Annotated in this window: 50 protein-coding genes and 3 tRNA genes (2 of these 53 cut by a window edge); 24 read left to right on the top strand and 29 right to left on the bottom strand. The window is 46.8% G+C overall.

Features of this window, described 5'->3' with window-relative positions:
- The 3 genes from BN102_RS03545 to BN102_RS11270 form a co-directional block, all read left to right on the top strand.
- Positions 1–402, top strand: the 3' portion of a protein-coding gene (locus BN102_RS03545; RefSeq protein WP_019207707.1) for a hypothetical protein. The gene continues 267 nt to the left of window position 1, outside the view; the window shows 402 of its 669 coding nt (coding positions 268–669); the start codon falls outside the window, past its left edge; its stop codon occupies positions 400–402.
- A gap of 37 nt (positions 403–439) precedes the next feature.
- Entirely contained in the window at positions 440–1,474 is a 1,035-nt protein-coding gene (locus tag BN102_RS03540) for a DUF4857 domain-containing protein (protein WP_036786986.1), read from the top strand.
- Between the two features lie 201 nt (positions 1,475–1,675).
- Entirely contained in the window at positions 1,676–2,014 is a 339-nt protein-coding gene (locus tag BN102_RS11270) for a phage integrase SAM-like domain-containing protein (protein ID WP_198006542.1), read from the top strand.
- A gap of 285 nt (positions 2,015–2,299) precedes the next feature.
- Here BN102_RS11270 and folE read toward each other — a convergent pair whose 3' ends face one another.
- The 12 genes from folE to BN102_RS03480 all read right to left on the bottom strand — a co-directional run bounded on the left by folE (position 2,300) and on the right by BN102_RS03480 (position 12,669).
- Entirely contained in the window at positions 2,300–2,899 is a 600-nt protein-coding gene (gene folE / locus BN102_RS03535; protein ID WP_035456886.1) for a GTP cyclohydrolase I FolE, read from the bottom strand.
- On the bottom strand, positions 2,896–3,345 hold the full coding sequence (locus tag BN102_RS03530) for an SPOR domain-containing protein (protein ID WP_019207702.1): 450 nt from the start codon (positions 3,343–3,345) through the stop codon (positions 2,896–2,898). Before BN102_RS03530 ends, folE begins: the two co-directional genes overlap by 4 nt.
- A gap of 72 nt (positions 3,346–3,417) precedes the next feature.
- Positions 3,418–4,176 carry a triose-phosphate isomerase gene (gene tpiA / locus BN102_RS03525; protein WP_021312173.1) on the bottom strand — a complete coding sequence of 253 codons (759 nt, stop codon included), beginning with the start codon at positions 4,174–4,176 and terminating at the stop codon, positions 3,418–3,420.
- Between the two features lies 1 nt (position 4,177).
- The gene (locus BN102_RS03520; RefSeq protein ID WP_036787194.1) at positions 4,178–5,479 is read right to left on the bottom strand and encodes a BT_3928 family protein; all 1,302 of its coding nucleotides are present in this window, start codon (positions 5,477–5,479) and stop codon (positions 4,178–4,180) included.
- Between the two features lie 7 nt (positions 5,480–5,486).
- Entirely contained in the window at positions 5,487–6,029 is a 543-nt protein-coding gene (locus BN102_RS03515) for a DUF1599 domain-containing protein (protein ID WP_019207698.1), read from the bottom strand.
- Between the two features lie 109 nt (positions 6,030–6,138).
- Positions 6,139–7,032, bottom strand: coding sequence for a peptidoglycan DD-metalloendopeptidase family protein (locus BN102_RS03510; protein WP_021312109.1), 894 nt, complete (start codon positions 7,030–7,032; stop codon positions 6,139–6,141).
- Between the two features lie 252 nt (positions 7,033–7,284).
- Entirely contained in the window at positions 7,285–9,381 is a 2,097-nt protein-coding gene (gene recG / locus BN102_RS03505) for an ATP-dependent DNA helicase RecG (RefSeq protein ID WP_019207696.1), read from the bottom strand.
- 3 nt (positions 9,382–9,384) lie between these two features.
- Positions 9,385–10,065, bottom strand: a complete 681-nt coding sequence (locus tag BN102_RS03500; RefSeq protein WP_019207695.1) for a 2-C-methyl-D-erythritol 4-phosphate cytidylyltransferase — start codon at positions 10,063–10,065, stop codon at positions 9,385–9,387.
- Positions 10,062–10,610 (bottom strand): DJ-1 family glyoxalase III, encoded by a 549-nt coding sequence (locus tag BN102_RS03495; RefSeq protein ID WP_019207694.1) that lies wholly within the window; start codon positions 10,608–10,610, stop codon positions 10,062–10,064. Before BN102_RS03495 ends, BN102_RS03500 begins: the two co-directional genes overlap by 4 nt.
- 18 nt (positions 10,611–10,628) lie before the next feature.
- Positions 10,629–11,522 carry an energy transducer TonB gene (locus BN102_RS03490; RefSeq protein ID WP_036787191.1) on the bottom strand — a complete coding sequence of 298 codons (894 nt, stop codon included), beginning with the start codon at positions 11,520–11,522 and terminating at the stop codon, positions 10,629–10,631.
- Positions 11,523–11,533: 11 nt separating this feature from the next.
- Complete coding sequence (locus tag BN102_RS03485) at positions 11,534–11,950, bottom strand: ExbD/TolR family protein (RefSeq protein ID WP_021312140.1); 417 nt, start codon at positions 11,948–11,950, stop codon at positions 11,534–11,536.
- Positions 11,951–11,955: 5 nt separating this feature from the next.
- Positions 11,956–12,669, bottom strand: coding sequence for a MotA/TolQ/ExbB proton channel family protein (locus tag BN102_RS03480; RefSeq protein WP_035456772.1), 714 nt, complete (start codon positions 12,667–12,669; stop codon positions 11,956–11,958).
- Positions 12,670–13,145: 476 nt separating this feature from the next.
- Between BN102_RS03480 and BN102_RS03470 the strand changes: the two genes are divergently transcribed.
- Positions 13,146–14,033, top strand: a complete 888-nt coding sequence (locus BN102_RS03470) for an NAD kinase (protein WP_019207689.1) — start codon at positions 13,146–13,148, stop codon at positions 14,031–14,033.
- Between the two features lie 12 nt (positions 14,034–14,045).
- Here BN102_RS03470 and BN102_RS03465 read toward each other — a convergent pair whose 3' ends face one another.
- Entirely contained in the window at positions 14,046–14,420 is a 375-nt protein-coding gene (locus BN102_RS03465; RefSeq protein WP_019207688.1) for a thioesterase family protein, read from the bottom strand.
- A 162-nt stretch (positions 14,421–14,582) separates the two neighbouring features.
- On the opposite strand from BN102_RS03465, the gene BN102_RS03460 reads away from it, so the two are divergent.
- Together BN102_RS03460 and BN102_RS03455 are read left to right on the top strand one after the other, a co-directional pair.
- Positions 14,583–14,852 (top strand): hypothetical protein, encoded by a 270-nt coding sequence (locus BN102_RS03460; protein WP_019207687.1) that lies wholly within the window; start codon positions 14,583–14,585, stop codon positions 14,850–14,852.
- Between the two features lie 45 nt (positions 14,853–14,897).
- Positions 14,898–15,488 carry an RNA polymerase sigma-70 factor gene (locus BN102_RS03455; RefSeq protein ID WP_019207686.1) on the top strand — a complete coding sequence of 197 codons (591 nt, stop codon included), beginning with the start codon at positions 14,898–14,900 and terminating at the stop codon, positions 15,486–15,488.
- A 78-nt stretch (positions 15,489–15,566) separates the two neighbouring features.
- On the opposite strand, the gene BN102_RS03450 is transcribed toward BN102_RS03455, so the two are convergent.
- Positions 15,567–17,438 (bottom strand): alpha-L-fucosidase, encoded by a 1,872-nt coding sequence (locus BN102_RS03450; RefSeq protein ID WP_036787188.1) that lies wholly within the window; start codon positions 17,436–17,438, stop codon positions 15,567–15,569.
- Between the two features lie 100 nt (positions 17,439–17,538).
- Here BN102_RS03450 and BN102_RS03445 point away from each other — a divergent pair, with 100 nt between their 5' ends.
- Positions 17,539–18,450, top strand: a complete 912-nt coding sequence (locus tag BN102_RS03445; protein ID WP_019207684.1) for a ComEA family DNA-binding protein — start codon at positions 17,539–17,541, stop codon at positions 18,448–18,450.
- Between the two features lie 99 nt (positions 18,451–18,549).
- On the opposite strand, the gene BN102_RS11115 is transcribed toward BN102_RS03445, so the two are convergent.
- From BN102_RS11115 to BN102_RS03430, 5 genes are all read right to left on the bottom strand, one after another.
- On the bottom strand, positions 18,550–18,777 hold the full coding sequence (locus tag BN102_RS11115) for a hypothetical protein (protein ID WP_019207683.1): 228 nt from the start codon (positions 18,775–18,777) through the stop codon (positions 18,550–18,552).
- Between the two features lie 186 nt (positions 18,778–18,963).
- A complete protein-coding gene (locus BN102_RS11110; protein WP_245545301.1) occupies positions 18,964–20,229 on the bottom strand; it encodes a HEAT repeat domain-containing protein in 1,266 nt (421 codons plus the stop codon).
- 1 nt (position 20,230) lies between these two features.
- A complete protein-coding gene (locus tag BN102_RS11105) occupies positions 20,231–20,854 on the bottom strand; it encodes a helix-turn-helix domain-containing protein (RefSeq protein ID WP_245545300.1) in 624 nt (207 codons plus the stop codon).
- A 389-nt stretch (positions 20,855–21,243) separates the two neighbouring features.
- The gene (locus tag BN102_RS03435; protein ID WP_036786981.1) at positions 21,244–22,647 is read right to left on the bottom strand and encodes an alkaline phosphatase; all 1,404 of its coding nucleotides are present in this window, start codon (positions 22,645–22,647) and stop codon (positions 21,244–21,246) included.
- A gap of 57 nt (positions 22,648–22,704) precedes the next feature.
- Entirely contained in the window at positions 22,705–24,510 is a 1,806-nt protein-coding gene (locus BN102_RS03430) for a MutS family DNA mismatch repair protein (RefSeq protein WP_019207681.1), read from the bottom strand.
- A 172-nt stretch (positions 24,511–24,682) separates the two neighbouring features.
- On the opposite strand from BN102_RS03430, the gene BN102_RS11100 reads away from it, so the two are divergent.
- Positions 24,683–25,033: a YMGG-like glycine zipper-containing protein gene (locus BN102_RS11100; RefSeq protein WP_245545299.1), complete on the top strand. Its 351-nt coding sequence runs from the start codon at positions 24,683–24,685 to the stop codon at positions 25,031–25,033.
- A 367-nt stretch (positions 25,034–25,400) separates the two neighbouring features.
- Here BN102_RS11100 and BN102_RS03420 read toward each other — a convergent pair whose 3' ends face one another.
- The 4 genes from BN102_RS03420 to BN102_RS03405 form a co-directional block, all read right to left on the bottom strand.
- Positions 25,401–26,273, bottom strand: a complete 873-nt coding sequence (locus BN102_RS03420; RefSeq protein WP_083867178.1) for a M48 family metallopeptidase — start codon at positions 26,271–26,273, stop codon at positions 25,401–25,403.
- 30 nt (positions 26,274–26,303) lie between these two features.
- The gene (locus tag BN102_RS03415) at positions 26,304–27,593 is read right to left on the bottom strand and encodes an O-acetylhomoserine aminocarboxypropyltransferase/cysteine synthase family protein (protein WP_036787181.1); all 1,290 of its coding nucleotides are present in this window, start codon (positions 27,591–27,593) and stop codon (positions 26,304–26,306) included.
- A gap of 126 nt (positions 27,594–27,719) precedes the next feature.
- Entirely contained in the window at positions 27,720–28,667 is a 948-nt protein-coding gene (gene cysK / locus BN102_RS03410; RefSeq protein ID WP_019207676.1) for a cysteine synthase A, read from the bottom strand.
- Positions 28,668–28,785: 118 nt separating this feature from the next.
- A tRNA-Pro gene (locus BN102_RS03405) sits at positions 28,786–28,858 on the bottom strand.
- 131 nt (positions 28,859–28,989) lie between these two features.
- Here BN102_RS03405 and BN102_RS03400 point away from each other — a divergent pair.
- A tRNA-Phe gene (locus tag BN102_RS03400) sits at positions 28,990–29,062 on the top strand.
- Positions 29,063–29,171: 109 nt separating this feature from the next.
- On the opposite strand, the gene BN102_RS03395 is transcribed toward BN102_RS03400, so the two are convergent.
- Positions 29,172–29,256 (bottom strand) — tRNA-Ser (locus tag BN102_RS03395).
- Positions 29,257–29,401: 145 nt separating this feature from the next.
- Here BN102_RS03395 and BN102_RS03390 point away from each other — a divergent pair.
- The 4 genes from BN102_RS03390 to BN102_RS03375 all read left to right on the top strand — a co-directional run bounded on the left by BN102_RS03390 (position 29,402) and on the right by BN102_RS03375 (position 34,691).
- Positions 29,402–31,393, top strand: a complete 1,992-nt coding sequence (locus tag BN102_RS03390) for a protein-disulfide reductase DsbD family protein (RefSeq protein ID WP_019207675.1) — start codon at positions 29,402–29,404, stop codon at positions 31,391–31,393.
- A gap of 15 nt (positions 31,394–31,408) precedes the next feature.
- On the top strand, positions 31,409–32,707 hold the full coding sequence (locus tag BN102_RS03385; RefSeq protein WP_019207674.1) for an L-cysteine desulfidase family protein: 1,299 nt from the start codon (positions 31,409–31,411) through the stop codon (positions 32,705–32,707).
- 770 nt (positions 32,708–33,477) lie between these two features.
- Positions 33,478–34,116 (top strand): DUF8491 family protein, encoded by a 639-nt coding sequence (locus tag BN102_RS03380; protein ID WP_019207673.1) that lies wholly within the window; start codon positions 33,478–33,480, stop codon positions 34,114–34,116.
- A complete protein-coding gene (locus BN102_RS03375; protein ID WP_019207672.1) occupies positions 34,113–34,691 on the top strand; it encodes a uracil-DNA glycosylase family protein in 579 nt (192 codons plus the stop codon). The genes BN102_RS03380 and BN102_RS03375 overlap by 4 nt, the downstream gene beginning before the upstream one ends.
- A 7-nt stretch (positions 34,692–34,698) precedes the next feature.
- Here BN102_RS03375 and BN102_RS03370 read toward each other — a convergent pair whose 3' ends face one another.
- Both BN102_RS03370 and queD read right to left on the bottom strand, forming a co-directional pair.
- Positions 34,699–35,244, bottom strand: coding sequence for a 7-carboxy-7-deazaguanine synthase QueE (locus BN102_RS03370; RefSeq protein WP_019207671.1), 546 nt, complete (start codon positions 35,242–35,244; stop codon positions 34,699–34,701).
- A complete protein-coding gene (gene queD, locus BN102_RS03365) occupies positions 35,231–35,563 on the bottom strand; it encodes a 6-carboxytetrahydropterin synthase QueD (RefSeq protein WP_036787178.1) in 333 nt (110 codons plus the stop codon). Before queD ends, BN102_RS03370 begins: the two co-directional genes overlap by 14 nt.
- Positions 35,564–35,719: 156 nt before the next feature.
- Here queD and BN102_RS03360 point away from each other — a divergent pair, with 156 nt between their 5' ends.
- From BN102_RS03360 to BN102_RS03335, 6 genes are all read left to right on the top strand, one after another.
- Entirely contained in the window at positions 35,720–36,013 is a 294-nt protein-coding gene (locus tag BN102_RS03360; RefSeq protein WP_019207669.1) for a coiled-coil domain-containing protein, read from the top strand.
- 21 nt (positions 36,014–36,034) lie between these two features.
- Positions 36,035–36,322 carry a cell division protein ZapA gene (locus BN102_RS03355; RefSeq protein WP_019207668.1) on the top strand — a complete coding sequence of 96 codons (288 nt, stop codon included), beginning with the start codon at positions 36,035–36,037 and terminating at the stop codon, positions 36,320–36,322.
- A 106-nt stretch (positions 36,323–36,428) separates the two neighbouring features.
- Positions 36,429–37,964: a ribonuclease Y gene (gene rny / locus BN102_RS03350; RefSeq protein ID WP_021312256.1), complete on the top strand. Its 1,536-nt coding sequence runs from the start codon at positions 36,429–36,431 to the stop codon at positions 37,962–37,964.
- 66 nt (positions 37,965–38,030) lie between these two features.
- Positions 38,031–40,568 (top strand): glycoside hydrolase family 2 TIM barrel-domain containing protein, encoded by a 2,538-nt coding sequence (locus BN102_RS03345; protein WP_036787175.1) that lies wholly within the window; start codon positions 38,031–38,033, stop codon positions 40,566–40,568.
- Positions 40,569–41,087: 519 nt separating this feature from the next.
- Complete coding sequence (locus BN102_RS03340) at positions 41,088–44,342, top strand: SusC/RagA family TonB-linked outer membrane protein (RefSeq protein ID WP_019207663.1); 3,255 nt, start codon at positions 41,088–41,090, stop codon at positions 44,340–44,342.
- 15 nt (positions 44,343–44,357) lie between these two features.
- Positions 44,358–45,893, top strand: a complete 1,536-nt coding sequence (locus BN102_RS03335; RefSeq protein WP_019207662.1) for a SusD/RagB family nutrient-binding outer membrane lipoprotein — start codon at positions 44,358–44,360, stop codon at positions 45,891–45,893.
- A gap of 1,479 nt (positions 45,894–47,372) precedes the next feature.
- Here BN102_RS03335 and rplS read toward each other — a convergent pair.
- The 3 genes from rplS to BN102_RS03320 all read right to left on the bottom strand — a co-directional run bounded on the left by rplS (position 47,373) and on the right by BN102_RS03320 (position 52,750).
- Positions 47,373–47,735, bottom strand: coding sequence for a 50S ribosomal protein L19 (gene rplS / locus BN102_RS03330; protein ID WP_035456870.1), 363 nt, complete (start codon positions 47,733–47,735; stop codon positions 47,373–47,375).
- Positions 47,736–48,006: 271 nt separating this feature from the next.
- Positions 48,007–49,713: a RagB/SusD family nutrient uptake outer membrane protein gene (locus BN102_RS03325; RefSeq protein WP_021312241.1), complete on the bottom strand. Its 1,707-nt coding sequence runs from the start codon at positions 49,711–49,713 to the stop codon at positions 48,007–48,009.
- Between the two features lie 10 nt (positions 49,714–49,723).
- Positions 49,724–52,750, bottom strand: coding sequence for a SusC/RagA family TonB-linked outer membrane protein (locus BN102_RS03320; RefSeq protein ID WP_019207658.1), 3,027 nt, complete (start codon positions 52,748–52,750; stop codon positions 49,724–49,726).
- A gap of 215 nt (positions 52,751–52,965) precedes the next feature.
- Here BN102_RS03320 and BN102_RS03315 point away from each other — a divergent pair, with 215 nt between their 5' ends.
- The 5 genes from BN102_RS03315 to BN102_RS03295 all read left to right on the top strand — a co-directional run.
- Positions 52,966–53,742 carry a 5'-nucleotidase C-terminal domain-containing protein gene (locus tag BN102_RS03315; protein ID WP_021312288.1) on the top strand — a complete coding sequence of 259 codons (777 nt, stop codon included), beginning with the start codon at positions 52,966–52,968 and terminating at the stop codon, positions 53,740–53,742.
- An 8-nt stretch (positions 53,743–53,750) separates the two neighbouring features.
- Positions 53,751–54,593: a bifunctional metallophosphatase/5'-nucleotidase gene (locus tag BN102_RS03310; protein WP_019207656.1), complete on the top strand. Its 843-nt coding sequence runs from the start codon at positions 53,751–53,753 to the stop codon at positions 54,591–54,593.
- Between the two features lie 116 nt (positions 54,594–54,709).
- The gene (locus BN102_RS10680; RefSeq protein ID WP_019207655.1) at positions 54,710–54,880 is read left to right on the top strand and encodes a 4Fe-4S ferredoxin; all 171 of its coding nucleotides are present in this window, start codon (positions 54,710–54,712) and stop codon (positions 54,878–54,880) included.
- 544 nt (positions 54,881–55,424) lie between these two features.
- A complete protein-coding gene (locus tag BN102_RS03300) occupies positions 55,425–56,339 on the top strand; it encodes a helix-turn-helix domain-containing protein (protein ID WP_036787172.1) in 915 nt (304 codons plus the stop codon).
- A 130-nt stretch (positions 56,340–56,469) separates the two neighbouring features.
- Positions 56,470–57,671, top strand: partial view of a SusC/RagA family TonB-linked outer membrane protein gene (locus tag BN102_RS03295; RefSeq protein WP_019207652.1) — the start only. 1,963 nt of this gene lie beyond the right edge of the window; 1,202 of the gene's 3,165 nt are visible here — the first part of the coding sequence; the start codon lies at positions 56,470–56,472; its stop codon lies beyond the right edge, outside the window.

Here is a 57,671-nt window from a genome sequence, read left to right as displayed (position 1 = left end):
TTGCACCTGCCCTATCCGCAACTGCGGATGATAAACCTCATGCTGTTCTACGGCCTGCTGGCACTCACCGCCTGCTTTGCCGCGAACTTCCTGCTGATGTTCGTCTATCTGCAGGGCGTGCTTGCCTCCGAGCTCTACACGCGCATCCTGCTGACGGCCGCCACTTGGTACGTGGCCGGCCTCTGCGCCTATTCGCTCACGGCATGGGTGTGTCTGGAGCCTACCTGGAAACGGCGGGTGTTCAATCTGGCGGTGACGCTGTTGCTGCTACGCATCTTCTTCCTCTCCCCTGAGCCCGAGGCATACAACGGCTTTCTGCCGTGGCTTGTCGTCTACAGCCTGCTGTGCGTCAGCCTCTCGTGGATTTCCGTCCTGCGCTTCAAGGCGGGCAGGCAAGACTGACCTCACCCCCATTCAATCATTAAAGCATAACAAAGAGATGAAACGTTTTAGTCAACTATTCCTATACCTCACGGTGGCGTTGTTGCTCCTCTGGCAACTGCCGTGGTGCTACGCTTTCTTTGCCTCCAAGCCTTCGCGCACGCCTTTCGCCCTATACAGCTGCGTGATAGGCGATTTTCTCTCCATAGGCTACGACGAGACCACCGGCATGATACGGCGCGACCGCTCGGGCAACAATTATACGCAGGAGCAGACCGACAGCATCCTGCCCCTGTTCTACGTCCGGCAACTGATGGCCGACGAGCGCTTCCCCGACAGCCTGAAGGGGGTGCCCGTCACGCCGCGCGAGGTGCAGCGCACCAACTTCAACTTCCGCGTATCGGCGTCGGAAGTCAACACCGCCGCCGTCCCATTGTATCCGTTGTTGGAGAGCATGTCGAAGCGGGTGGACCTGGCCATGCCGGACGATGTGTTCCGCATCACCCGGAGAGGCATTGAGTTCGTCGTGATGGACAGTAACAGCGTAGACAGGGAGAAAAGCGCGAAGTTTACGGAGGCGCTTGTGAAGAAAGGCTTCCGCTTTCCCGCCTCTCGTATAGCCGGCAACCCCAACCCCCGGAAAGAATACGACGAAGGATACCTCATTCTGGATGATGCGGGCAAGCTGTTCCACCTGAAGCAGGTGTGGGGCCGTCCCTACGTGCGCTCCATCCCCCTGCCCGAAGGGCTGCACGCCGAATACCTCTTCATCACGGAATTCTCCGACCGCCGAACGCTGGGGTACCTCACCGATGCCGGCCACTCCTTCTACGTATTGATGAACAAGACCTACGAAGTGATAAAGACCGGGCTACCCGCCTACAATCCGGAGACGGACAAGCTCACCATCTTCGGCAATATGTTCGACTGGACGGTTTGCGTCACAACGCCCGAGGCGGAAGAATACTATGCGCTGTCTGCCGACGACTTCTCGCTCATCGACTCGATGCGCATCCCGACCTCCGACGGCCCGATGCCCGGACTGCACTTCACCTCCTACACGGATAAGTACGTCAAGCCGCACTTCTTCTGACAAGCGCCGCTTGTTCTCCATAAGATAAAACGTTTCCCTGAAAGGGTGATAAACACCGAAAGCTCACACTCACTTTCGCAGTTGCACATCGTCCATGTAAGGAAAACGTTTATTTTTGCCTGCATAATCACTTAAACGAATCAAGAGATGATCTATTTTCTACCAAGTTTTAGGTAGGCGGGCAGTACAGGTGAGCCGGGCATGGAGCAGCCTGCCGGGAAAAAGCGGAAGCCGGTTCCGATGCTTTCCGTTTGTGCCGAACAGGCAACCTGTGGCGTAAGTGCATCCACAGCCGAGAATTACCGTACAGCAGTGCGCTCCTTCATTCGCTTCAGCGGCGGCACGGACGTGCCGCTATCCGTCTTCAACGCCGACAATGTGCGAAGCTACGAGCGGTGGCTGCAAGACCGTGGCGTATGCCCCAACACCTCCTCCTGCTACATGCGCTCCCTGCCTGCGTGCCATCTACAACAAAGCCGCCACGAAACGCCTCGTGAAGGCCAAAGAGCCGTTCAAAGGCGTGTTCACGGGCAACGATAAGACGGTGAAGCGCAGCATTACCATAAAAGAAATATGCAAATCAGCCTCTGGGGCTATCCGACTTTTTGGACAACCCCTCGAAAGTCCATTTTAGCGTTCGTTTAGTATTCTTTAAAACGGATAACACTGCAAATTGCACTACGCTTCACGCTACGTTCAAAGATAATGCAATGATAATAGAGAGATGACAGCCGATAAGAAGCTTCTTCGATTAGCTGACTAAGAAAGAGCACTCGCACATGAAGCATTTAGCAATCGATATCGTCTTTAAGATACGGGGTGTATTCAATGCTCTCCTCGTATCAGATTCATAAATTCCTGACGAGTTTTAGCCTGATTAAACGCGCCGGTAAAATCAGAAGTCGTAGTAACAGCCCCTTGCTTTTCCACTCCTCGCATCTGCATACACATGTGCTTAGCCTCCAGAACAACCATTACGCCTAATGGTTGTAATGTCCGTTGGATACATTCCTTTATTTGAAGAGTCAGTCGTTCCTGCACCTGAAGCCGGTGAGAGAACACGTCTACCACCCTGGCAATCTTACTGAGGCCCGTGATATAGCCGTTGGGGATATACCCGATGTGGGCTTTTCCATAGAAAGGAATCAGATGATGTTCACAGAGGGAGAAGAAATCGATATCTTTCACAATCACCATTTGGCTATAAGGTTCCCTGAAACGGGCAGTCATCAATATCTCGTGCGGATCCTGTTCATAACCTCTGGTCAATGTAAGCATGGCCTTGGCGACCCTCTCCGGCGTCTTCAAGAGTCCTTCGCGATTCGTATCTTCCCCTAACAGTTTCAATATGGCCGCATAATGTTCCATCAACGCCATGATCTTCTCCTCCGTCCATTCCGGATGCGCCAACTCATCTGTGATCATTCCCATGAAATATTAATCTGTTCGCGTACAATAGATACCTCTTTATAATGTCCCGTAGCCTTCAAGCGACGCATCACTGCATCGGCTTCTTCGATGGTTTTGAAATCGCCGACGCAACAAAGCCAGCGAGGAGGGCGAAAATAGGCATAGACCGGTAGTTCCGGGAATTCGGCCTCTACCTGTTTCGCCATGCTGTTAGCTTGACTGCGCGCATCGCGAGAATTGTTTCCGGCATAAACTTGTACCCTGTATCCGCGCGCTTTCAATTCTCTTTTTCCTTCCTCATATTTCGGTACCGTACCGATCAATGCGGTAATAGCCGGATCTTGATGAACGGTAACCGTACCTTGCATCGGCACGTTCTTCTGCAATTCGACTAAAATACTGTTCTGCGCCTTAGAAACTACTGCAAAACACAACAGGACGATGGCCACTAAGCATTTCATACTCTTTCTGTTTAAACGATTAAAAGCAGTGAGCAGGTCTCTCTTACTCACTGCATTAGGGTACAAAGAATATTATTTCCAAGCATCGATGATCCCTTTAAAGTCGGCTACCTTTAAAGAGGCGCCGCCAATGAGCCCGCCATCGATATCCGGTTTCCCGAATAATTCGGGAGCATTGCCGGCCTTGCAGCTACCCCCATAGAGGATCGTGGTCTCTTCTGCGACCTTTTTGCCATACCTGTCCGCAATCGTACTGCGAATGTATGCATGGATTTCTTGCGCCTGGTCGGCCGTCGCCGTCTTGCCGGTACCAATAGCCCAGATGGGTTCGTACGCAATGATGATCTTTGCGAAATCTTCTGCGGTCAGATCGAACACGCTGCCTTCCAATTCCGCTTTGACCACTTCGTTCTGTCTGCCAGCTTCGCGTTCCGCCAGACTCTCTCCGATACAGAAGATCACCTTCAAATCCTGTTTCAATGCAAGTCGTACCTTTTCTTTCAATATCTCGGGCGTTTCGTGATAATATTCTCGACGTTCCGAATGCCCTATTATCACATAATGAGCTCCGGTGCTCCTGACCATCTCGGCAGATACCTCTCCGGTATAAGCGCCGCTTTCTTTGTCGGCGCAGTTTTCCGCCCCCAGTTCAATAATCTCTTGATCCAAGAATGATGCAATGCTTGCCAAATGAATGAACGGAGTACAGATGACCACGCCGCAACGGAGTTTTTCTACTTTCAAAGTTTCGTTCAACTCTTTGGCGAGAGCCACACCATCTTGCAGGTTCATATTCATTTTCCAATTGCCTGCTACAATTTTTCGTCTCATTTTAATTGTTTTTATTTAAGGGTTTATTTTGAATAGTTTTATATCGTTCCCAAACCATGTCAATCATACAGAAGAAAAGCAATGGCAGGAAGAAGCATATAACAACCAATACCACTCGATAAAGAAAACTGCATCGGTTGATTTGCGCCAAAGGCAATTTTTCCAATCTGTCCGTCAACTGATATTCGTCTGGGAAATTATTCACGCTCCATTTATTGATGACTGTCCCGTCTTTTAACAATAACAGTCCCGGATTGGAGCGAATGATCGTGCGAAGCGTCGTGTCGTCAGATATGGCAAACGGATATTCCGCTCCGGTCCGCTCTTTCCAACACCGGATATCCTCGTCGGCAGAAGCTGTCAGGCAATAAAACGCATAACCATACTCCATGCAATAATCATAGAGTTCATTGATCAAATCGACGCTGCTATCGTCGGCACGATTCAGCTGAGGAGCGATCAACAGAAAAGAGAAATTTTTATCATTCAGCATCTCTTCTGTCAGCTCCGTCCCATCCTCCTGCCGGATGACGGAAAAATCACGAATAGGAGGTTCGTACCCTTTCTTGACCATCACTGTTCTGGAATCGACGAATGTCCACGTACTGTCAGGATAATCCTCTACGGTAAACTCTTTCTTCCGACCGTCTTTCTCCAGTATAAAATAAGTTTCATAAACCGAAGGAGATTTCCCTTCAGGTATTTCCATTCCTGCCTTGATATTAGCACCTATACGATAAGGACGAAAATCGAAGATCGGCAAATTCCTCCACGAATAGAGCATCACTCCCCCTACGAAGAGAAAGGCGTAGAGCTCCAGCAGCCAATCGAAGCGTTTCGTCACCAAGGGTCTTATCCTGTCTCTCCATTTGAAAACAGAGGCCGCAGCTACAAACAAACATATATTCTTCCCCAGTGTCTGCCAATTAGTCAACCGAATAGCATCTCCAAAACAACCGCAATCGGAGATTGGGTTCGCCCAAACAAGCCATAGGGTCAATAATGTCATTACACTCATTACGACGAAAACAGCTGCAGTAGAAATACGCCGCCGGAAACCGAAAAGCAAGAAAACGCCTAAAACGAACTCGATAACCGCCAACAATAGAGCGAACAAGAAAGACGCGGAGGTATGGACAAACGATCCCCAGCCTACTGCCTCCAGATAGTCCTGGATCTTATAAGTCGTACCTAACGGATCAATTGCTTTGACAAAACCTGAAAAGATAAATACTACAGCTAATACAAAGCGGCATACATTTGTCCACAAGCTCACTATCGTATGTAATTGTTGCTGTTTCAAAAGGTGTTTAATCTCCAAATTCTAATTTAATCAGTCCGAAAACGGCATAGTTGATCATATCCATGTAATTGGCATTTATACCTTCCGAGATCAATGTACTTCCGTTATTACTTTCAATTTCTTTCGTACGATTAATTTTGGTCAATATAAAATCAGTATACGAAGATGCCCGCATATCTCTCCAGGCTTCATTATAATCATGATTTTTTGCTTTCATCAATTCAAGCGTCTCCTTAGCATACTTATCATAAAGCTGTACAGCTTCGTCCGCACTAATATCTATCGTATCGGAATAACCTTTCTCCAATTGAATCAACGCAATGATGCCGTAATTAATGATACCTATCAGTTCCGACCGAATCCCTTCGTCAATCATAGCGATATGGGGCGTCTCGAGTGTTCTGATTCGTTTAGCCTTGATAAAAATCTGGTCTGTCAAAGAGGTAGCACGCATAATACGCCACGATGCGCCATAATCTTTCAGTTTTTTTATAAACAAATCCCGACAAATGGCAATGATTCGTTCAAATTGTTTATTGGTATCTTCCATTTTTCCTAATTAGGCAACAAAGTTATATAATTTTCCATAGAGGAATAAATAAAAAAGCGGAAAAGTCAATTTTTCCCGCCATTTATCTATTTCGTTATAAATTAACTTCTTAAGAACATCGAAGGACCTGCCCCGGTCGGAGTGTCTTATCCTGTGAAATATGATTCAATTTACACAACTGATTGACAGAAAGCCCGACAGATCGTGCAATCTTGCTCAAGGAATCACCTTTACGAACTTTATAATATTGCGGAGAAGCGTCTGACGAGGCCATTTGTTTGGAATTGCCCGCGCGGCCCCTTCTATCATACCGATCATATCCTTTACGGAAGAGATAAGTATCCGCTACAATGTCCTGCTTTTCAAAATCAAACAATAAGGCAGGATTGATAGGTTGCCCCAAGAATCGGGTTTCGAAGTGCAGATGCGAGCCACTCGATCGACCGGTGCTTCCGCCTAAGCCTATCGCTTCGCCGACCTCGACATATTGATTTTCCGCTACAAGTTGTTTGGAAAGATGACCGTATATGGTTTCCAATCCATTTTCATGGCGAATGACAATATAGCGTCCATAGCCTCGACCTTCATATTTAACGATACGCACCCTTCCCGAGAATGCCGCGCGAATCGTATCGCCGATATAGACTTTTACATCCAATCCATAATGCATACGTCGACGTCGAGGACGATATCCAAAAACATCCGTAATTCGAGTATGATCTGTAGGCATACAAAAATCGGCCAAATGAATGCTAAATGTATCGGGAATTTGGACATCCTTGCCGTACGTATTGACAAAACTGTTCTGCCAATCAGGGTAGATGTCGTATGCGGGATATGCCGACTGTTCTGCTTTTATCTGACGAGCCAAAGCGACCGAATCGACTGCCTTCAACTTCTTATCTATAGGAGCCTGCTTAGCTAACAGATCTTGACCGGACACATGATGGCTCACAAAGGCAATAGCTACGGTAACGATTATTTTGGAACATTTAAAGATCATCAATTTCTTTTTAAACACTATTACGAATCCGCCTAAACGGCATAAAGTTCGAGCTTACGACTATCTTTTTTCAAAAATTCGGTTCAAATATAACCTTTTTCTTTTTAGATGCAACTATCGCTTAACTCTTTTTCATATCCGATTCCGTTTTTTCTTCTTTCCAAAGCCTGTAACTCGCTATGTATGTGCAGGAAAGAGATATTTTATGTTACACAACACAAAATAACAAATTTAACAGGAAGGAGTAACCTATTAAGAAATAATCGACCAATCCACATTTGTCTTACGCATGACGGCTAATTGCTTCCAAACAATTCTATTTTCGGGCAAGGATGCAGAAGGATCTTCCTCGATGAGCCTCTCCGCTATATCACGTACATACTGTAAAAGCTGCCCGTCATGCGCCAGATCCGCGATCTTCAGGTCAAAGGCAATGCCGCTTTGTTGGGTTCCCTCCAGATCTCCGGGGCCTCGAAGTTTTAAATCCGCTTCGGCAATTTCAAAGCCATCATTCGTCTGAACCATGATCTCTATACGTTTCCTCGTATCTTTCGACAATTTATAAGAAGTTACCAACACACAATAGGATTGTTCGGCACCGCGCCCTACTCTTCCCCGCAACTGGTGCAGTTGTGACAAGCCGAAACGCTCGGCATTTTCGATCACCATCACCGATGCGTTGGGCACATTGATTCCTACCTCTATGACCGTCGTCGCTACCATGATTCGGGTCTCTCCATTCACAAAGCGTTGCATTTCGGCGTCTTTCTCTGACGGCTTTAGTTTTCCATGCACTTTACCAACCTTACAATAGGGGAAAGCCTCGCAAATCCTTTCGTAGCCATCTTCCAAATTCTTTAAAGACAATTTCTCATTTTCTTTAATTAAAGGATAGACAATATACACCTGGTGGCCGAACTCCATTTGCGAAGCTATAAAAGCATACAGCTCCTCCCGGTGATTCTCAAAAGTATGAATCGTTTTCACGGATTTTCTACCCGGAGGAAGTTCATCGATCACGGACACATCCAAATCTCCATAAAGGGTCATCGCCAACGTTCTCGGAATGGGTGTCGCCGTCATGACCAAGACATGAGGCGGACAGGCGTTCTTCGTCCACATCTTCGCCCGTTGAGCCACGCCAAACCGGTGTTGTTCGTCGATCACTACCAATCCCAATCGGGAAAAGTTCACCGTATTTTCGAAAATCGCATGGGTTCCTATCAATATTTTCACTTCGCCGGTTATCAGGTCGCTCAGTATTTGTTCCCGTTTTTTTCCTTTTACCGTCCCCATCAACAGCTCTACCTGAATATTCATTCCGTGCAGCAAATGGGTAAGGGTTTCATAATGCTGAGAGGCCAATATCTCCGTCGGCGCGATAATACAGGCCTGATAACCATTATCCAAAGCCAGGAGCATTGACATTAAAGCCACCAACGTTTTTCCGCTTCCCACATCTCCCTGTAACAGTCGATTCATTTGCCGACCACTTCCGGTATCGGTACGAATCTCTTTAATCACGCGTTTTTGAGCGTCGGTCAACCGAAACGGAAGTTTTTCCGCATAGAAGGTATTAAAGATCTCACCTACCTGTTCAAAGCGCAGCCCCGTATATTTTTTCCGTCGTTCTTTCGCATAGCGCAAAATGTGAAGCTGAATATAAAAGAGTTCTTCGAACTTCAACCGATGTTGCGCATTTCGCAAATGTGTCGGAGTTTGAGGGAAATGAATGGCATGAAGCGCTTCGTCCAGGCTCATCAGCCTGTGTTTCGTTACAATGCGTTCGCTCAACGTCTCTGCCAACGGTTCTTTCAGCAAATCGAACGCATGTCGCATCAATTTTTCCAGCACATGGGAAGTCAAATTGTTTCGCTTCATTCTCTCGGTAGTGTTATAAAAAGGTTGCATTCCCATCGAAGATAGCACCAATTCGTTTACCGGATCGATATCGGGATGCGCTACTTGAATGCGTCCGTTAAAGACGGTCGGTTTTCCAAAGACGATATAATCCTGACGCACCTTATACGCCTTCATCATATATTTGATCCCTCGGAACCAAACCAGATCGATCATCCCCGTTCCATCGGAAAAGTGGGCTATCAGTCGACGGGTTCGTCCTTCCCCCATCGTCTCGAAGCTTAGAATCTGTCCTTTCAACTGAATGAAAGGCATATTGCCATCTATTTCCCGAATGGTGTACAGGTGGCTTCGATCGATGTATTTATAAGGGAAATAATAGAAGAAATCGTGCAAGGAATAGATATTCAATTCCTTGTTTAATAAAAAAGCCCGTTGCGGACCGACTCCCGGGACGTATTTTATATCAAATGCAGTTATATCAAGCATGACTCAGCTCAACTGCCGTTTCGCCAATAATTCTCCGATTTGCCAATCAAATGGCGTCGTAATTTTTATGTTTTCCCAATTACCTTCCGTCAGATACACTTTTTCTCCTAATGCCTCCACCACCGAAGCATCATCGGTAAATTGCGAGGAATAAGTTTGCCGATAAGCTTTCTTCAACAAAGAAACAGCAAACACTTGCGGCGTTTGTACCAGCTTATATTCATCTCGCGGAACGGTTTCACTCTCCTCACCTACCGTATGACGAACCGTTTCCATCATCTCGGTAACCGGGATAACGGCTCTCTTTGTTTCCGCCATTTCGTAACAGCGCGTTATCATCTCCTTCGAGACAAAGGGGCGCACCCCGTCGTGAACGCCAACTATTCCTTCTTTCTCTTCCTTAATCAGCGTCAATCCATTCTTTACAGATTGAAAGCGGGTCTCTCCTCCTGCGGCGACCTGGTGAGGAACGGTAAATTGATACCGTTCGCAAAGTCTCTGCCAATACGTTTGCTGATCGGCCGGAAGCACCAAAACGATACGTATTCGATTATCGTAACGGTAAAAGGCTTCCGCCGTGCGCATCAATACCGGTTTCCCCGATAGGGGTAAAAACTGTTTGGGAATCTCTCCTCCCATTCGAAGGCCTTTCCCTCCTGCTACGATAATCACGTATTTATTCATTCGACTATCATGCCTGTGCGAAGTTCTTTTACCTTCGCCGGGTCGATATATTTCCTAACGATGGCAAAAGCGAATTCCATGGCAGCTCCAGGCCCCTTCCCCGTAATAAAATTACCATCTTCCTGAATCAAAGCCGCAGTATAATCGGCGCCTTCAAGGAATCTCTCAAAACCGGGATAGCAGGTGACTTTCTTCCCTTTCAGCAGCCCGCGTTTTCCATAAACCAAGGGGGCAGCGCAAATAGCCGATAAGGGTTTGCCTGCTCGGGCGAAACGACAGATCAGTTCGTTCAATCCGGTATGAGCGTCCAAATGGGTCGCTCCCGGCATACCTCCGGGAAGTACGATCATCGCGATATCTTCTTCTTTGATTTCCTCGAACAATTTATCGGCTATCACAGGGACTTGATGGGCCCCTCTTACGGTTTTATCGCCCGTTACAGAAACGGTCGATACGGGGATTCCCGCCCGACGCAACACATCTACCGGAGTCAACGCCTCCACTTCTTCAAAACCTTCCGCTAAAAAAACACAAATCGTCTTCATAAGTTATCTGTTTTAAGATCATTTCAACTTAAAATAATAGGTAATCGTACCGATTTGATCGTTCACGCCGTCGATTCGGTTGAACCGGGCTTTTTTCGCCGCATTCATCGCTGCTTCGCGCAATTTTTCATTTACCGTATTCGTCCGTTTGTTGATGCTCGTCCGACTCACCCGGCCGTCCGGATCGACAGTGATCGTAACGACCACGCGCCCTTCGTCCTGCACATTATAGACAGGTACGGGCAGGCCTCCCGGTCCAAGAGACCGTCCGTTCAAATCGAACGCACCGTAACCGCCTATGCCCGAACTCTTTCCCGTGTCCGAATTTCCTGTCGGGCTGCCTTGTATTCCTTCTCCTCTCTCGCCAGTACCGCGGCTCCCCATTTTCATTCCTTTCCCGAAGGCGCCGGCCACGGACTGGGCGGCCTGGGCCGCAGCCGCTTTTTCCGCCGCCACTTTCTTTTCGGCGGCTATCCGATCCGCTTCCGCCTTCTTCTCGACTTCCGACTTTTCTTCATGTTTAACCGTCGACTTTCTATGCTTTTCCGCAGGCTTTGCCGTCTCTTTTTTCGGCTTTGTCTTTGCAGTATTCTTGTCGTTCTTCGACGCAGGCATTTCCACCGTTTTTTCTTCCTCTTGCACTATCAACTTATCGGCATCCGCTTTGGAAGGCGGCTCCGGTTCGACAGATACGGCTTCAGCTTGCGGCATGCCCGTTTCCACCCTATCGACTCGAGTCGACATCGCCGGATCCGCATCGCCCGAAGCAATATCGATCTCTCCGAGCACGACGGGCACGCCCCCCTCCGCCTGCACCTCGGGGCGATGGATAAAGACGAAAAACAAGATCAGAAGCATTGCGATATGCAGTATCGCCGTACCTACCAATCCTGTTATTTTATCTTTTCTCATTGCCATGAATGCTACTTCTTTTGGGGCGGCCGCGTGGCCAAGACCATCTTGAAATGATTTTCGTTCGCGATATTCAATACCTTTACGATTTCCGCATAAGGAACCGTTTCATCGGCATAAAGGGCCACATACATATCCGGCTCCTTTGCGGCGCATTGTTTCAGAAAAGAGGGCAGTTCGGTTTCGCCTACGGGCATCTCCGCCTCCTTGCCGAATCCCGCATAATAGTTGAGATGCTTATCGATAATCACCCTTGTCAACGGCTTTGCCGAAGTTTGTTGTTTCCCTTGAGGGAGCAGTACCTTGATGGCGTTCGGCGAAACCATCGTCGAGGTAATCATAAAGAAGATCAGCAAAAGGAAGATGATGTCCGTCATCGACGACATACTGAACTGCGGTGAAATTCGGTGTCTTCTTTTAAGTGCCATAAGTCTCAGTTTTGACTCGGTTCATTGAGCAAGTCCATGAATTCCATCGTCTTCGCTTCCATCTGTCCTACGACTTTATCAATGCGAGTCACCAAATAATTATAGGCGAACATCGCTGCAATACCTACGATCAAACCGCCCACCGTGGTGATCATGGCTTCGTAAATGCCACCCGAAAGCAAGGTGATGTCAATATTGTTCCCGGCATTAGCCATTTCGAAAAAGGCTTTCACCATGCCTGTCACCGTTCCGAGGAAACCGATCATGGGGGCGCCGCTGGCGATGGTCGACACGATGGCCAATCCGTTTTCCATCTTGGCGATTTCTATATTTCCCGTGTTCTCGATGGCCGCCTGTACATCCTGGACGGGATGCTTCATCCGACTGATACCTTTTTCTATCATGTGAGCAGCCGGCGTGTTGGTTATCCGACAATAGTTCAGAGCCGATTTGATCTCGCCCGTACGGATATAATCACGGATACGTTCCATAAACAAGGGGTCGTCTTTCCCCGCTCTTCGTATTACCGCCAAGCGTTCGAAGAAAATATAAAAACAAACAACAGATAAGACAGCCAGAACGATCATGATCCATCCTCCTTTTTCCGTCATATCCCATAAATTCATCTGCGCTTCACCCGAAGCCTGCGTAAGAACGGGATTACCTGTCAAAGTATCCGTCAAGGCTGCCTGCGCAACCATCAAGCCAACATTTATCATGCTTATTATTATTTCTTTCTATTCCATTTTCTGTTGCGAGCAAAGATACGGCAAATCGAAAGCAGAAGCAAAGTTTTTTAATGATTTTATGATATCGTACGAATTTTCAAAAAGGACGGTCCGACTTGTTTGCGGGAAGGGCGGAAAAGCACGGCCTTCCTCCGTCGGGTGCCCCGAAGTCCGAAGAGACGTAGCCGTGCATCGAAAATTTTATAGGTACGAAACAGAAATTTCGTAGGCATAAAAATTTATTAACGTGCCTACGTTAACATTTTTTTATCAGCATGAAACGAATAAACCGCGGCTGCCGCGGACAGGCTCCTTACCGGATGCTAAAATGCGCCATACTGCAGCTCACGCCCAATCGGGACAAACGCCGGCATCCACACGTTCTCCGTTTTCAAGATTTATTTTCAAGAATTCTTTCATATACCTTCGAATTGGTTTATCTTTATGCCCGAGAAAAATGAAACGACGTGTCGGAGAAAAAACTTACATTCGCCTTATTCGGCCATACTTTCCAAGCGGAGAAATCGGTCTACATCGAAGCATTACTTTCCATGCTCAAGGAAAGAGGGGGAAAGATCGTCATTGCCCGAAACTTTTACCAATACTTAAAAAATACGCTCAAACGGCCTTTTGCGGTCGACGGAGTATTCGATACCACCGATTATGAAGCCGATATCGTATTGAGCATCGGCGGCGACGGGACCTTCCTTCAGGCCGCCAGCAACGTAGGCGGGCGGGATACGCCCATACTGGGCATCAATACGGGGAGATTGGGTTTCTTAGCCGATACGACCCCCGCCGAAATGAAACAGACGTTCGACGATATTTTCCAGCATCGTTATCAAATAGAATCCAGAAGTCTCTTACAAGTCGAATGTCCTGAACAGCCGTTACGCGGTTACCCTTTCGGGCTCAACGAGATTTCGGTGCTGAAAAGAGACAGCTCTTCGATGATCTCCATTCGCACCACGGTCAACGATATCTATTTGAACACTTACCAGGCCGACGGTTTGATTCTGGCTACGCCTACCGGCTCCACCGCTTACTCGCTGAGCGTAGGCGGGCCGATCATCGCGCCCCAGAGCAATACCATTGCCATGACGCCGGTTGCCCCGCACAGTCTGAACATGCGCCCGATCGTACTGACCGACGACTGTCAGATCATCCTGGAAGTAGAGAGCCGAAGCCATAACTTTCTGGTTTCCATCGACGGCCGGAGCGAAACTTGCCGTCAGGGCAGCCGATTGATTATCCGGAAAGCTCCTTTTACGGTGAAGCTCATCAAACGCCTCGGGCATCATTTCTTCGAGACGCTGCATCAGAAGATGATGTGGGGAGCAGACGGCAGAGTATAGTGCGCGTTCAGCCTATCCCAATTTGGCGAGAAACGTCTCCCTGTCCACGATAAACCGCACGTGAACGCCTTCGCCAATCACCGTTCCGTGCTGACGGGCCTCTACCCTGAAAGTCAACTTGCGCCCTTCGATTTTCTCCAGCAAAGCCGTCGCCGCGATGAGCGTTCCTATTTTCGACGGGCGGAGATGAGACGAGGTCATAGATCCGCCTACCGTCGTACTGCCTTCCGGCAAGGCGTGAACGACAGCCCACATCGCGGCATTTTCCATCAACGCCATCATCGCAGGTGTGGCCAGAACGTCCATGTCCCCCGAGCCCAAGGCAACGGCCGTATGCTCTCGGGCAACCACCAACGTACTCGTATGAGTCAATCCTTCTTCTAACATAAGTCTTCATTTGAAACATACAAAAGTAAGCATATTCCGATTACGATCCCCCGTTTTTACCTCATCGAAACGGATTTATTCATAAATATCCGACCGGTTCGTGCATTCTTCCAACAAAAACAGTTATATTCGCGTTATGTTTATCCTCATGAGTCCATTCACATGAAAAGAATCTTACTACTTCCGTTTCGTCTGCTTATTCCCCTTTCAGCCCATGCCCAAGCCACCCTTTCGCCGATCTTCGGCATCGATACGGCAAACGTACGGCGGAATAAATCAGTGCGTGTCTATATCGCGCCGCGTGGCGTGGGTAAGCAACCGCCGTACCGAAAGGTGCAGTCTATATCAAGCATGTCAAAAACGGCCGACGGGGAAATCCGTTCTACCGTCGAGGTTCCGGAAGGAATAAAAATCATCCCGAGTAAACGATGAAGTACGGAAAATATCGAGGTTTTCACCGGCCCTCTCCCCCCGCCCATGAATAGCTCGGAATCTACAGACGCTCGAGCAGAAACGGAGGATTGCCTCACTTTCAACGAAATCTACAATACCTATTATAGAAAGGCGTTCTTGTTTGCCAAATCGTACGTACAAAACGATTTCGCGGCCGAAGATATCGTGGCCGACTCCATGATAACCTTATGGAAACACTGGGATAACAAAAGGCAAAAGACGATTCATGCTTTCCTGCTGAATATTCTGAAGAATAAGGCCTTAGACTATTTAAAACACAGGCGGACAGAGCTTTCGGTCGTGGAAACCCTCCATGTCTGGGAACAGCAAGAATTGGACATTCAAATCGAGGCCCTCGAAGCCTGCAATCCCCATGATATCTTCTCCCAAGAAATGACAGCCATCATCCATTCCACCCTTCATTCCTTATCCGAAAAAACACGGCGAATCTTTTATATGAGTCGTTTCGAAGAACTCAGCAACAAACAGATCGCCTGCCGGCTCAAACTTTCCGAAAAGAGTATCGAATATCATATCACAAAGGCTCTCAAAACTTTGCAAAAAGCCTTGAAAGACTATCTGCCCCTGTGCGCCCTCCTGTTCTGTTTTAACTAAAGAGATCTATATTTCGCCGAATGCGAACAGTTGCCCTGTCAGTCAAAGGCTACGATGAGGTTCAATTCCTCTGTGATCTTATTCCGTCAGAACACCTATTTCGGCAATGGAGACGAACGACTCCCCGTTTATTTCTTCTAAGGGTTCCAACTTCAGATAACGGGCGGGCTGCTTTCCCCAACGGACGAATTGGGGGATCGGATTACGGGCGACGTTACTGAACTCGCCGCGGACATCGCATTTGGTCCAGCTGGTTCCGTCCCTGCTCAGGGAAACTCGATATTTATAGATAGTGCCTCTCACGTTTTCTCCTTGCACGGGAGCGTACGTAAAGCCGGCGAGATCGAATTCCTTTCCGCAATCCAACACGATGGGGGAAAGAGAAGGAGTTCGATAAACGGTTTCTCGTTTCCCGTCGACGATTTTACTCAATTCCGCCTCGTCACCTAATACTTTCAAGTCATTTATATCCGACAAACTGACTGCCGTTTCGTTATCGGAAAGGATAGGTGCAAAGAGGACTTCTACATTCGCGATATGAAATTCTTTCCTTGCCGAGGTAACCGTTACCCTGATCCGATCGGTTTTAAAAGCGGGAACGCGGAACAATCGTTTGTAACCGATGGTCGTTCCTTCGCAGAGCAAGGTCCATCGATTTCCTTCCCGTTTTTCTATTTTAAAGTTTTCTACGCGCTGTCCTTGGGTGATATCCTCCTGAATCAGGACGACATTTCCTTCATGCTCCGCGGACAGGCCGTATATTTTCGAATCGCCGTCTTTTCCGTCGAACGAACGCTTCTTATCCGTAATAAAATCCGTCGCGTACATCTTCTGCAAATACAGATTCAATTCCTTGATGCGCCGGACATCCACGTCATGGAGCCTGCCTCTTCGGTCGGGAGGAATATTTAATAACAATACGGCGTTGTAACCGACGGATTGGAAATAGATATCGACCAATTTCTCTAAGGATTTGACCTGATTGTCTTGCTCCTGATGATAGAACCATCCCGGGCGAATAGAAACGTCGACTTCGGAGGGATACCAGTATACTTCTTTTGCTTTGACGAGCAGCGCCCTGCTTCCTAAATCTTTCGACATATTGTCGATGCCCAATTCTGCATTCCATTCGATGTGATGAGGATGAACCCCGGAAGTGAGGGGCGTCACGCTCCATTCCGTCTCGCGGCCGAGCCCGTTTTCATTCCCCACCCATCGTACGTCGTTCCCTACGATGGCAGTCACGGCTTCAGGCTGGAGCCTGGCGATGACGTCACGAAAAGCCGGGAAATCATACTCCTGTTTCTTCCCGTTCGGCCCTTCCCCGCAAGCGCCGTCGAACCATACCTCGTGGATCTCTCCATAATCGGTCAACAGTTCGGTCAATTGCCGAATGAAATATTCATTATATTGGGGCGAATCGCCATAGCATGGAGCATGCCGATCCCACGGAGAAAGATAAACTCCGAATTTGACACCGTATTTTCTACAAGCTTCGCTCAACGCTTTGACTACGTCTCCTTTTCCATCCATCCATTTCGAAGAAGCTACGGAATAATCGGTCGTGCTTGTCGGCCAAAGGCAAAATCCGTCATGATGTTTCGCTGTGAGGATCGCCATTTTATAACCTCCTTCCTGCAGCGCTTTTACCCATTGTTCTGCGTCGAAATCCGTCGGGTTGAAAACGGCGGGATCGTCCGCACCGCCTCCCCATTCGTTGCCGGTGAATGTATTCATGCCGAAATGTAGGAAGGCCGTCAGCTCGCACTGTTGCCAAGCTAATTGCGGTTCGGAAGGAACCACGCGGGCAGCCATATCTATCTTCTCTTCGGGCGTCGCACCTTCGGGAAAGGTTACTTGTTGGACGAAATGGACTTCTTTCGCTTGCCTGCAACCTCCCAGCAGGAGAGAAAAAGAGAAAAGAAAAACGGATAAGTTATACTTTCTCATGAAAGTGGCCAATTAGTGCGGAAAGTTACGACATTATTTTGAAAAACAGAAGAAAAAATGATTACTTTTGTCCGTATACGATAATTACGATAGACTTGACATGTGGAAAGACTTTTTTTACTATTCGAAAAGCGAGCGCAGAGCCGTACTGCTCTTACTGTTTCTCATCGGTGCGATGCTTGCCCTATGGATGGGTTATCCCTACTTATGTACTGACAAAGTCGAGGAAGAAGAGCCTTCTTTCGAAAAGCTGTCTCTCTTTCTGAATCAACTGGATAGCATCGACGGAAGAAGGAACCGCTACCCTTCTTCTCCAAAGAAGGTGGAAAGCGTGCTGTCGAGGTTCGATCCGAACACGGCCGATTCTCTATCGCTGCTACGGCTCGGATTACCGGCTTTCGCGATCCGTAATTTATTGAAATACCGGAGGGCGGGCGGAACATTCGAGACTCCGGATGCGCTGGCGAAAATATACGGTCTGTCGAAGGAAAAGTTTAACGAGTTGAGACCTTATATCCGTTTAGAAGCATCGGAACGGAAAGAAGCGGCTCGAGAAAAGTCGGCGCCTCTTCGGGAAAAACCTATAAATCGGCCATTGGAAAGGCAGTTTAAGTATCCAGCCGGCGTGCAAGTCGATGCAAATGCCGCCGATACGGCCGAATTGAAGAAGATACCGGGCATCGGGAGTTTTATCGCCCGACAGATCGTCGATTACCGGCGACGTTTGGGCGGTTTCTACAAAGTGGAACAGTTGGAGGAGTTGAAGTGGATAACGCCCCATATGCTGCACTGGCTCAAGGTGGAGGAAGCGCCTTTACAAAAAATCGATATCAATAAAGCAGGACTTGACCGACTCCGAAACCATCCTTACATAAACTTTTACCAAGCGAAAGTAATCACAGAACATCGGAAGAAAAGGGGACCGATAAAGAATCCGGCACAATTATCCCTTTATGAAGAATTTACGAAGGAAGATTTGGAACGGCTGGCACCCTACTTCGCTTTTGAATAAAAAAGGACGAAGGTAAACGGTGCGACGAACAAAAGCGTCAGAAGCATAGATACGTAGCCTCTCGCAGATTCTGTGACGAGACGACGCTGGTTACGGCATTCACGGGAGCGATCGAGAGAGGAAGTCTCGTATCCCTTGCAATCTGCGGAGAGAGCGCTTGAGCTCAGTATTCAGTTTTTGATCATCAGTCTTTATCAACCCCAATGTCTTGGCAATGTCTGCCCCACGGTAACTGATGTCATACCAACCCAGCGTATGAACGGCATCCGTACGCACTTCCACCGGACGATTCTCATCGGCTGCGATTTTCAACAGTTCATCGATCATCAGAGGACTTGGATGATTGCGATACCCATAGATGACGTTGCGATAAACACTCGGTTTCCGATTGGGTTCCGCGAGTTCCTTCTTATCATTTGTTATACGGCGCCTGTCGGTGCTAAATGATCGCCTGAGTTTCCTGACAATGGTATCGCTATAAAGGTATCTGCCTCGGATCTGGCGGTCCAGTTCCTACTCCAAGGTATCAGGATCAAAGGACGCCGTGGCACCGGTCAGACGAAATGCGAGTCGTTTCTCATGGCCTCTGTGGAGAAACGTACTTACAAAAGCGGGAATCAGCGAAGGGTCAGCAATGCGTTCAACATACTCTCCCGAGAGACGACGTACAAGTTCGTAGCTATCGTTGAGACTCTCTTTAAGCGTAGAAACAGCATGCGCTGGATAGTAGAGCGAAAGAAGTTTTATCGCTTCCATACGGACGACGAAATTATCTGAGCCCCAATAGATCTGCCGATAAAGCTTCCGGAGATTCTTTTCGCCGGCATACAGCAGTTGACGCAATGCCATTGCTTGAATATCGGGCATTGGACTCGACAACTGCTTGCGCCAATAGGCTGCATTGCGGTCGTGCAGAACGAGTGCCCGGTTGATGTTAGCGGTAAATTTGCTGTTGTTCTTGAAGTGAAAGGTCGGATCACCGATAACATGGCTTTCCAAGTAACCGGTAAATCGATTGAACTGTCCCACTCTCATGCCGGCAGCCAAAAGTCCTGCAAACTCGTCAGGCCATTTGTCTTGTAAGGCGTTCACCGTATTTCCGATGACAGCGACGGTATGCCCCGGAGCGAAGATATAGGCTCCGGCAAGGTAATCTTTCTTGTAGAATGAACCGTTGAAACAAACGTCGAAGAGAATGAATTTGGCACCCGGATGGAGCTTATGCACATCGTAAGCATGGATATCGAGTGTCTCATTGAAAATAAAGTCTCGTACGAGCTTTATCGAGTCGAAAGCCTCTTCGCACCACTTCTTTGGTACTTCCAAATAGTTCATATATTCTTTCACAGCCTCTTCCTTACCCACCTTTTGAGCTCTTGCGGGCAACTTGCTGCGCAAGTAGCGTTTAATAGCCCCGATGTTTTCGGTTATGGACGAGCTCTCGGGATAACCGTTGATATATTCCGTATCGACAGCCCCATGATGATGAAAGAGCATGACGTCAAGTTCGGGGTTTTGAACCTCGTTGAGAAAGATGTTCCTCATCAGATAGACATCATCATAATCGAAGAACTTCACCGTGTTGCCCAGACAGAAAAGCTGCGGCATCTGTTCTCGCAAGGCGATCTGCTCTCCAGTCCACGCCAGCTTATCCTGCGAATTGTAGCTATGTCCACGAGCTATCGAGAGATGATCTATCACGTTGTCGGTATACTGCTTCTCCCGCACTGCTTTCATCAGATAATCGCTCAGAAGTTGATATTTGTCAGTATCTTCCATCTCATTCGGTTTGATATGACCGGAATAGATGTCGGGGGAAAAGATACGGTTTGGAATCGGGACTGAGCGAATAATAGAAATAAAGAGGTAAGTCGCCATCCTGTTTGATGAAATCGAACTTCAGCGAGAAATCGTCGTAAAACCGGTCGCTTGCTACACTTGATTTCTTCCAATCGACATGCTGATTCATCTTGAATGCAGAAGTAAGGTGCTGAGCATCCCGAATTATCGGGATCGGAATATCGCCAATAAAGACACATCCTTCGAGCGGCTGTCTTTTATCGGCGTGATATTTAACGAGCAGTTCCCGAATAGGTTCCGACGACTTAAAATCGTCAATCACGAGATAAGTCCCGAGTCCATCGGCTTCTATGCTTCGACGATAGGCGTCAACGGCGATCTTGGCTTTCTCATAACTGGTTCGATCAATGAAAATAGCAAAACCGGTTGGCGTCTTCGTCGAGGGTTTCGTAATGCTTTGCGCTGTCATGTCGATACAGAATGTCAACATGGCCAAGGTCATAAGGATCTCTTTTATCAGCCGAGCAATTGCCTTATTGGTCAGTTTCTTTTGTTTTCCCAGGTAGATTGCATACCTTTGCTCACGGGTTAAATGCTTGTACATAACAATACAAAAGTAATTAATCCTTGGGAGACGGCGGTCTCCCTTTTTTGTATTGCCGGTTGTTTCTATTCCTCTCTTACAAACACACGATAAGAAATTGCACTTCTATCTTGAATGTTTATTCTATATGGAACGTCCCTGTCGCTATAATCTTTATTCGATCGATATTTGTTATTTCTCCCATATCGATGATATTTACTTTCGGCGTTTGTGGGAGTATTCGCGATACTCAAATATCTCTTTCTCTACTTGTTAATCCAGCCATAGCCTTCACAATAGTTGTCGAGATTGTGGATCCCTTCAAGCATCGCTTGCGATAGCAAATCTGGAGCACATGAAAAGCACCCGTCGTTTGCCGGGCAGTCTACTTTTATACAATACCAACCAGATCAATGCTTATAGCCCGCAGCTTCTGCTATTTTCAATGGAAGTTGTGCATTGTCGGTCTTGGCTGCAAAACGTTCGGCGCCCGCTCCCACGGCATAGACGGGGACGAATCCGGCGGAGTGATCGCGCGTAACCCAACTGACCATGGCGATCTCGTTCATGATATTTTTCAGCACTCCCGACATCGGTTCATCGCTTTTATATTCGCTTTTTACCATCTCGGGAGTCTGTCCATTCAACGTCTTTTCGTATGTTTCCCGAATCAGTTTTTCTTGGGCTTCCGTCAGAGCCAGCCCCTCGTAGAATCCCCAATAGTCCGCAATAGTCTGTTTCATAACGTTCCACGGTATGTTATCAGCGTATTTCTTGCGCAGTCTGCTCAAGAGTTGCGTGAATTTGTTCTCGCTGACCTTTTGATACTTCAACGCGCCGACGTTCAGCTTATAGCCTCCTCGGGTAAGCACTAAACCGCCTGTTTCATGGTCGGCGGAGATCACAATCAGAGTTTCGTCCGGATGCTGTTGATAGAATTCATAAGCCACCTTAATGGCATTGTCCATATCGATCACTTCGTTCACCCAAGCTCCAGGGTCGTTGCTATGGCAAGCCCAATCGATTTGTCCGCCTTCGACCATGAAGAAGAAACCTTTGTCGGGTTCTTTCATCAGGAAGTGGATACCGGCACGGGTAATGTCCGTCAAAGTAAGATCGTCTTTTTCACGGTCGATAGCGTAAGGGAGATTGCTATTTTCCTTTCCTTCTTTCTGAAACAGAATCAGTTTGTCCGCCTTTTTCGATTTCTTTTGATAATCCTTATAACCACGAGCTACGGTATACCCTGCCTTAGAACACAAATCGTACACATTGGGAGCGTTTGGATCGTCTTTCTTTACCGGTTTCAAGAAGCCAGCCCCTCCAAAGAAGTCGAAACCCGATTGGGGAAGCTGACAACCGATTTCATAATACATCCCTCTCTTGGGGACGTGCGCGTAGAAGGCGGCGGGAGTAGCATGGTCGATACTGACGCTCGTACTGATGCCCACGCGCTTCCCGCTCTCTTTAGCCCAGACGGCTATGCTGTTGACGCTGGTCTTCCAGTCTTTCAACAATCCCAAGGTGCCGTTCGACGTTTTATTTCCTGACGCTAACGCCGTTCCCGAAGCAGCCGAGTCGGTGACATCGCTGTCAGCCGACCATGTAGCGGCGGTCGTGGCATAAGGGAACGAAGCGAAGAGGAGGGGTGTAACACCCAATTCTCCCTTAGCGGCGGACAAATAGTATTCCGTACCGAGAACTTGATTCACGCCCATTCCGTCGCCGATGAAATAAAACACATACTTCGCTTCCTGAGCTTGGATGCAAAGTGAGAACAAAAAGAACGAAATTAATAACAAAAGCTTTTTCATTATGATATGATTTTATATAAGATTTTTCTCTTCAGGGTGGACAAAGATATGGATTTTTCAAATATCCTCCATCCGAATCCCCATTTTCTTCATTAAAAAGCATGCATTCATATTTTGGGCGATACCCGGCCGCAGTCGGTACGAGAACGTCAATTCACCGGCGGTTATATCTGCTTCGAAACAATTGTTGCGGATGGTGTCGGGAAACGAATCGATCAACTGGCCTAAGAGGAGATCATGCGTAGCGATAATGCCGTTGGCTCGGAGATTCATGAATTGTCGAATCAGGGCGAAAGATCCCTTTTGCTTGTCCAACGAGTTCGTCCCCTTTAATATTTCGTCCAATATGATAAAGAGTATTTCGCCCCTGTTGAGCCGGTCGATAATCTCTTTCAATCGTTTTAATTCGGCGAAAAAATAAGATTCGTGTTTATCCAATGAGTCAGTAGTGCGCAGACTGGTGATCAATTTGGCGGGAAATATTTCCAAAGACGTGCCATAGCACGGAGCACCCGTACAGGCCAATATGTAATTAATCCCGATAGTTCGGAGGTAGGTGCTTTTTCCAGCCATGTTTGCTCCCGTGATAATGAGAAAGTAAGGGCGCGACGGCACATCTACATCGTTGGTTATGCACTGCCCGTTCGACATCAGTGGATGTCCCAGATCCTTTGCTTTAAAGACGAAAGGTTTGTCGACGATGATAGCATAACGGTAGTCAGGATGATTATAGGCGAAGTTACCCAAGGAGCAAAGTGCGTCTACCTCGCCCAATGCATCTAACCATCGAATCAACGATTTTCCGTATTGTCGTTGCCATTCTTCGATCCTGATGACTTGTCGAAGTTGCCAGAAACATAATCCTTCCAAGATGATATAGAGGAGCAGATTGTTCCGCAAATCCAGGCGGTTCAGTTCTGTTTCCAGAATCTTCAATGCTTCAGAAGTGCTTTTCCCGTCCTGACAATGGAATTCGGATTTCAGCCGAGTCAACAGTGAAGCTTTCGTCTGCTGCCGATCGATCAGTCGAATCAATTTCGCATAGGTAGAAAGGATTTTGAACCGCTTATCGAAGTCGGATTGGAACAGTGTGACGGATTTTACCAACCCCATGCTGAATATGACGAAACAGACGAAACCTAACCCGAACCAATTGAATGAGATGAGATGAAGCAGACCGAGACCGAACAGGATAACGTTCGTCATGGGAACCAAGCGAATCAAAGGCTTCACCCATCTCTTCGCGGAAAAACGAGCAGGTGCTTCCGCCCAGCGCTGGATTTCGTCTTTATCGCCACCCTCGCCTTTGTACAATAAGCCCGTAATACGGAACTTCTCACGAAAATCGGTCAGTTGGCTCAATTCGCTGACGGTTTCCTGCCGGGATACGATCTCGTCCTTATCCTCCGAGTGATGCTGTAACCAATTTGCTAAGACGTTTTTCCCGAATGACGTACAAGTTCGATTCACAGCCTGGAACAAAGAATGATTCCCGAAGATATCCAAATCCAAGGTGTAGCGATGGGCAGAATCCACGAATTCTTCCCCCTTATCGAAAGGCATATAATCATTATGCAGAGCCGAGATTTCATCTTCATTTACCCGAATAAGGGTTTCCGTCCATTCCTTTCGACTGAATAATTCGGTGTGATATTTGACTAATAGCAGAAAAGGAATGAAGGTGATACCTACGATGACCGAAATGACACCCATCTCGTAATGATAAAAGCAGATAACGCCTGCTACGCCGGACACGAACAGGAGTACCCTGAAAATGCTGACTTGCAGCATCCGTTTCTTGATTCTGTTTAACCGAATCGTGGCCTCATGGATGCGGTTTCGATATCGTTGTTCTAATTGCACACAGGTTATTTTATGTATTTCGACGGCGAAGTTACAAAAATAAGTAAATAACAAAAGCCTGCTTATCCTTTTTCGTTCTTTATCATCGCTTTTATATGAAACTTTAACGAGAGAAAAGGCTTAGATTAACAAGGAAAAGTTATTTTTACTGCGGAATTCGAAAAGAAAAAATATGAAAAAGATAATTATATCCTTATTCGTATCGATTTTGTTTTTCTCCTCATGTTATCAGGCTATGTCTAGCAGTCCGGCCGCTGTTTCTGCCGGCGTGTCTATCGCCGGAGTGATAGGATCGATTATCGGAGATCATGCTGACGGCTGGCACGGATCCCAATTCGGCGCGTTGATAGGCACTATTGCCGGTGCAGCCATAAGCAATGTCATAACCACACCAAAGTCAGAAAATAGCGAATGCTATGACAAGGATATTTGTTCAGACAGTCAAGGCCATGTCAAGAATGTCTCTAACGTAGATATCTGCAATATCCGTTTTATCGATGATAACCGCAACCATAGAGGCTGACGAATCTGCAAAATTGGTCTTCGATATAATAAATGCAGGCAATTCCCCTTCTTATAACATCATTCCCATCATAAAAGAATTGAATGAAAACAAACATCTGACTTTCTCTCCTCGTAAACAGATTTCTTATCTGCCGAAAGGGGATCAGGTTCGATATGTGGTAACGATTCGTGCTGATAAACGTTTAAAAGACGAGGTAACTCGATTTCGTCTTTATACAACGGAAAATAATGGAGCGATGAGCGACGTTCACAAATTCTCGCTCCCTCTCCGAAAGAGATAGCTTCCCCCAGCGTCATGGAAGAATGCTCAAGCAGAGACGCTTGTCTTTTGTCGATGGGCTGCGAATCCGAATTGACGAAGAAAACTACTTTTTCTTCGTCGCTACAGATTTCGCCATAGTCTTCCTGGTCGCGGTGGTTTTTGTCGATGTCGGACGCGTTGCAGGGCGATACTTCTGAACGTCCGCAAGATGTTTTTTAATGTTGCTGATACGGGTAGCATCGCTGGGATGTGAACTCATGAATTCGGGAACGGCAGTTTGTCCGTTCATCGACATTTTCTCCCAGAATGTGACAGCTGCGTGGGGATTGTACCCCGCCATTGTCATAAGAATCAATCCCATATAATCAGCTTCCGATTCGTGCTTCCGAGAAAAGGGCAACATTACTCCGTATTGTGCCCCGAGTCCATATACGGCACTGCTTAATTGTCGTATCGCCGCCGACTGTCCGCTCAATACCCCTCCCAATAACTGAGAGCCATACTGTGCCATTACTTGTTGACTCATGCGTTCGTTACTGTGTTTAGCCACAGCGTGTGCCACCTCATGTCCTATTACTACTGCCAAGTCGTCATCGGAATTTACTAACTTCAACAAACCGTCATAGACGACAATTTTCCCACCGGGCATACAGAAAGCATTGACCTCAGAACTGTTTACCAGATTGAATTCCCACGAAAAATTATTGATTTCACTCGACATACCGTTGTTTCTTAAATATTGTTCCGTAGCGGCAGCGATATTCTGGCCTACCCTAACTACCATCGCTTTTTCTGCGGTATTGGCAGATAGCTTGGCTTTCTTCATGTAACTGGCATATTCGGTCAAACTGGATGAAAGGACGTCTTGATCCGAAACAAGAAGTAATTGCTTCCTTCCTGTAATAGGCACACTGCTACAAGCGACCAGTATTGGTAAAAGAATCCCAATCAGCCCTAACCCTAATTCTCTTTTCATACTTATAGCTTTATGATATATGGCAGGATCTTACCTAATGCTATTTATTGCTTGACTCAAATCGGCAAGGATGTCTTCCGCATCTTCGATACCGACGGATAAACGAATTAAGTCGGGAGCCACACCAGCTTCTCCTAACTGTTCGTCGCTTAATTGGCGATGAGTATGACTTGCCGGATGGAGCACGCAGGTGCGTGCATCGGCCACGTGAGTCACAATGCAAATCATCTGAAGCGCGTCCATGAATTTTATCGCGTCTTCACGATTTCCTTTCAGTGCGAAAGCGATGACTCCGCAAGAGCCCTGCGGCATGTATTTTTGAGCAAGCTGATAATACTTGTCCTCTTTTAAACCGGGATAATGAACCCATTTGACCGACGGGTGAACTTTTAACCATTCGGCTACCTTTTGGGCGTTCTCGCAATGGCGAGGCATACGAAGGTGCAACGTCTCCAATCCGATATTCAGATAGAAAGAGTTTTGCGGCGAGGGAATGGAGCCTAGGTCGCGCATCAATTGCGAAGTAGCCTTGGTAATATAAGCCATCTTCCCGAAAGCACGGGTATAAGTCAACCCGTGATACGATTCATCCGGCCGTGTCAAACCGGGGAATTGATCAGCATGCGCATCCCAATCGAAATGACCGCTGTCGACGATAGCGCCCCCCACGGCCGACGCGTGGCCATCCATGTATTTGGTAGTAGAATGGGTAACGATATCGGCTCCCCACTCGAACGGGCGACAGTTGATAGGAGTGGCAAAGGTGTTGTCGACGATCAATGGCACTCCATGTCTGTGAGCGATACGTGCGAATTTCTCTATATCGAGCACAGCCATGCCGGGATTGGACAAGGTTTCTCCGAACAGGGCCTTGGTGTTCGGTCTGAAAACTTTATCTATTTCCTCATCCGAAGCGTCGGCATCGATAAATGTACAGTCGATGCCTAATTTTTTCAGCGTAACGCTGAACAAGTTGAATGTCCCCCCGTAAACAGCAGAAGCGCACACGAAGTGATCGCCGGCTTCACAGATATTGAACACGGCATAAAAGTTAGCCGCCTGACCGGAAGATGTCAACATGGCGCCGATACCCCCTTCCAACGCTGCGATCTTGGAGGCGACACTATCATTTGTCGGATTCTGAAGACGAGAGTAAAAATACCCTTCCTCTTTTAAATCGAACAATCGGGCCATTTGTTCGCTGTTGTCATATTTAAAAGTCGTACTTTGATAGATCGGAAGGATGCGAGGTTCCCCCTTCTTAGGCTTCCAGCCGGCTTGTACGCAGATGGTGCCTGGTTTGAATTTCGTTGTCGTCATATCTTTAAAGCGTGAATGATTCGTACTTAAAAACTTCGCAAAGTTAATCATAATCTTTTGTTTTGCTCCTTCTCTTCTCATGAATGCCGTTCGGGAAGGAACGATGCATAGTGAACGGTATTATAATTATAGAGGATCCTTCTCGAAAGCGTATAAGGCTGTCGATAAGTAGCGTTCACCAGTATCGGGGAGAAGGGCTACGATCGTCTTTCCCGCATTTTCTTCTCGCTTTGCTAATTGAATGGCCGCATAGACGGAGGCTCCGGAGGAAATGCCCGCCAAGAGTCCTTCTCTTCGGGCCAAGGAACGAGCAGTACGTATGGCGTCGTTATCGGTTACACGAATGATTTGGTCGACCAGCTCCGCACGGAAGTTCTTAGGGACAAAGCCCGCACCGATACCTTGAATCTGATGAGGTCCGGCCTGTCCTCCCGACAAGACGGGTGAACCTTCCGGCTCGACGGCTACCGCCCGTATGGTCGGTTTATATTTCTTCAAACCTGCTGCCGTTCCGCACAGTGTACCACCGGTACCGACGCCTGCTACGAAAACATCTACCGCTCCATCCGTGTCTTGCCAAATCTCTTCAGCGGTGGTTCGGGCATGTATGGCAGGATTGGCGGGATTTTCAAACTGTTGTAGCATGACGGATCCCTCGATCTCTCCCTGTAGTTCGTTTGCTCTGCGGATAGCTCCTTTCATACCTTCGCTTCCCGGTGTAAGGACTAAGGTGGCACCTAAGGCTTTTAATAAGTTCTGGCGTTCTACGCTCATGGTGTCTGGCATGGTTAATAGGAGTTCGTATCCCTTTACTGACGAGACCCAAGCCAGTCCGATGCCCGTATTTCCACTGGTAGGTTCGATGATGGTCGCACCGGGCTTTAGAAAGCCCTTTTGTTCCGCATCTTCGACCATTGCCAATGCAATGCGGTCTTTCACGCTACTACCAGGATTAAAAGCTTCAACTTTAGCGATTAACTTTGCTTTTAAATCTTCTTGCTTTTCGATATTCCGAAACTCGATAAGCGGTGTATGCCCAATCAATTCGGTCAGGTTTCGATAAATTTTTGCCATCGTCTTTGCATACTAAATTTTCGCCGCAAAAGTACGGCGGATCATCTTCTCGCTCCATACTACGAGGAAGAGATAGGAAAATAGGCAAATGAAAATCCCCTCATTTGCCTATCCTCTGTCGGAATGAGGCGACTCGAACGCCCGACCCCTACGTCCCGAACGTAGTGCGCTACCAACTGCGCTACATTCCGCTGCGAAATGCGGAGGCAAAGGTAAACCATTTTTTTAAGAAGAAAAAGATTTAAGAAGATTTTTCTTCGGAAACTTGTAAAATCAGAAAATGTATATAACTTTGCATTCGCTTTTGTTGCAGGAAGCAAAAGGTGCCTTAGCTCAGGTGGTAGAGCAATGGACTGAAAATCCATGTGTCCCCGGTTCAACTCCTGGAGGCACCACTTTCAAAAGACTTCTAAAAAGGAAAACCTATGAAATACAAATATTTCATAGGTTTTCCTTTTTGCACGGCCCGCTTAAAGCGCAACTCGTTGATTTATAACTTTTTTGCGGAGAGACAGGGATTCGAACCCCGGGTACCTCTCGGTACAACGGTTTTCAAGACCGCCGCTATCGACCACTCAGCCACCTCTCCAAAACTTTATGACGAAAGTCGTGCAAAGATACAACTTTATTTTTTATCTACAATAGTATCGTATTTTTTTAATGATAGTATTTTCTGTTTTTATTCAACTTTTATCCTATAAATCATTATCTTTGCCGTATCAAATAAAAAGAATATGAGAAAAGTTATCTTCCTACTACTCCTTTCGACGATTAGTCTAAGGGGTGTTGCGCAATTACCCAATCCGGTCAAGTTTACGACATCCCTGAGCGCCATCTCGGATAATGAAATCCAAATCCTTTTTAAAGGAAGTATCGAAAGCGGTTGGCATGTTTATTCCACCGACCTTCCGGAAGGGGGACCAATTTCGGCCACCTTTAACATAACGAAAGTGGAAGGTGCAGAATTGGCTGGCAAATTTAAACCGCTGACAAAAGAAATAGAAAAGTTCGATCACGTCTTCGAAATGAAATTGAAATATTTTGAAAAAGAAGTCACGTTTGGCCAGACGCTGAAATTAACCGCTCCCACTTATCAGATAGAAGGCTATATGGAATACGGAGCATGTAACGACGAAACCTGTTTACCTCCTACGGAAGTACCTTTCAAATTCTCCGGGCAAGGAGCTGTCGCTTCGGCTGGCAAGACGGGAACAGCACCCAAGTCCTCCCAAGAAGTTATTTCTACCGATACGATAGCTGAAAACATGGCCGCTACGGAGGATGTAAATGCCTCGGCCGACTGGTGGCAACCTGTTACGAAAGAATTACAAGCATTCGATCAAGAGAAAGTCGAACAGAACCGCTCGTGGATCTATGTTTTCTTTGCAGGATTCGCCGGAGGATTGATTGCCTTATTCACTCCATGCGTATGGCCAATTATACCAATGACCGTCAGTTTCTTCCTGAAACGTGCGAAAGACAGGAAGAAAGGGATACGAAGTGCTGTCATATACGGCATATCCATCATACTCATCTACGTTACGTTAGGTATCGTTATCACTTTATTGTTCGGTGGAAACGCTCTGAATGCATTATCGACAAATGCCATATTCAATATTTTCCTTTTCGTCTTGCTGATCGTTTTCGCCGCTTCCTTCTTCGGAGGGTTCGAAATTTCCCTTCCTTCGAAATGGAACAATGCGGTGGACAGTAAAGCCGAACAGACCAGTGGACTCTTGAGTATTTTTCTCATGGCCTCCACATTGGTATTGGTTTCCTTCTCGTGTACGGCACCAGTCATAGGACTTTTGTTGGCCGGGGTTTCCATCACGGGCAATATGACAGCCCCCATTATCGGCATGTTCGGATTCGCCATCGCATTGGCCTTGCCCTTTACCGTCTTCGCGATGTTTCCCTCTTGGCTGAAATCGATGCCCAAATCGGGCGGTTGGATGAATGTAATCAAGGTGGTACTCGGTTTCATCGAATTGGCGTTCTCGTTAAAATTTTTATCCGTGGCTGATTTAGCTTATGGATGGCACCTTCTCGACCGAGAAACGTTTTTATCCTTATGGATCGCTATATTCATCCTGTTGGGAATCTACCTCTTAGGTATCATTAAATTTCCTCACGACGACGAGAGCACCCATACTTCGGTATCCCGTTTCTTTATAGCATTCGTTTCGATAGCTTTTGCCATTTACATGATTCCCGGACTTTGGGGAGCTCCGTTGAAAGCCGTCAGCGCATTTGCTCCTCCGATGAATACACAAGATTTCAATTTGAATAATAAAGTAATCCATGCTAAATTCGATGATTACGAAGCGGGCATGAAATATGCTCAGGAAAACGGTCTTCCTGTCATGCTCGACTTTACGGGTTACGGTTGCGTAAATTGCAGAAAAATGGAAGCTGCCGTTTGGACTGATCCGAGAATATTTAATCTGATTAATGAAGACTACGTGCTGATTTCCTTATACGTAGATAATAAGAAAAAACTCGTCCAGCCGATAAAAGTGACTGAAAACGGGAAAGATCGTACCTTACGTACCTTCGGCGACAAGTGGAGTCATCTGCAGATGACTAAATTCGGTGCCCTGACACAACCTTTCTACGTATTGATCGATAATGAAGGAAAACCTTTGAACAAATCGTATTCGTATGATGAAAACATCAACGCCTACCTCGAATTTCTCCAGACAGGATTAGAGAACTATAAAAAGTAAAAACGGCAATCAGCAATGGATCACAGAGAAAGAAAAAAAATTATCGCCTTGATAGAACGCGAAGTCGTGCCTGCAATCGGTTGTACCGAACCTATCGCTGTTGCGCTTTGCGCAGCGAAAGCCACGGAGATCTTAGGCAAGGCACCGGAAAAGATCTACGCTTTGCTCAGTGCGAACATTCTAAAAAATGCCATGGGAGTCGGAATACCGGGTACAGGAATGATCGGTCTGCCCATAGCCATTGCCTTGGGTTCCCGGATCGGCAAATCGGCATATAACTTGGAAGTATTGAAAGATTGTACACCGGCAGACGTAGAGGAAAGTAAAAAAATGATTTACTCGAATAAGATTTGCATCAATCTGAAAGAAAATATTACGGAAAAGCTTTACATCGAAATCATCTGCGAAGCGGACGGCGAAGAAGCCAAAGCCATTATTTCGGGCGAACATACCCATTTCGTTTTTATCGCTCATAACCAGGAAATATTATTGGACAGAAAAGAAAAAGCATCGTCACCCGAAAAAGAAGAAGAGGATATTCGACTGGCCTTCCGAAAAGTTTACGAATTCGCGACCACCGCTCCGCTCGACGAAATCCGCTTCATCCTGAGATCAAGAGATCTGAACAAAGCAGCGGCGCAACAATCTTTCAATGGGAATTATGGACACAAATTAGGAAAAATACTGCAAGACAGTCCTATGAAACAAAAGATTTTAGGAAAAAACACCTTCTCGCGAATACTCTCATACACCTCCGCCGCATGCGATGCCCGAATGGCCGGCGCCATGATCCCCGTCATGAGCAACTCAGGCAGCGGCAATCAGGGCATTACGGCCACCTTGCCGGTGGTTATCTATGCGGAGGACAACCATAAGAGCGAGGAGGAGTTGATCCGCGCGCTTACCCTGAGTCATCTCACCGTAATCTACATTAAACAAAGTCTCGGAAGGCTCTCCGCACTTTGTGGGTGTGTGGTAGCTTCTACCGGTTCAAGCTGCGGAATCACCTACCTGATGGGAGGCAATTACGAGCAGATCACCTTCGCCGTAAAGAACATGATCGGCAACATCACCGGCATGATTTGCGACGGGGCCAAGCCGAGTTGTTCCTTAAAGGTTACAAGCGGTACGTCGACGGCAATTCTCTCGTCGATCCTCGCGATCGAACATCAGTGCGTCACTCCTGCCGAAGGAATCGTCGACGACGATATCGACCAAAGCATCCAGAATCTCACGCGAATCGGAAAAGAAGCCATGAACGAAACCGACAGGTTAGTACTGAATATTATGACCCATAAACGTAGTTGCAACTAACTGTCTCCGAACCTCGCCGGATACGTTCCCCAACGTAAACGATGACGTCCCCTAACCTATCCGACGACGTCCGGAATACTTCCGTTTATGTCCTCCAACCTCTCCGATGACGTTCGACAACCTAAACGATGAGGTCTCCCACCTAAACGCCGACGTCCGGAACCTAAACGACGATATCCGGAACCTGAACGTTTACGTCCCATAACCTAAACGACGGGGTCGTATAACCTAAACGGTTCTATCCGCAACCTAAACGGATAGGTTATACAACCTGAACGGCGGGATCTTTCCCGTAATCAGCGTCTATGTAAAACGTATCCGTCACTTTCATACGTTCGTAGATCGCTCGATTAGCGCAGTGTCAAGATTCCGTTCCTCGATAAATCCCCGAGTATGCATATTTGCTGTCAGAAAGACGAACAAGCACGATAATGTCTTCTTAAATTTCGTCTTTGCTATCCGAATTACGGTTATGTAAATGATAATTTAGGGAATTACCTTACAGAATAGCTTTTTAACAATGTCATAAAGATATGATATTCTTCATGTATTACAAAAATAAATAGTCGTTTTTAAAGGGCAAACATATCGTATAATACTTCCACCTATATAACTTAACAAAACCTCATCCATTGCACGGCATCTCCGATCGTCGCCTTATACATCGTTTTTCACGTTGTTTTCCGTTTCTCGGCATAAGAACTAACACTAATGCTGGGAATTATCAAAATAAATTCGTACATTTGCATCCATCCTAAAAAAGGGCATATATGAACATATTATCGAAACTAAAAAGTCTGTTTGGCAAAAGGAGAAATGAAAAGACAACAAGGGTAGGTGGCATGGAGGACTTCATGACCTTGATCCGAGTATATTATCAGTCGGTCATGGCTTGTAACATCGGGGTAACGAATATTAACTTCTTGCCAGACTTGGCCGTCTTCAAGCGTACGCTTAAAATTCCTACCCAAAACAACAAATTAGGCATCGCAGAGAGATCTCGTTGCAAAAAGATGCTGTCCGACATATACGGATTAAGCAATATCTTCTTCACAGAAATCGATGGTTCCATAAAGAAAAACTGTCATAACATCAACGACATCAAGAATTACCTCTTCATGTTCCAAGGTTTCAGCAACGATTTGATGATGGTTATCGGCAACCTGATGCAATGGAAGTTCCGTATGCCGAGCATCATGAAGAAAACGCTCCGTTCGCTGACCGAGAAGACCATCCGCGATATCATGACAAAAGAGAATTTCAAAGACGATAGCGTGCGCAAAACCTGTAAGAACATTCGACAATATCAGCGCGTACTCAACTACTCGGAGGCATGGATGACGGAATACGCTTACCACATCGTCTTCTTGGCCAAAAAAGAGCCGAAGCCCAAAGATACCGCCCAATGAACGAGATCGAGACCCATCCGTTCGAACCGTTTCTCCCTCCTCATGCCGTCCTCTTGATGTTAGGGAGCTTTCCTCCTCAACCGAGGCGGTGGAAGATGGATTTCTACTATCCGAATTTCACCAACGACATGTGGCGGATTTTCGGCGTTATCTTCTTCGGAGACAAAACCCATTTTATCATTTCCGAAAAAAATATTTTCGATAAGGAGAAACTGATCCGATTCTTACACGAAAAGGGCATCGCTCTTTTCGATACGGCAAGAGCTATCCGCCGACTCAAAGACAATGCCTCCGACAAATTTTTAGAGATCGTCCAGTCCACAGATATCCCTGCTTTGCTAACCCGAATCCCGCAATGTCGGACGATCGTCACCACCGGCGAGAAAGCGACGGAAACCGTTCGAACGCAAATTAAAGTAATCTCCCCAAAAGTAGGAACCAGCGAACCGTTCCTGCTGGACAACAGATCGATGCGTTTGTACCGCATGCCGTCATCGAGCCGTGCTTACCCGATGAACGTAGAAAAGAAGGCGGCTATCTACCGAAAAATGTTCGAAGAATTGAAACTAGTATAAATTTCGATCAACGAATATTCAAGAGCTTATGGAGTTGTAAACTGAGCCGCCAATCCGGATGCTTCAGAATGTAACCCAGCACTTCCACCGTATTCTTCCCTGAACAGGGCTGTAAAAAAAAATGCTTAGCAGGCAACTGCAAATAAATCGAAACATCCTGTCCAAGATAAACCACTTTCACTTCATCCATTCGTTTCAAACGGAGCTCGCCCTCCCGCTTGGGCGAACAAGTCACCCAATCTATATTCGCAGGCAACGCATACATCCCATTCGTCTCGATACACACATACTTTCCTAACGCATGCAATTGCTCCACCAAATTCTCGTCTACCCAAAGGCCAGGTTCACCTCCTGTGAGGATCACCATCTTCGCCGGATGCTTCATCACTTCCCGCAGAATCGCTCGATCCGACATCATCGAACCTTCTTCATGACGGGTATCGCAAAAAGCACACCGGAGGTTGCATCCAGAAAAACGAATGAATACGGCGGGAGTTCCCGTATAAAAACCTTCTCCTTGTAGACTATAGAAAATTTCATTAATCTTTTTCATAGACCACCGTATTGCCTTCCGACTCGCATACTTCCACTTTCGTGCAAGCGGGGATTTGCTCGCAAATCCATCGGGCGATGTTCTCTGCAGTCGGATTATAGGGAAGGACGTCATTCAGATGACGATGATCCAACCGCCCCATCACCACGTCTTTGATATGCGTAAAATCGACCACCATTCCCTCTTCGTTCAACTTTTCAGAACGGCAATAAACGGTAACAACCCAATTGTGACCATGCAAATTCTCACATTTACTTCTATAGGAAAGTTTCAGACTATGAGCAGCCGATATTTCCATGCGTTTAATCACTGTATACATAAAAATAAACTTTAAATCTGTACCTAATGTCACCTCGGTATTAATATACAAAGATACGCCATCCAAAAGTTTTTTAACGGCATTTACTGAAATTCTTCGAAAAATATTTCATTATTTGTCGCCAATCCTTTATATTTGTATATAATTTTGGTATAAATGGCGGAAGAGGGCAAAAATCTATTGGCGACTTTTGAAGCGAAGCTTAGGCAACTGATGCATCAATATGAACAGTTGCAGCATGAAAATGAAAGCCTGAAGCATTTTCTCGCACAAAAAGGCGACGAACTGAAGAAGTTGAACGATAGTAAAAACGAATTGGAAACTATGTACATCAATCTTAGAATGGCCAAGACAATCAGCATTCACGATCGAGACATTATGGATACGAAGAAAAGATTGTCGAAGCTGGTGCGTGAGGTCGACCGCTGCATCGCTTTATTGAACGATTAAACCCGATAAGACGATTGCGGAATGGAGAATGAAATATTAAAAATAAATCTACTGATTGACAACGACAATTATCCGATGAAAATCCGTCGAGAAGACGAAATATTTTATCGGGAAGCTGCCAAACAGATTAATTATAAACTAAACAGGTACCGCACCCTTTACCCTATGATGAATGATAAAAGGCATTGGGCGATGACGGCATTGGAGTTAGCTTTTGAATGCGCTTCTCTAAAGAGTGTTACGGATGTAAAACCGTATCAAGGGAAGCTACAGGAGTTGACGAGTTTGATTGAGAAATACATCAAATAACACCTGTTTACCATAATTATAAACGAATTCTCACGCACATCCTTGAAGTAAATGGATTTTCCTTTGCCAAGGGAATGTGCGTTTTTTATTATAATAAATTATAACCATGGCAACAATAGTAATCATAGCAATTGGGTGCTTAGTGTTAGGTAGCGGAAGCGTATACATGCTTTTCAAATACGGCATGAAAAACAAGCGGAATGCTATTTTACAAGAGGCGCAAAACGAAGCCGAAACCATCAAAAGGAATAAGCTTCTCGAAGTAAAGGAAAAATTCTTAAATAAGAAAGCGGAATTGGAAAAAGAAGTTACCTTGCGTAACCAACGTATCCAACAAGCGGAAAACAAATTGAAACAACGGGAATTGATGCTGAAACAACGACAGGAGGAAATTCAGCGAAAACGCGTGGAAAACGATGCAATTAAAGCCAATCTCGACGCTCAGATCATTGTCGTTGACAGGAAGAAAGAAGAATTAGAAAAATTACAACAGCAGGAACGTGAAAAATTGGAAGTCATCTCCGGCCTGTCGGCCGACGAAGCAAAAGAACACCTGGTCGAATCGTTGAAAGAAGAGGCCAAAACCCAAGCGCAGTCGTATATCAACGATATCATGGACGATGCAAAGATGACGGCCAATAAAGAAGCGAAACGCATCGTCATAGAAACCATTCAGCGGGTAGCTACTGAAACGGCCATAGAAAACTCCGTCACGGTATTCCATATAGATAACGACGAAGTGAAAGGCCGAATCATCGGTCGTGAAGGTCGCAACATCCGAGCTCTCGAAGCGGCCACGGGAGTAGAAATCGTAGTGGATGATACACCCGAAGCCATCGTCCTCTCGGCTTTCGACCCTGTCCGCCGCGAAACCGCCCGATTGGCACTGCACCAGCTGATAACCGACGGCCGCATCCATCCGGCACGTATTGAAGAAGTCGTGACAAAAGTAAAAAAGCAAATCGAAGACGAAATCATCGAGACCGGCAAACGGACCACTATCGACCTTGGCATTCATGGATTGCATCCAGAGCTAATTCGCATCATCGGTAAAATGAAATACCGTTCTTCCTACGGCCAAAACTTATTACAACATGCCCGGGAGACTGCCAATCTCTGTGCGGTGATGGCGTCGGAATTAGGCTTAAATCCCAAGAGAGCCAAACGGGCAGGGCTGCTGCATGATATCGGCAAAGTGCCAGACGACGAACCAGAATTGCCGCACGCCCTGTTAGGCATGAAATTGGCGGAAAAATATAAAGAGAAACCCGATATCTGCAACGCCATCGGCGCTCACCACGATGAAGTAGAGATGACGAGCCTGCTCGCCCCTATCGTTCAAGTCTGCGATGCAATCTCCGGAGCGCGCCCCGGAGCGCGACGGGAAATCGTGGAAGCCTATATCAAACGGCTGAACGATCTGGAGCAATTGGCCATGTCGTATCCAGGCGTCACCAAGACCTACGCCATCCAGGCAGGTCGTGAATTACGCGTAATCGTCGGTGCCGACAAGATTGGCGATAAGGAAACGGAACAACTTTCCGACGAAATCGCCAAAAAGATTCAAGACGAGATGACTTATCCGGGGCAGGTTAAAATTACGGTTATACGTGAAACCCGTGCCGTCAGCTATGCAAAATAATCTTTCGAGGTAACCCCATCCTTCTTGCTCCGTAGCGGGCAAGAAGGATTCATCATCCATTCCACCATGAAAAAATTCCTCCCCTTATCGTTTAGCTGCTGCCTGCTTTTACTGGCAAGCAGTTGCGCCGAACCATCGGACGAACCGGATAGAAGCGTCGACTTCACCGCCGATTGGACTTTCCGATTAGGAAATGACTCTTCCGTCGTCCAACCGGATTACGACGATTCCGGATGGCGTAAACTGAACCTTCCACACGATTGGGCGATCGAAGGCGACTTCAGCCAAGACAATCCTTCGAGGCCTACTGGAGGTGCTCTTCCGGGCGGTATCGGTTGGTATCGCAAGACGTTCACCGTCAGCGACAGAAGCAAGCAATACTTCATCGACTTCGGCGGCATCTACATGAATTCCACCGTTTACCTGAACGGACATCAGTTAGGTTTCCGCCCCTACGGCTACATCTCTTTCAGTTACGAAATGACTCCTTATATCAACTGGGACGAGAAGAATGTACTCGTCGTGAAAGTCGACAATGAAAAGCAGCCCAATTCCCGCTGGTATTCGGGTTGCGGCATTTACCGATCGGTTTGTATGAGAGCGGTGAACCCGGTGCACGTCGCCCAATGGGGTACATACGTAACAGCTGAAAATGTTTCAGAGCATGGCGGGAAGCTGATTGTCCGCACCGCAGTCGAGAATAACGATAAAGCGGAAGAGGGCAAAGTCGTTTATGATGCAGCCATCAAAGTCCGCACCGTTCTTCTGGATGCGGACGGTAAAACCGTAGCCGAAGCAGTTACCGACGAACTGCAGATAATCCCCGTCGGACAAACGAAAGAAATCACGCAGGAATTGCACGTAACGAACCCCAAACTCTGGGACATCGACCGACCTTATCTGTATCGGGTCAAGACAGAACTCCGAATGAACGGTAAGTCGCTCATCGATACGTACGACACGCCTTTCGGCATCCGATCTTTTACCTTCGATGCGCAAAAGGGATTCTTCCTGAACGGTAAACGAGTGAAGATCAACGGCGTCTGCCTCCACCACGATTTGGGCTGTCTGGGAGCCGCCTTCAACACCCGGGCGATGGAACGCAACCTGCAACTCCTAAAAGAGATGGGATGCAACGGTATTCGCTCGTCGCACAATCCGCCCGCGCCAGAATTGTTAGACTTGTGCGACCGCATGGGGTTCATCGTCATGGACGAAGCATTCGATATGTGGTATAAGAAAAAGACGCAATACGATTATGCGAACTATTTTCGGGAATGGTATGAACGCGATTTGAAAGACTTGATCGTCCGAGATCGCAACCATCCGTCGATCTTTATATGGAGCATCGGGAACGAAGTCATCGAACAATACAGTAACCCCCATGCGGATAACCTCTCGCCCGAAGAAGCCAACTTCCTGCTGAATTTCGCCCAAGGGCAAGCCGACAAATCGACGAAAGGAGACGAGATGTCGTTCAATTCAAAATTGACGAAACGGTTGACGGAGATAGTAAAGGAAACGGATCCGACCCGCCCCGTCACCGCAGCGTGCAACTTTGCCGATCCGGGAAATCTCTTGATCAAATCCGGCGCACTCGATATCATCGGATATAATTATCACATTCCCCAATACGATGCCGTGCCCCGATTATATCCGGGCAAGCCGTTCATCGTAACGGAAAGCGTATCGGGATTGGCTACGCGAGGGTATTATCGCATGCCTTCCGACTCAATGTTCGTCTGGCCTTCTCGCTGGGACAAGCCTTTTCATGATCCATCTTTCTCCTGCTCGGCCTACGACAACTGCCATGTACCTTGGGGAAGCACGCAGGAAGAAATGTGGAAAGCCATTAAAGATAAAGATTTCATAAGCGGACAATACATCTGGACCGGCATCGATTACATCGGCGAACCCACCCCGTACCCTTGGCCTGCTCGCAGTTCGTACTTCGGGCTGATCGACTTGTGCGGGTTCCCTAAAGACGTATATTATATGTATCAGTCGGAATGGTGTCCCGATAAAACCGTCCTGCACCTATATCCTCACTGGAATTGGCAAGAAGGGCAGGAGATCGATATGTGGGCTTATTACAACAATGCTGACGAAACGGAACTTTTCATCAACGGCACCTCTCAGGGAATACGTCGGAAGGAGCGGAATGAATGCCATGTCGTATGGCGCGTAAAGTACGAACCGGGAACGGTCAAAGTGGTTTCGCGCAAAAATGGCAACGTGATTTCCGAACGGGAAATTCATACGGCCGGCGAGCCCGCCCAAATTCGTTTAACACCCGATAGGAACACTATTCGGAACAACGGAAAAGATTTGAGTTACATTACCGTAGAAGTGTTGGACAAGGACGGAAATCCGTGCCCTAATGCAGATAACGAAGTGACCTTCGACGTTCGAGGCGACGGGTTCATCGCCGGTGTCGACAACGGGAACCCCGTTTCGATGGAACGCTTCAAAACGAATCACCGTAAAGCCTTTTACGGTAAATGTTTAGTGGTCGTACAAGGCTACGATCGAAAAGGCCAGATCGATATTACCGCGACGGCCGACAATCTGAACGAAGCGAATGTGTCGATCGCCGTCAGATAAAGCCAATCATCCATCGAAGCCAAACAAACCTCCGACAGGATAAACAACCGCATCGAACAGGTTGGGGGACCTCATCGACGGAATAAATAACCTCGCCATTGAGGTTGGAGAACGTGTCCGGATACGTTGATCGACGTCAAATTTGAGGTTCCGAACCTCGCCGGATATGTCGCTGGACGTCAAATTTGACGTCCAGAACTCTTTCGTTGACGTTGGGCAACCTATCCGTCGGGGTTATTTATTCCGTCGATGAGGTCGATGAACCCCGTCGTCGACGTTAGGAGACCTATCCGGACACGTTGTCGGACGTCAATAAAGAGAGCCATAATTTATGATTATTCACTTCAAAAGAACAAAATCTCTCTTTTTCGTACAAATTTTATCAAAATTGTTATTTTTCTCTTTATTTTTGTTTTGATTTATTATTTAGTGTGTATATTTACATCCGCTATAATGGAACTAATCATATGACTGAGAGGACAGGGGGGAACAATTTACGTTAATTAAAAGAGAGTTTTTATGAAAGAAAAAGTATTGTATGTATTAATTTGTTTGTTTTTAGGAGCGGAAATACTAACGGCGCAGACGCGCAGAGTGACTGGCGTCGTAATCTCGGAAGACAGTGGCGAACCTGTGATCGGCGCATCCGTATTGGTCAAGGGTACTACGGTAGGCACCATCACCAACATAGACGGAGAATTTACCATTCCCAGCGCGCCGAGTTCGGCCAAAATGTTGATTGTCTCGTATGTAGGGTTACAAACGCAAGAAGTGCCCATTGCACCGGAAAAGATGACAATCATGATGAAATCCGACGATAAAGTGCTCGACGAAGTGGTAATAACCGCGATGGGCATCTCGCGCGAGAAGAAATCGTTAGGGTACGCCATTCAGGAAGTGAAGGCCGACGAACTTACGAAAGCAGGCAGTGCAAGCGTTACCAATTCATTGTCGGGTAAAATCGCCGGCGTGCAGATCAATCAGTTCGGTGGATCCGTCGGCGCCTCTTCGCGAATCGCCGTCCGCGGCAACGGTTCATTGAACCGGGATCAACAACCCTTGATCGTGGTCGACGGGATTCCTATCTCTAACGATACGCAGCGCACGGGCGACAATACATACAATGGCGTGGATTACGGATCCGGCCTGAACGATATCAACCCAGAAGATATCGAATCCGTCTCCGTATTGAAAGGCGGATCCGCAGCCCTCTACGGCATGCGCGCCGGCAATGGCGTTATCCTGATCACCACCAAATCGGGAAAAGCCAACAACGGGGTTAGCATCTCTTACGATATGAACCTTACTTTTGATCGGGTCGCCAATATCCCCAGACTTCAGAATGCCTACGGGCAAGGCCATGACGGCGACGAGTGGCACTGGCGAAATACTCATCCGGAGATGAATTATCAGGAATACGCCCGAACCTACGGCTTCGACTATGCCAACCATATCAACGACGGTTATGACGAATCGTGGGGACCGAGGTTGGACAAAGGTCTGAAACTGACTCAGTACGACAGTAATGGCGAGGCCGTCGATTGGGTCTCGCACCCCCATAATGTCAGAGACTTCTTCCAGACCGGTGTAACTCAAAACCATATCATTTCCGTGCAAGCCAACAGCGAAAAGATGACCACTCGTGCTTCTCTCTCGTACCGCAAACAAACGGGAACCGTCCCCAACACCGATCAGACAAGATATTCCGGACAATTCAACACCGCCATGAAACTGAATAATCAGGTGTGGTTCGACATGGCAGCCAATTACACCCGCACGAAGAGCGATAACCTAATCACACAAGGATACGGAAACAATCCTATCAATTCATTGATTGCCTGGTCGGGCCGACAAATCGATATGCGAACGCTGAAAGCGAACTGGGACCAGCGCGACGCTATAGGAAACTATACTTATTATAACTGGATCGATTATTACCACATGAATCCGTATTTCACGGTGAATATGAATACCAACAGCTATCAACGCGACCGTATCTTCGGAAAATCCTCCCTGTACTATCAACCGTTCAACTGGTTGAAACTCGAAGGACGCATCGGGATAGATTTCTACGATTCAAAAACGTTCGAAAAACATTATATGGACCGCGGCGACTATCCCAAAGGCGCATTCTATCAAAGCAATACCAAAAATACCGAATTCAATGCAGATTTCATTGTCTCTGCTTATAAAACATTCGGCGATTTCAACCTGACAGGTATTCTAGGTGCCAATTACTGGGATGTGAACTGGGAATGGACCCAAATGGGGGCCAACGCGTTGACCGTCCGCGGCGTCTATACGATGGCCAATAAGATAGGCGATGCGGTGGCAGAGATGGATCACAGTCATATTCGTTCCAACTCTCTCTACGGAAACTTCTCGTTAGGATGGAAAAATCAGTTGTACGTAGATGCCAGCGCACGAAACGACTGGAACTCGACGATTAAAGACGACTTTTTCTATCCTTCGGTAAGCGTAAGCTGGATTCCGACCGCTTCGTTCGAAAATCTGAAAGGTTCCGTACTCGATTTTTTAAAATTCCGGGCAGGTTGGGCGCAAGTCGGTTCCGCTACTACCGCTTACCGTAACAGCTATTACTACTATGCCTATAGGAGTTCTTTCAATGGAGTTTCGCAAATGTATAAGAGTTATGTCTATCCTAACTATAATTTGAAACCCGAAGAAGTGACTACCTGGGAAATAGGAACAGAACTCGGCCTCTTCCAAGATCGGCTACACATGGATATCGCTTACTACCAGAAAAAGACGGAAGATCAAATTCTGGAAGTAACCACCTCGAATACCGTAGGCTTCAGTTCCATGTTGATCAATGCCGGCCGAATCGACAACAAAGGACTCGAACTCCAGATTCGTGCGGACATTTTCCGAAACAAGAGAGGCTTAAACTGGACGTCTACCTTGAACTTTGCGAAAGATGCAAGCAAAGTCAAATACTTGTATAACGATCCCCAAACCGGTAAACCTCTATTGCAAAAATATCAGATAGGTTGGACATGGGGAATTGCCACGCAGGCGATCGTGGGAGAGAAATGGGGCGACTTGGTCGGGACCGGTTACGCCCGTGTGACGGAAAAAGACGTGACAGACAACATCGCTACCAAAGATCAACTCGGAGCGATTAAAGTAAATGCCAATGGTGCACCTCTAACCATGGCCAATACGGTTATCGGTAATGTAACCCCCGATTATCTGATAGGATGGCGCAATGAGTTTAAGATTAAAGATTTCGGCTTCGGCTTTATGCTTGACTTCCGCAAAGGCGGCGATATCTGGTCGCAGTCGATGGCTCATTCATATCAGGCCGGCACTGCTGCCGAGACGGTAAAAAACGGCATTCGCGAACGAGATGTCATAAGCGGCATCGATGTACAAACAAACGAACGTTTCGTCATGAAAGATGCTTCCGGCAAATGGGTAAAAAACACCATTGCGACGGATGCGTACAGCTGGTTCAACAAATATGGTTGTAATGAAACTTATGTATTCGACGGTTCTTTCTTAAAACTTCGCGAAGCATACGTTACATGGACTGTTCCCCCATCTCTGCTTCGGAAAACCAACTGTCTTAAACATGCCACCATCTCTTTAATCGGTACCAACCTGGCATTGCTGTGGGTAGACAAGTCGAATACCTTGCGTCTCGATCCCGAAACCGGCGGTGTCTCTTCAGACAGCCGCGGCGTGGGCTTCGAACAAGCTTCCACGCCGGGCTCACGCAATTTCGGCTTCAAATTAGGTTTAACATTTTAATGGAGAATAGCGAACATGAAAAATTTATATAAAACATTAATATTATCATTTGGTTTATTTACAACAGGCTGCACGGACGATTTCAACGAAATCAACAGTGACCCGGATGCGTTCAGTAGCGTACCTTATACCAACCAATTAGGATACGTCATTACTCAAAGCATGAAACAGTGGGGTACCTCGCTGGACGAAGGCGCGTGGGCAGGCTACATCGCGAAGATTCAGTACTTGGACGATTATTCGAGCTATATCCCAACGAACAATACCTACGGCAACCGCTGGTACAATTCCTATTGGGGATATACACAGCTACAGGATATCCTCGATAAAACGGAAGAAAATGCTGAAGCTTTCAAGAACATGCGCAATGCGTGCAAAATATGGCAGAGCTATATCATGTTTATGTGTACAGATGCCTTCGGCGATATTCCTTATTCACAAGCATGGAAAGGCGCTCCAGACAAGGGAAATATTCTTCAGACTCCTTATGATTCGCAAGAATCCGTTATGAAAGCTCTCTTGGCTGATTTGAAGACGGTGGCCGACAACTGGGCTGCCGGCAAAGGCTCCGACGAATTAGGTGCAGGCGACTTTCTTTACAATGGAGATGTGTCGAAATGGCAATGTTGGTGTAATTCTCTACGAGTTCGCATCGCCATGCGCATGGTCAATGTCGATACAGCCACAGCGCAATCCGTATGCAACGAAGTATTTGGCAATCCGATCCAATATCCGGTTTTCAAAAACAACGACCAGGCTGCTATCTTCTGGTGGCAAGGCTCGGGCAATTACTATGAACCGTGGTACGACAATCAGTATACCGGCCGCGATGATCACGGCTTGGCCGATATCTTCATCGATCACTTAAAAGCCATGAATGATCCGCGCATTGCTTCTGTGGCGCATCCAGCCGTATCGGACAGCGAATATCGGGGCTATGAGAACGGCGCTTTCAACGACCCTCCGAATCGTGCAGCCATCTCCCGCTTAGGCAAAATCTATCGCGATGAACCCGCCGGGTTCTCGCCTATCTTTAAAGCGTGCGATGTATATTATTTGATGGCGGAGGCAGCGTTGCGAGGCTGGACTACCCCCATGAGCGCAGAAAAAGCCTATCAGACAGGCGTCAAGTTGTCGATGGAAGAAAATAAAGTATCCGATTCCGACGCTCAAGCCTACCTCGATGGCCCCGGGAAATGGGATAACACCTTTGAAAAACTCTATTTCGAATCGTGGGTAGCTATGTTTAAAGAAAACCTGGAAGCCTGGTCACTATACCGCCGAACAGGTTATCCGACCTACATCCATACCACAACAGGCATAGAGTACAGAAAAAATAAAGACAATACGATTACCACAATCGAATGGCCCAGATATCCCGGCGCGCGTAGTAAATTCAAAGGGATTCACAATGATGTGCCGTTCCGCTTTCCGTATCCGAGCAATCAGTATAATTTCAATGAAACGAATGTAACCGCTGCAGCCGCTGGTATAGAAGACTATGTGTGGGGGAAACAGGTGTGGTGGGACACGCGAACAGATGTACACTAAATAATTCTCTCTCTTAAAAGTTTACTCTCTGCGAGGGGCTGCCAACCGAAAAGGAGGACAGCCCCTTTTTATGAGCAAACTCGATACGAATGTCCATTCGTCTTGATGTACCGAAAGATTTACCTATGCCGAAATCTCGGCATTGACAAAAGCAATGTTCTCGACGTAAACAGAGGTTTCATCTGTAGGGATTTCCTTTTCCGTCTCATCACTGACCAAAGTTCCTCAGCGTCGAAATCATCAAAATCTACTGCAAGAACTTGAAACGCCGGCTCGGCATCAAGAATGCAACGGAACTGCTGAAACCGACGATGTAGAAAAGGTGGGTGTAAATGACAGATAAGGCCGGGACGGTGCCGAGAAAAAAATAGGAGGGAAACGAAATGTCTTCCCTCCCAATCTATGATATTAAATTAATGTTCTTCACTTAAAAACAGCCTACTTTGGCTTGTTGATTCAAAAGTTTATGGAGCCTCATTTGCAATGATTGACAGACAGCTCCTTTCCTCATCGTCTTGTATCGATTTAACTGATACTGCAATTGTTCAATCTCGTTAATTCTGTTTGTTTTCATAATTACTTCATTTTGTGTTCTCCCGTTTGGAGAACTGATTAAACATCTCTTTAATCTTATCTCTTTCTCTTTTAACGACACAAAGATAATACCTTTTCCTTAAAAATATGTTTTTCAACATAAAATATACCCATATTTTAAATGATCATAACAAAAGAGAGCTTTATATTAGCATTTATTCACTTTTAAAGGTTTGAAGAAGATAGATCGACTTTTTCTCTCATCATTTAATTTTGCTTCCATACGGCTACGTACATCTGTCTGACACGCAATAAAAATTTAACATTTGCGTCGTTAGACCGGAAAAACCTTTAATAAACCGGGCGCAAACATTAAAGTATGTTATATAACATAACTTTTAAGTCGAATTATTTGCAGCGTATTCAAAGAATCGTACCTTTGCAATGTGTTTTTCATAGTATTAGATTTAAGGTTAATAAAAGGTTGGGTCAAAGCGTTGACCCTTTTTTTATGTTCTTCCGTTTCCAAACATCGCACCATCTATTTAACGTCTCGCCGGAAGATCAACGAAGTCACCAATCAGGCATACGAAAGAAAGTGCCGGCAACGATGTTTCGAATCCCGTCGTTGAGGTTAGGTAACCTACCTGTTGAGGTTAAAAATAGAACCGTTTAGGTTATACGACCCCATGGTATAGGTTATGAGACGTAAACGTTTAGGTTCCGAACCTCGTCGTTCAGGTTGGGAACCTCATCGTTTGGGTTATCGAACGTCATTGGATAGGTTGGAGACCTCATCGGATAGGTTGAGGGACGTAAACGTTCAGATTCCGAACGTCATCGTCGGCGTTGGTCGACGTATCCAGCAAAGACATGGGGCGGATAAAGGCAATAAAAAAGAGCACTTCGGTTAAAGTGCTCCTTTTTATACGGATGAACGAAAGCTCATTCAGTCTTTGAAACGATTCTCTTTTCCTGAATTCTGGCTTTCTTTCCGGTAAGCTTACGTAAATAATACAATTTAGCGCGACGAACTTTACCAATCTTGTTGACAGTAATGCTGTCGATAGCTGGAGATTCAAGCGGGAATATACGTTCTACCCCTATAGTCCCTGACATTTTGCGCACGGTAAAACGTTTCTTTCCCCCGTGTCCGCAAATTTTAATGACAATACCCCGATATTGCTGTATACGTTCCTTGGTACCTTCAACGATACGGTATGCCACCGTCACAGTGTCCCCCGAATTAAAAGAAGGATGCTGTTTACCTGTAGCAAATGCTTCTTCTGCAACTTTAATTAAATCCACCATTATACTTTAATAATCAAATTGTTTATCGTTACCAACGCAACATATCAAGTAACTCTTCTTGACAGCGATTACGCGGAAAGCGGCGCAAATTTACCATTTTCTTGCTTCCTCGCCAAATTAATCTTCATCTTTTTTCATCATGCCGGTTCTTTTCTTTATTTCTTCCACTCGATAAGCATTGTTCCTTGCCTTTCTCCCGATAAGGACCGGTACATTAACGAAAAAGACCCATATATAAATCACGAGGGCATAATCTATACGTTACGGATCAATACCCCGGATTCTGCTCCAGCAAGTTGTTCGCCCCCATCACGCTGTAATGGATGGGAAATCTGTTCAAGTTTGCCTTGTTGGTAGCTTTATGATCCCACCAATCTTCGGTAACGTAAGCATTCCAACGGACTAAATCCGTACGGCGTCGTCCTTCTGCGACGAATTCCTCCGCCCATTCGTCGAGCATGCGGTATTTGTCTATATTTTCTACAGTAACAGGATCCGGATCATCTTTGCCTTCGAAGTAACGAGCGCGAACCTTATTTATCAACTCGGCCGCACCGGCCTTATCGCCCGTGCGCATCTTGCATTCTGCCCATGTATAGTAAATTTCGGTCAAGCGAATGAACGGTATATCGGGATTGAATTTCTTCTTGACATCCGTCTGCGAAGGACGCGGACTTACCTTGACTACCCGAACACAGGAATTCTCTTCGGCAGTACCGATCGTTGAAGGGAGTGATTCTGCCGTAGGGTATTCCGCCTGTCCAATTTTAGAGAGGTAAGCAACCTGGTCTACTTCATCAATGATCTGCCCCTTATATTCGCGACTCCCCGTACATGTATGTTCTGGATTATTAGGATCCTGCAATAGCCCAACGATAAATATGCCTTGATATTTTCCGTCACCTTCGTAAACATAGTTCTGTTTACGCACATCTTGATCATGGAACTTCTGATAGATCCCTCCCAATTTATAAGAATAACGCTTACCCGTCGGGTCAAGCCCCGGAATCAGACCGATGCCATTGTTTGAACCGGAACCTTCCAGACCACCTAAATAGTTTTTATAGTTATAAGGAACCATATAACTCCAATGAGTACCGTCAGATTCCAATTTATTGTTTTCGCTAGGAACGCTCCAAATGATTTCTTTACTCTTCTCATTGTCGAATCCGAAAATATCGCGATAATCCCTATCCAGTTGATAGTTTCCATAGGTTCCCTCGATCAGTTCCTGACACAACTGAGCAGTTTCCGCATACATGGCTTTACCGATATAAGCTTCAGCATTAAAGTACAAACGAATTTTCAAGGCGACGCCGGCAGCCCGATTGATAGAACCGTTCTCCATTCCGCCCAATTCCTGCTTTACAGGTAATTTCGGAATCGCTTCGTTTAGCAAAGAATCGATAAAGTTAAATGTTTGCACATCGGTAGAACGCCCTTTGACAGCATCACGGGTAGTCGTATAAAGAGGCATGCCGCCGAAACAATCCAAACCGTCCAGATAGAAAGAGGCAACCAGTGCGGTCTGTTGAGCAAGCATGGATTCGCGAGTGCCCTGTTCAAATTTAAGTTTATCAAAATCTATTTCCGCCAAATCTTCCAATGCATCCCATGCCAGAGCGACGCCCATGGTCGGGAGGCGCCATCCTTCGTTGATCCATGCCATATCGAAAGTATACTCGTGATGATGGATCTTTTGATATTTAGCACCATCATACCAGTCGCTGCCGCGAGTAGGAAGGCAAAATTCATCCGTCCCTAACTCCTGGAGCATCCAGCGGTTCTCGTTATGCCCCACATACCAGCGCCAATGCGTAAAGGGACGATAAAAACGTTGCCAAACAGCATCTTGCGAACTATAGAAGGTCTCTGGAACCACCTGGGAATAGAATTCCGGATCGAGGCTACAAGATGTGGCAGCCAACGTACAGACAATTCCGCCAATAATATGTAGTAAATTCTTGCTTTTCATATCGTTTTTTTTAGAAATTAAATTGCATTCCGAGCGTATATATGTGTGCTTGAGGGTAAACTTCCCAAACTTTATCCGTACCTTGGTCCCAACCGGTAATGTTCACGTCCGGCCTCAATCCTGAATATCCGGTGAATGTCGCTACATTGTTTCCCGTCAAATAAATGCGTATGCTATCGATCCATTTTGTATATTTCTTCATCGGAACAGTGTAACCAATGGTGACGTTCTGAATCTTCAGGAACGTTCCATCTTCCAAATAATAGTCGCAGATTTGTTTTTCGCCCCTGATGTGGTCATACTTGGAATATGCGTCTTTTAGGAGATTCATATTCCCCATGCCCTGAATACCATAGTACATAGGTAATGTATTATAAACGTCAAAATCGATCCAACTACGTAGAGATATACCGAAATCGACATTTTTCCAAGTGATGGTATTGTTCCACCCGACGATTAGCATCGGCATGTAATTGCCCAGGTATCGTTTGTCCAGTTCGGTTTTCTGGGTTGCGGGAATAATTTCTCCGTCTTTATTGTAGAGCCGGAAGGCTCCATTTTCATCAAATCCGGCAAATTTCCACAGATAGAAAGCACCGATCCGAGAACCTTCTTCCATGCGGGCGGCATCTCCCGGTGATCCCGGGGCGGGAAAGCCGTTTCCGTTATAATAGGTATTGTCTCCCCACAAAGTAAGAATCTTGCCGGAGTTATGTGAAAGGTTCAAACTTGATGTCCAGGTTAGATTTTTGTTGCGGATAAGCTCTCCGCTTATTTCGAATTCCCATCCTTTATTTTCCATACTACCGATATTCTGCCATTGAGAATCTTGTGTATAAGGAGGCTGAGGAACATGTACACTATAGAGCATATTATCTACCTTACGACGATAGATATCGAATTTGCCGTAAAGGCGATTATTGAAGAATGCATAATCGATTCCGACGTTCCATTCTTTTTTCTCTTCCCATCCTAAGTTCGGGTTGACGTTTTGTGTCTTTCCGTATGATTTCTGCCATTCTCCGGAAGGCAACATCCAAAATGTATCGGAACCTAACATGTTAGCCATGTAAGACGCGCTGAAGTCATTGTTACCCGTAACGCCATAGCCAACACGGAACTTTAAGTCGTCTATCCAAGTTAGCTTTTTCATGAAATCTTCATGCGAGATACGCCATCCGGCATTCACCGACCAAAAATTTGCCCAACGGTTGTCTTTAGCGAATTTCGAAGATCCTTCGTGACGCAGAGAAGCGCCTGCCAAATATTTGTCTTTATACGCATAGTTGAAACGTCCGAAAAAAGCGAACAAGCGTTCCGTAATACTTTTGCTCGAGCTCATGGAGGCCTTTCCATCGCTCAAATAAGTACCTTGCCCGATATCCCAATATTTTATCTTGTCCACAGAAAAATTGTAGTTTCTCATGTCGAAACCTTCTCCGTTGGTTTCAAAATACGAATAACCTGCGACCGCATTCAAGTTATGTCCACCTTCAAATTCACGGATATAGGTAAAATAACCTTCCGAAGTCAAATTCTCGATCTTGCTGAATCCCAAATAGGCGCTGCCATTACGACTTTCTTCCAATTCGTCGCGGTGATATCTCGTCCTATACGCATGATTTTCCCATTGGCGGTTTTCATATCCGATAATCTGATCATAAGATAAACCCGGGATGGCCTTTATATCCAGCTTCAAGTTTACTTCGGGTTTAAACCACTTGTCCAAGCCGTAATAATCATACAGTTTGCTGTCTGCCAAGACATTATAATCCAAAGATTCATTGGTCCAAACGTTATAGCCTGTCGGGCTATTTGCGTCGTAGGGCGAACGTGTCGGATTATTGGCCATAGCCTGACGGAAATAAGGGATACGGTTATCACGTGCCGTTTGGCGATAGTCGGCAGACGGTCTGATAACAAACCAATCATCGAACAGTTTGAACTCGGCATTGATGCGCCCGCCATAATCTTGGCGTCCATCACCAATGGCGACGCCTTCTTGTTTCTCATAGAAGAAAGAGGTATACATCTTTACTTTTTCCGTACCGATATTCAAAGCGACATGGTGACGTTGAGAGAAATTGTCTTTACTTAACAATTCATCCCACCAATCGGTATCCGTCCCATAGTCCGTACCGATACGATGCGCCACATACTCGCGTCCCGTCAGCATTTTCGGCTTGCCATACGCAACACGATGAGTGAATTCATTGTGGTAAGTTAGCTTGATTTTTCCATTCGTATCGCTGCCGCTTTTCGTAGTAATCAGGATGACGCCCGACGCAGCACGAGTACCGTAGATCGCACCGGCGGAACCATCTTTCAAAATATCGATGGATTTAATATCTTCCTGATTGACCGAACGAATATCGCCGCCGGCAAAACCATCGATCACGATCAGCGGGGAACGTCCGGCATTAATAGACGTCATGCCGCGTAGTTGCAACGTGGTCCCAGCATTGGTCGCACCCGTATTTTCAATGATCAAGCCGGAAATCTTACCTTGAAGAGCAGTAGAAATATCGGCGCCGCCAACGCCTTTCAGCATGTCGCCGCCTTTTAAGGAGGTGATCGCAGAAGTGACCTGCTTCTTTTCCAAAGAGCCGTAACCCACCACCACCACATCCTTTAAGAACTGCGTATCTTCGACAAGCACAATGTGAACGGAGCGCCTTGCGTCGACTGCCACCTCCTGGGTGGCATAACCGATATACGATACGACGAGCGTTGCATCGACCGGAACGTTGTGGAGAGTAGCGACACCATCCGTATCGGTAATGCCTCCATTTGTCGTCCCTTTGATCAGCACATTGGCCCCAATGATCGGCCCTGTGGCATCGGCGACGGAGATCGTTACGGTCTGCCGCTTTTGCTGCACGATATGACTATCCGTATTTTTATCCGCGCGAACATCCGTGTTCGCTAAAACCTCAGAGGGAAACAAGTACAACCCGTAAAAAGCGATCAATAATTTGAGAAGCGTTCGCCGAACAGGCATCTCAGGTGGAAATCTCCTTCGTTTTTTGTTTTGCATAGTGGTATTGAAAGTTAATAATACAAATTCGATTCAGATGGATCCGGCACAAGGTAAGAATAGCCAAACGTATCCTGTCTATCCTTTGATACAAAGATAGATTATAAATCGGAATCGGCAATGAAACGAGTCGATTTTATGAAACAGGAATAATTTCCCGATTTATTTGCCGAAATATCTTCGTTTTAGTTACTTTTGTACAAAATATGTAAGATATGGCACTGATAAAAAAGTTACGACCGGTAGCAGGAGTTTTAGGCTGTTGCTTTCTTCTTTGCGGATGTAAAGCCAACTATTCGATGGCTTCGTACGAAGGCGGGCGATATACGATCAATGCGAACTACGACATCCATCAAGATCCGGAAGCACTTACCCTACTGGCCCCGTACAAAAAGACGGTCGACAGCCTGATGTCGCCTGTCATCGGACATAGCGACCATCTGCTCACCGTCAAACGCCCGGAAAGCGAACTCTCCAATCTGACGGCCGATATCCTTCGTTTCGCAACCGCCGACTATATCGGTCGAGTAGCCGATATCGGCATTATGAATATGGGCGGGCTCCGTTCCTCCTTACCGGCTGGAGAGATTACTTTCGAAACGATTTACGAGATCACTCCGTTCGAGAATACCCTCTGTATCATAGAAATGACGGGAAAAGACGTACGCCGCCTCTTCGAAGATATGGCTCGGGTACACGGCGAAGGGCTGAGCGGAGCGCAACTGGTGATTTCGAAGGATGGCAAGCTGTTGGACGCCAAAGTGGGCGGACAAGAACTGGACGACGATCGGACCTACACGGTCTCCACCATCGATTACTTAGCAGAGGGAAATGATCACTTGGACACTTTCAGAAAATTCAAGGACAGTGACAAACTCATGCCCAAGGGAGCCAAGATCCGGCAGCTCCTCCTGAATTACGTGACTGCAATGGAGAAGCAGGGAAAGACAGTGAATGCGAAGATAGAAGGCAGAACCACCATCAAAGATTGAACAAACGTATGAAACGATTCACATTTCTCCTCATAGCCGTTTGCATCGGCCTGACACTGGCCGCACAGCAGACGAAAGAACTTTTCATCCTTCACACGAACGATACGCACAGCAGGATAGAACCCTTACCCAAGACCGATCCCAACCCGGAAATCGCAGGAAATGCAGGATATGTGCGACGGGCGACGTTTGTCCGGCAGATGCGGGCGGAACACCCCGATCTATTGCTGTTCGACTGCGGCGACATATCTCAGGGAACACCTTATTATAATATATTCAAAGGGGAATTGGAATTCAAATTGATGAACGAGATGAAATACGATGCGGTCGCAATCGGCAATCACGAATTCGATTTCGGTTTGGATAACATGGCCCGACTCTTCAGAATGGTCGACTTCCCCATCGTCTGCGCCAACTACGATGTACGGGGCACCGTCCTCGAAGGCCTGGTCAAGGAATACGTCATATTGAAACGCAAGGGACTGAAAATCGGCGTGTTCGGCCTCTCCCCCGAAATGGACGGACTGGTGCAGGCCGACAAGTGCGAAGGCATTCGGTTCGAACCGCCGGCCGAAGCCGCTCAGCGAACAGCGCATTTGCTGAAGCACGACAAAAAGTGCGATTTGGTGATCTGTCTCTCCCACATGGGATGGAAAGGACTAAAATATGGCGATTGCGACTGGATCCCGCTGACGAAGGATGTGGACATCGTACTCGGAGGTCATTCACACACCTACTTCACCGAACCCGAAACCGTGAAGAATGCCGACGGAGTAGACGTCCCCGTTCAGCAAATGGGGAAACACGGCGCTTTCGTAGGAGTGATGAAAGTCCGAATGAAGAAAAAATGAACCGGGCTTAATTTAGATCAAATACAAATTGAGGCAAATCCCGGGATTCGGCCACGCGCGACGCAAAAAAGAGCTATATTTGCAGGGTAATAACTAACTCTTAAATATAAGGTAATATGGCTTACGTAATTGGCGAAGATTGTGTTGCGTGCGGCACCTGCATCGACGAATGCCCGGTAGGCGCCATCTCCGAAGGCGAAAAGTATGTGATCGACCCTTCCGTATGTACGGAATGCGGCACGTGCGCGGAGGTATGCCCTTCCGGCGCTATTTCGCTGGGTGAGTGATACAATCATCTGAAAAGACCGAGCAGGCCGTCCTCTCAAGAAGACGGCCTGCTTTTGTTTCATCCCCTCAGAAGGCTTCGGAAAACCGATAAGGATACCGGCCGGAAGATCCTCGAATCGCCGGCCGGCCACGGAATCGGTCGTCTCCCGCGCAACCGGCATGAAAGTCGATTTTCGTAGCAAAGACGTACCCGTTTCATGCCTATAAAAAAATGTAAACATAGGCACGTTAACAAATTTTTATGCCTATGAAATCGCCCTTTCGTGCCTACGAAATTCTCGACGCACGGGCACGTCGCATCCATCAGATCCCTTCCGAATCCGAACGGCGAAGCACGGAACGCCCCTGCCATCGGCGCTGCGAAGATGACGAAGGACATATTTCTTTCCCTTTTCTTTGTTTTCTTCCATCTTTTCGTTTCATTTGCAAAACAATTCCTATAACTAATTATGAAAATGAAAAACACTTCAAACTATGGGCTTGCTGGGTGGGCATTCGAAACGATTTCACTACATCAGTTATCTTAAAATCAATGCATGCCGTATGAGAACGCCATTTACCGGAGATCCCTCCACTACAGTACAGTATTTTCCCGGGCTTTCCATTAAGATACATTGTTGCAGATACTGGTGGCTGAAGAATTGGGAATACAGTACCCTGTCGTTCCCCTTTTGGCGCATTTATCACAACACCCGTCCCGGAGGCATCATCGAATATCGGACCAAGACGTATCGCATGGAACCGGATAAAATCTACCTCATCGCCCCCAATACGGACTATAGTTCGCGCATCGAGGGAAACAGCATCCCCTCTCGAGGACACTGTCTGCACGGCGGAGACCTCGCCTCTCTGCCGGAAAAGAACCGAAGACTGCTGCTGGCGGAAGGGGCCATCGAACATCTGTTCATCCACTTCTCCCTCGGATTCCCGTACGACAATGCGCTGACGGGCGTCTTCCCTCTGACAGTAACGGAAAACCTGCAAACCAAGATCGGCTACCTGCAAGGCTACCTCTCGGTCGACGAACAAATGACCGCCTTCAATTTGGAAGCGTTTTTGCATATTCATACATTAATCAGCGAAATGCTTTTGAGCGTCGACAAGAACCTGTGGAAACCGAGCACCGCCGACGCCCGTATCGCCCAAACGATCCGCTATATCGAAAACCATTGCGAAGAAAACCTCTCCAACAACTTCCTGGCCGACAAAGCCTGCATGGCTACCAACTCCTTTTCCCGTCTTTTCAAGAACGAAACGGGACTCTCTCTGCAAAAGTACGTCAAGAGAAAACGGATAGATTACGCCTGCATGCTCATGTCCCACACCAGCATGAGCATCGAAGAAATAACCGCCAAGACAGGCTTCTCCAACCGCTTCCACTTCACGCGCGTATTCCGCGAAATCATGAAGGTAACGCCGGGCAGGTATCGCGATTCGGTCACGTTACCCACCGTATAGGAAAGCTTTTCGCAAAGGTTACAGATGTTTGTTTGAGATACAATATAAACCGTAGCGGATATGTATAGACCTCGAATATTATTGTATGTTTGCAGCCGTAATATTTTGTTAAATCTAATCTGTTTTCACTATGATTAAAAAAGATTATCTAAAAGTGCTCTCCATTCCCTTGTTATGGATAATAGGAGGAGTAACTCCCTGCTTTTCCAGCAGTTATGCTGCTGAAAACGAAATACAGACCGTTCAGCAAACACGGACGGTAAAAGGAGTCGTGAACGACGAGGCCGGCCCCATCATCGGCGCTACCGTGATGGTAAAGGGCACGCAGAACGGCGCCGTCACCGACATGAACGGCGAGTTTACGCTTACGGGCGTCAAAACGGGCGACGTCATCGAAGTATCGTACATCGGCTATACGACGCTCAACGTAAAGTACAACGGCGAACAACGCCTGAACTTCCAACTCAAAGAAAACACGCAACAACTCAACGAAGTGGTGGTGACCGCTTTGGGCATCAAGCGCGAAAAAAAAGCGCTGGGATATTCCATGCAGGAAGTAAAAGGCGGTGATATCCTGCAAGCACGCGAAACCAACGTGGCCAACGCCCTTTCCGGAAAGGTGTCCGGTTTGCAGATTATCCGTTCGGGTAACGGCCCCGGCAGTTCTTCTAAAATTCAGTTGCGTGGAAACAATTCGTTGACAGGTCTGAATCAACCGCTCATCGTGGTGGACGGTGTTCCGATGGAAAACTTCACCGGAGCAGCCAACAACGACTTCTGGAATCCTTCCGCCGATATGGGTAACGGTATTTCGGATATCAGTTCCGAAGACATTGCTTCCATGTCCGTATTGAAGGGTGCCTCGGCTGCAGCTCTTTACGGTTCGCGTGCAGGTAACGGCGTGATCCTCATCACTACCAAGTCGGGACGTAAAACCGAAGGACTGGGTATCACGATTTCGGGAACGGTATCGGCCGAAACCATCTTCATGTCGCCCAAAATGCAAAACTCATTCGGGCAAGGTTCTAACGAGACGTTCGACAAAGACAGCGGTTCCAGCTGGGGACCGAAAATCACGGGACAAGAATACACCAACTGGAATAATCAGAAAGTACACATGCGCTCGTTCGACAATGTGGACAACTATTTCAAGACCGGTATCAATTTGACAGAAACATTTTCGTTCACCCAGCAATACAATAAGACTGCCATCTATACGTCGCTCACCCGTATGGACGACAATAGCAAAATTCCCAGTTCCAAACTGAAACGTACCAGCCTCACGGCACGCGCTACCTCTACATTTGGCAAAGACGACCGCTGGACATTCGA

The organism is Phocaeicola abscessus CCUG 55929, from assembly GCF_000312445.1.
GTDB lineage: Bacteria > Bacteroidota > Bacteroidia > Bacteroidales > Bacteroidaceae > Phocaeicola > Phocaeicola abscessus.
This window is presented reverse-complemented; position numbering and strand designations above follow the sequence as displayed.

Bases quoted from the DNA above. Each gene is read 5' to 3' on its own strand.
- BN102_RS03540 (WP_036786986.1), top strand. From the start codon at position 440: ATGAAACGTTTTAGTCAACTATTCCTATACCTCACGGTGGCGTTGTTG.
- BN102_RS11270 (WP_198006542.1), top strand. From the start codon at position 1,676: ATGGAGCAGCCTGCCGGGAAAAAGCGGAAGCCGGTTCCGATGCTTTCC.
- folE (WP_035456886.1), bottom strand. From the start codon at position 2,899: ATGATCACAGATGAGTTGGCGCATCCGGAATGGACGGAGGAGAAGATC.
- BN102_RS03530 (WP_019207702.1), bottom strand. From the start codon at position 3,345: ATGAAATGCTTAGTGGCCATCGTCCTGTTGTGTTTTGCAGTAGTTTCT.
- tpiA (WP_021312173.1), bottom strand. From the start codon at position 4,176: ATGAGACGAAAAATTGTAGCAGGCAATTGGAAAATGAATATGAACCTG.
- BN102_RS03515 (WP_019207698.1), bottom strand. From the start codon at position 6,029: ATGGAAGATACCAATAAACAATTTGAACGAATCATTGCCATTTGTCGG.
- BN102_RS03510 (WP_021312109.1), bottom strand. From the start codon at position 7,032: ATGATCTTTAAATGTTCCAAAATAATCGTTACCGTAGCTATTGCCTTT.
- recG (WP_019207696.1), bottom strand. From the start codon at position 9,381: ATGCTTGATATAACTGCATTTGATATAAAATACGTCCCGGGAGTCGGT.
- BN102_RS03500 (WP_019207695.1), bottom strand. From the start codon at position 10,065: ATGAATAAATACGTGATTATCGTAGCAGGAGGGAAAGGCCTTCGAATG.
- BN102_RS03495 (WP_019207694.1), bottom strand. From the start codon at position 10,610: ATGAAGACGATTTGTGTTTTTTTAGCGGAAGGTTTTGAAGAAGTGGAG.
- BN102_RS03490 (WP_036787191.1), bottom strand. From the start codon at position 11,522: ATGAGAAAAGATAAAATAACAGGATTGGTAGGTACGGCGATACTGCAT.
- BN102_RS03485 (WP_021312140.1), bottom strand. From the start codon at position 11,950: ATGGCACTTAAAAGAAGACACCGAATTTCACCGCAGTTCAGTATGTCG.
- BN102_RS03480 (WP_035456772.1), bottom strand. From the start codon at position 12,669: ATGATAAATGTTGGCTTGATGGTTGCGCAGGCAGCCTTGACGGATACT.
- BN102_RS03465 (WP_019207688.1), bottom strand. From the start codon at position 14,420: ATGTTAGAAGAAGGATTGACTCATACGAGTACGTTGGTGGTTGCCCGA.
- BN102_RS03460 (WP_019207687.1), top strand. From the start codon at position 14,583: ATGAAAAGAATCTTACTACTTCCGTTTCGTCTGCTTATTCCCCTTTCA.
- BN102_RS03455 (WP_019207686.1), top strand. From the start codon at position 14,898: ATGAATAGCTCGGAATCTACAGACGCTCGAGCAGAAACGGAGGATTGC.
- BN102_RS03450 (WP_036787188.1), bottom strand. From the start codon at position 17,438: ATGAGAAAGTATAACTTATCCGTTTTTCTTTTCTCTTTTTCTCTCCTG.
- BN102_RS03445 (WP_019207684.1), top strand. From the start codon at position 17,539: ATGTGGAAAGACTTTTTTTACTATTCGAAAAGCGAGCGCAGAGCCGTA.
- BN102_RS11115 (WP_019207683.1), bottom strand. From the start codon at position 18,777: ATGATCGATGAACTGTTGAAAATCGCAGCCGATGAGAATCGTCCGGTG.
- BN102_RS11110 (WP_245545301.1), bottom strand. From the start codon at position 20,229: ATGGAAGATACTGACAAATATCAACTTCTGAGCGATTATCTGATGAAA.
- BN102_RS11105 (WP_245545300.1), bottom strand. From the start codon at position 20,854: ATGTACAAGCATTTAACCCGTGAGCAAAGGTATGCAATCTACCTGGGA.
- BN102_RS03435 (WP_036786981.1), bottom strand. From the start codon at position 22,647: ATGAAAAAGCTTTTGTTATTAATTTCGTTCTTTTTGTTCTCACTTTGC.
- BN102_RS11100 (WP_245545299.1), top strand. From the start codon at position 24,683: ATGAAAAAGATAATTATATCCTTATTCGTATCGATTTTGTTTTTCTCC.
- BN102_RS03420 (WP_083867178.1), bottom strand. From the start codon at position 26,273: ATGAAAAGAGAATTAGGGTTAGGGCTGATTGGGATTCTTTTACCAATA.
- BN102_RS03415 (WP_036787181.1), bottom strand. From the start codon at position 27,593: ATGACGACAACGAAATTCAAACCAGGCACCATCTGCGTACAAGCCGGC.
- cysK (WP_019207676.1), bottom strand. From the start codon at position 28,667: ATGGCAAAAATTTATCGAAACCTGACCGAATTGATTGGGCATACACCG.
- BN102_RS03390 (WP_019207675.1), top strand. From the start codon at position 29,402: ATGAGAAAAGTTATCTTCCTACTACTCCTTTCGACGATTAGTCTAAGG.
- BN102_RS03385 (WP_019207674.1), top strand. From the start codon at position 31,409: ATGGATCACAGAGAAAGAAAAAAAATTATCGCCTTGATAGAACGCGAA.
- BN102_RS03380 (WP_019207673.1), top strand. From the start codon at position 33,478: ATGAACATATTATCGAAACTAAAAAGTCTGTTTGGCAAAAGGAGAAAT.
- BN102_RS03375 (WP_019207672.1), top strand. From the start codon at position 34,113: ATGAACGAGATCGAGACCCATCCGTTCGAACCGTTTCTCCCTCCTCAT.
- BN102_RS03370 (WP_019207671.1), bottom strand. From the start codon at position 35,244: ATGAAAAAGATTAATGAAATTTTCTATAGTCTACAAGGAGAAGGTTTT.
- queD (WP_036787178.1), bottom strand. From the start codon at position 35,563: ATGTATACAGTGATTAAACGCATGGAAATATCGGCTGCTCATAGTCTG.
- BN102_RS03360 (WP_019207669.1), top strand. From the start codon at position 35,720: ATGGCGGAAGAGGGCAAAAATCTATTGGCGACTTTTGAAGCGAAGCTT.
- BN102_RS03355 (WP_019207668.1), top strand. From the start codon at position 36,035: ATGGAGAATGAAATATTAAAAATAAATCTACTGATTGACAACGACAAT.
- rny (WP_021312256.1), top strand. From the start codon at position 36,429: ATGGCAACAATAGTAATCATAGCAATTGGGTGCTTAGTGTTAGGTAGC.
- BN102_RS03345 (WP_036787175.1), top strand. From the start codon at position 38,031: ATGAAAAAATTCCTCCCCTTATCGTTTAGCTGCTGCCTGCTTTTACTG.
- BN102_RS03340 (WP_019207663.1), top strand. From the start codon at position 41,088: ATGAAAGAAAAAGTATTGTATGTATTAATTTGTTTGTTTTTAGGAGCG.
- BN102_RS03335 (WP_019207662.1), top strand. From the start codon at position 44,358: ATGAAAAATTTATATAAAACATTAATATTATCATTTGGTTTATTTACA.
- BN102_RS03325 (WP_021312241.1), bottom strand. From the start codon at position 49,713: ATGAAAAGCAAGAATTTACTACATATTATTGGCGGAATTGTCTGTACG.
- BN102_RS03320 (WP_019207658.1), bottom strand. From the start codon at position 52,750: ATGCAAAACAAAAAACGAAGGAGATTTCCACCTGAGATGCCTGTTCGG.
- BN102_RS03315 (WP_021312288.1), top strand. From the start codon at position 52,966: ATGGCACTGATAAAAAAGTTACGACCGGTAGCAGGAGTTTTAGGCTGT.
- BN102_RS03310 (WP_019207656.1), top strand. From the start codon at position 53,751: ATGAAACGATTCACATTTCTCCTCATAGCCGTTTGCATCGGCCTGACA.
- BN102_RS10680 (WP_019207655.1), top strand. From the start codon at position 54,710: ATGGCTTACGTAATTGGCGAAGATTGTGTTGCGTGCGGCACCTGCATC.
- BN102_RS03300 (WP_036787172.1), top strand. From the start codon at position 55,425: ATGAGAACGCCATTTACCGGAGATCCCTCCACTACAGTACAGTATTTT.